Origin of the sequence: Ralstonia sp. 24A2, assembly GCF_051783885.1 — a bacterium.
Lineage (GTDB): Bacteria > Pseudomonadota > Gammaproteobacteria > Burkholderiales > Burkholderiaceae > Ralstonia.
The window spans coordinates 866,919-922,888 of the sequence record NZ_JBPVZD010000002.1 but is presented as its reverse complement, the minus strand read 5'-3'; the positions used below and the strand labels follow the sequence as shown (position 1 = coordinate 922,888).

Below are 55,970 nucleotides of genomic sequence, written 5' to 3'. Positions count from 1 at the left end.
CACCTGCCCCGCCGATCTGGAAACGAGTGAGGCCGATGCCGCCACCCGCTGGCTCGGCCTGGACGTGAAACGCCACACCCCGCAAGACACGACGCACGCGACAGTCGAATTCGTCGCGCGCTACAAGGTGGGCGGCCGCGCGCATCGCCTGCATGAAACCAGCCGCTTCGTCCGCCTGGACGCCAGCGGCGCTGAATCCGCCGAAGGCCGTTGGCTCTATGTCGACGGCACCTTCCCTGACTGAACCGCACCGCACACTTCCTGCACTGCTGCCATGCCGACGCTAGACACCAAGCTGAACCCCCGTGCCGAAGACTTCAAGGCCAACGCCGATGCCATGCGCACCCTCGTTGCGGACTTGCGCGACAAGGTCGCCCGCATCGCCCAGGGCGGCGGTGAAGACGCCCGCGCCAAGCACCTCGCGCGCGGCAAGCTGCTGCCGCGCGACCGCGTGCAGCAACTGCTCGACCCGGGCACGCCGTTCCTGGAGTTCTCGCAGATGGCGGCGTACGGCATGTACGACGACGCGGCACCGGGCGCCGGCATCATCACTGGCATCGGGCGCATCTCGGGGCAGGAGTGCGTGATCGTCTGCAACGACGCCACGGTCAAGGGCGGCACCTACTACCCGATGACGGTGAAGAAGCACCTGCGCGCGCAGGAGATTGCCGAGCAGAACCACCTGCCCTGCGTGTATCTGGTCGACTCGGGCGGCGCCAACCTGCCGAACCAGGACGACGTGTTCCCCGACCGTGACCATTTCGGCCGCATCTTCTACAACCAGGCGAACCTGTCGTCGAAAGGCATTCCGCAGATCGCGGTGGTGATGGGCTCGTGCACGGCCGGCGGCGCGTATGTGCCCGCCATGAGCGACGAATCGATCATCGTCAAGGAACAGGGCACGATCTTCCTGGCGGGCCCGCCGCTTGTGAAGGCCGCCACCGGTGAAGTGGTGAGCGCAGAAGACCTGGGCGGTGCCGATGTGCACACGCGCCTGTCTGGCGTGGCGGACTACTTCGCCAACAACGATTCGCACGCGCTGGCGCAGGCCCGCAGCATCGTCGCGCATCTGAACCGCCGCAAGCCGGACCAAGTGCAGATTCATGCGCCGGTTGAGCCGCGCTATCCGGCCGAAGAACTCTACGGCGTGATCCCGACGGACACGCGCAAGCCGTTCGACGTGCGCGAAGTCATCGCCCGCGTCGTCGACGACTCCGCCTTCGATGAATTCAAGGCGCGCTATGGCACCACGCTGGTCTGCGGCTTTGCGCGCATCTGGGGTTATCCGGTCGGCATCATCGCCAACAACGGCATCCTGTTCTCGGAAGCGGCGCTGAAAGGCGCGCACTTCATCGAGCTGTGCTGCCAGCGCAAGATCCCGCTGGTGTTCCTGCAGAACATCACCGGCTTCATGGTGGGCCGCAAGTACGAGAACGAGGGCATCGCCAAGAACGGCGCGAAGATGGTGACGGCGGTAGCCACGGCGCAGGTGCCCAAGTTCACGGTCATCATCGGCGGCTCGTTTGGTGCGGGCAACTACGGCATGTGCGGGCGCGCGTATTCGCCGCGCTTCCTGTGGATGTGGCCGAACGCGCGTATCTCGGTGATGGGCGGGGAGCAAGCCGCCAGCGTGCTCGCCACCGTGCGCCGCGACGGCATCGAGGCCAAGGGCGGCCAGTGGAGCGCGGATGAGGAAGCCGCGTTCAAGGCGCCGATCCGCGAGCAGTACGAGCGCCAGGGCCACCCGTATTACGCCAGCGCGCGCCTGTGGGACGACGGCGTGATTGACCCGGCGGATACGCGCAGCGTGCTGGGCCTGAGCCTGTCGGCCAGCCTGAACGCGCCGATTGGCGATATGAACTTCGGCGTGTTCCGTATGTAAGCGGACTGCCATCAAACATCAGACAAGGAACTTGCAGTGAACAGCAACACCGCGCGATCGTGGCGCAGCGCCTGGACAGCCATCGGCTGCGCGCTGCTGCTTGCCGTCGCGCATGCGCAGGACAAACCGTCCAGCTCACCCAACACATCGAACGCGTCCGGCATCAGCGAAGAGATAGTGGAGGTGCCCAAGTCTGCGGGCATCTTCACCATCAAGCTGGAGACCACGGTCTACAAGCCGGCCGGCGACGGCCCCTTCCCGCTGATCGTGCTCAACCACGGCAAGTCACGCGGCAACGCGGCTTTCCAGTCGCGTGCCCGCTACAGCGAGCAGGCCGCGGCGCTGGTCGCGCGCGGCTACGTGGTAGCTATCCCGATGCGCCAGGGCTTCTCCAAGTCGGGCGGCGCCTATATCGGCAGCGGCTGCAATGTGGAATCGAACGGCCTCGTCCAGGCAGAAGACGTGGTGGCCGCGCTCGACTACATGACCGCACAGCCCTATGTGGACCGCAACCGCATCGTCGTCATGGGCCAGTCGCACGGCGGCCTGACCACGATGGCCTTCGGCACGGTCAGCTACCCCGGTGTGCGTGGTCTGGTGAACTTCGCGGGCGGCCTGCGCAACGACACCTGCGTCGCCTGGGAAAACAACCTCGTGCGCGCCTTTGAAACGTACGGCCGGCAGTCGCGCTATCCGTCGCTCTGGTTCTACGGCGACAACGACAGCTACTGGCCCAAGCCCATGCCGGAAAAGATGTTTGCGGCCTACACCGGCGCAGGCGGAAAAGCACGGCTGGTGGACTACGGCAGCTTCAAGGGCGACTCGCACGGCATGTTTGCCAGCCACGCGGGCCTGGCCATCTGGCTGCCGCAGGTCGATGTCTTCCTGCGCGAACTCGGCTTGCCCGCAGGCCCGGTTAGCGCCGCACCCACCGCCGCAGAAGCCTCGGGGGCTGACGACCCCAAGGCCGATACCAACAAGGACCCCGAATGAACGCTTTCGAGACCCTCGCCTTCGCGCAGCACGGCGCCGTCGCCACGCTCACGCTCAACCGGCCTGATGTGCGCAACGCCTTCAACGAGACCGTCATCGCCGAGCTGACCGGCGCGTTCCGCGCACTGGCGCAGGAGCCCAGCGTGCGTGCCATCGTCCTGGCCGGTAGTGGCCCCGCATTCTGCGCCGGCGCGGACCTGAACTGGATGAAGAAGATGGCCGGCTACTCGGATGACGAGAACCGCGCCGATGCCCTGCGCCTGGCTGAAATGCTGCGCACCATCTACACCTGCCCGAAGCCCGTGATTGCACGCGTGCAGGGCGACACGTATGCCGGCGGCGTTGGCCTAGTCGCGGCCTGCGACATCGTGGTCGCCGTCGACACGGCCAACTTCTGCCTGTCGGAAGCCAAGCTCGGGTTGATTCCAGCCACCATCAGCCCGTACGTGATCCGTGCGCTGGGTGAGCAGGCGTCGCGCCGCTACTTCATCACCGCAGAGCGCTTCTCCGCTGCTCAAGCGCATCGCCTGGGCCTCGTGCACGAACTCGTGAGCGCCGACACGCTCGACGCCAAGGTGGGCGACATCACCGCCGCGCTCGTCGCCAACAGCCCGAACGCTGTACGCGAGAGCAAGCGCCTCGTGCGCGAAGTGTCCGGCGCCGCCGTCAACGACGCGCTGCTGGCCGACACCGCAGACCGCATCGCCGCCATCCGCGCCTCGGAAGAAGGCCGTGAAGGCGTGCAGAGTTTTCTGGGCAAGCGCAAGCCGAACTGGCTTCTGCCGGCCTGACCCGCATAACTAGAAACCACGCATTACTTGAAGGAAGTCCTCATGCAACCCACTCCGCTCAACTTCGTTCCGAACGCTGCCAAGGTGCCCGTCACGCCGGGTCAGGCACCCGACGCACGCTGGAGCCGCGAAGCCATCGAAGCGCTGTTCGCGCTGCCGTTCAACGACCTGCTGTTCCAGGCACAGCAGGTGCACCGCGCCAACTTTGATGCGAATGCGGTGCAGCTCTCGACGCTGCTGTCGATCAAGACCGGCGGCTGCCCGGAGGATTGCTCGTACTGCCCGCAATCGGCGCGCTACGACACGGGTGTCGAGGCTGAAAAGCTGATGCCGATCGACGAAGTGCTGGAAGCGGCATCGCGCGCCAAGCAGAACGGTGCCAGCCGCTTCTGCATGGGTGCCGCGTGGCGCAACCCGAAACCGCATCAGCTCGATGCCGTAGCCGACATGGTGCGTGGCGTGAAAGCGATGGGCCTGGAGACGTGCGTGACGCTGGGCATGCTCAAGCAAGAACAGGCTGCGCAACTGAAGGATGCAGGCCTCGATTACTACAACCACAACCTCGATACCGCGCCGGAGTTCTACGGCGAGATCATCACCACGCGTACGTATCAGGATCGGCTCGACACGCTGGAGCATGTGCGTGATGCGGGCATCAACGTGTGCTGCGGCGGCATCGTCGGGCTTGGGGAATCGGTGCACGAGCGTGCGGGCCTGATCGCCGAGCTGGCGAACATGGAGCCGTATCCGGATTCGGTGCCGATCAACAATCTGGTGAAGGTGGAAGGCACGCCCCTGGCTGGCAACGAAGAACTGGATCCGTTTGATTTTGTGCGCACGATTGCTGTGGCGCGGATCACGATGCCCAAGGCGATGGTGCGGCTCTCCGCTGGCCGCGAGGCGATGGATGATGCGTTGCAGGCGATGTGCTTTATGGCGGGGGCTAACTCGATTTTCTATGGCGAGAAGTTGCTGACGACGGATAACCCGGAGGCGGATGCGGATCGCAAGCTGTTGGCGCGGTTGGGGATGCGGGTTGAGGTGCAGGACCATCTGCATCAGGGTGATGCTTCGCACTCGCATTCGTCGCATTGCCATATCGACATTACGCCGGCTGATTGATTTGCTTGGCTGGGGGGCGGTTTTTGTTTTTGCGTTGGTGGTCTGCCTCCCTTTCGTCCCCTGCCGGGGCCGACTCACTTTCTTTGTCTTGCCAAAGAAAGTAAGCAAAGAAAGGCGCGCCCGAGATGGCGAAACACTCCTTGAATTTCTGTCGCAGGGAGGGGAAGGGAAAAACTCGCTGCGCTCAAACAGCCTCCCCTCTTTTTCCTCCCTGCAACAGAAATTCAAGGCGCCATCTAGGGCAAGGTACGGCCACACCGTCGCAGCGTTGGGGTTGGCGTTGAAGCAAGTCGCTTCGCGTAACAACCTCTTTGCAGCGGCGTTCGGGTTCTGGACTTCCACTTTGAGGCTCTGAACTCGGACTTTGGGGTTCTGAACTCCATCGTTGGGGTTCTGAACTCCGACGTCGAGGTTCGGGAACTCCAGCGTTGAGGTTCTGAACTTCAACTTTGAGGTTCCGAACCCCAGCGTTGAGGTTCGGAACTCCAACTTTGAAGTTCTGAACTCCGGCGTTGAGGTTCTGGAACTCCAATGTTGGGGTTCAGAACTCCAATCTCGGGGCTTTGCGCCCTGACATGAGCAAGTACACAGCGCCACGGGCGGCGCCCGGCTGGTTTGGCCGTACCCTGCCCTAGATGGCGCCTTGAATTTGTGTAAGCGGGCGGAAAAAAGAACGGGAACTGTTTGAGCGAAGCGAGTTTTCCCGTTCTCCGCCCGGTTACACAAATTCAAGGAGGGGGTCGCCATCTCGGGCGCGCCTTTCTTTGGTTACTTTCTTTGGCAAGACAAAGAAAGTGACTCAGCCCCGGCAGGGGATGAAACAAGGGACGCACCACAAGTGCAAAAACAAACACGGAGACGCAACAACACCATGCTCACCAAACTCCTCATCGCCAACCGAGGCGAAATCGCCTGCCGAGTCGCCGCCACCTGCCGCAAGCTGGGCATCCGCACGGTCGCCGTCTACTCGGATGCCGACGCCAACGCCCGCCACGTCGCGGCCTGCGACGAAGCCATCCACATCGGCGAACCCGCCGCCCGCGACAGCTACCTGCGCGCCGACCGCATCCTCGAAGCCGCCCTCGCAACAGGCGCCCAAGCCGTCCACCCCGGCTACGGCTTCCTCTCCGAAAACGAAGCCTTCGCCAAGGCCTGCGCCGAAGCCGGCATCATCTTCGTTGGCCCGCCGGCCTCGGCCATCGAAGCGATGGGCAGTAAGAGTGCTGCCAAGGCGCTGATGGAAAAAGCCGGCGTTCCGCTCGTGCCCGGCTACCACGGCGACAACCAGGACGCCGCCTTCCTGCGCACGCAGGCCGACCGCATCGGCTACCCCGTGCTCATCAAGGCCAGCGCCGGCGGCGGTGGCAAGGGCATGCGCGTGGTGGAATCGGGCGATGCATTCGAAGCCTCGCTCGCCTCCGTCAAGCGCGAAGCCTCCAGCAGCTTCGGCGATGACCGCGTGCTGATCGAGAAGTACCTCACCCGCCCGCGCCATATCGAAATCCAGGTCTTCGCCGACAGCTTTGGCGATGCCGTCTACCTGTTCGAGCGCGACTGCTCCGTGCAGCGCCGCCACCAGAAGGTGCTGGAAGAAGCCCCCGCCCCCGGCATGACGCTGGACCGCCGCCGCGCGATGGGCGAAGCCGCTGTGGCCGCCGCACGCGCCGTGGGCTACGTGGGCGCCGGCACGGTCGAGTTCATCGTCGATGAAGACGGCACGTTCTACTTCATGGAGATGAACACGCGCCTGCAGGTCGAGCACCCCGTCACCGAGATGATCACGGGCGAAGACCTCGTCGAATGGCAATTGCACGTGGCCTCCGGCGAGCCGCTGCCGCGCACGCAGGACGAACTGCACATCCACGGCCACGCGCTGGAAGCACGCATCTACGCCGAAAACCCGGACCGCGATTTCCTGCCCTCCATCGGCACGCTGAAGGTGCTGCGCACGCCCGCGGCAGTGGAATTCACCGTCGGCGCGCAGGCCAATGGCGAGCCGGCAGCCGTGCGTATCGACGCCGGTGTGCGCGAGGGTGATGCCATCAGCCCTTACTACGACCCGATGATCGCCAAGCTGATCGTCTGGGGCCGCGACCGTGAAGAAGCACTGGCCCGCATGCTGCAGGCGCTGGGCAGCTTCCACCTGGTCGGGCTGTCGTCCAACGTCGCGTTCCTGCGCCGCCTGGTGGCATCGAAGCCGTTTGCCACGGCGGACCTGGATACAGGCCTGATCGCGCGCAACCACGACACGCTGTTCCCGGCCGCACCCGAAGTGCCGCAAGACGCCATCGCCCTGGCCGTGGCCGCGTTGCTGGCACGCGAGGCACGCGGCCTGCGCACCGACACCCGCGATCCGCATTCGCCATGGGCACGCGGCAGCGGTTGGCGCCTGAACGGCGCGGCCGAGCGCACGCTGCGCTTCACACAGGGCGAACATGCGATCGACGCCACGCTCGTCTACGGCCGTGATGGCTCGCACCTGAAGGCCAACGGCGCTAGTGCCCCCTTCACCACGCAGCGCCACGCGGAGACCTTCACCGTCGCACTCGGCTCGCACAAGGCCACCGGGCAGGTGCATGCGGATGGCGACGTCTTCCACGTCTTCACCGGCGGCGCGCACTGGACGCTGGAGCGGCACGACCCGCTCGCCCACGCCGGCGAAGCCGACGACGAAGGCGGCAAGCTGACCGCGCCGATGCCGGGCAAGGTCATCGCTGTGCTCGCCACGCCGGGTCAGAGCGTCACCAAGGGCGCACCGCTGGTCGTCATGGAAGCGATGAAGATGGAACACACGCTCACCGCCCCGGCCGATGGCGTGGTCGAGTCGGTGCTGTACGGCGTAGGCGATCAGGTGACGGAAGGCGTGCAGCTGCTGGCGTTCAAACCGGCGGAGTGACGCCTGAATGACGCCCAAGCGGGCCGCCGCGCGCCTCGGCGGCCCCTGCTACACTGCTTGACGTATACGTAAACCACGCGTCAACCCAGAATTCCGAAGTCGCCCCACATGCACATCCAGATCTACACGCCCGACGGCAAGCCCCAACCCTGGCTCGATGGTTTTGCGCAAGCGCTGCCCGAAGCGCGGCTGTCGGTGTGGGAGCAAGGTGCGGCGCAGGACGCCGACTACGCCGTGGTCTGGCAGCCTCCCGCCGATATGCTGCGCGGGCGCCAGGACCTGCGCGCGGTATTCAACCTCGGCGCGGGCGTGGATGCGATCCTCGGCCTGCGCGCGCAGTCGCCTGATGCCATTCCCGAAGGCCTGCCGATCGTGCGCCTGGACGACGCCGGCATGGCCGCGCAAATGGGCGAGTACGTCACGCATGCCGTGCTGCGCTTCTTCCGCCGGCTCGACGAATACGAGCGCCAGCAGCAGGCCAAGATGTGGCGCTTCCTCAAACCGTTCAAGCGTGAGGAGTTCGTCATTGGCGTGCTGGGCTTGGGCGTGCTGGGTACGCACATCGCCAAGACGCTGGCGGGCTTCGGCTTCCCCGTGCGCGGGTGGAGCCGTTCGGCCAAGCGCATCGATGGCATCGACTGCCGCGCCGGTACCGATGCACTGCCGGATTTCCTGTCCGGCACGCGCGTGCTGGTGAACGTGCTGCCACTCACCGCCGACACCGAGAACATGATCGACGCCAAGCTGCTCGGCCAGCTCGCGCCGGGCGCGTTCCTCGTCAACGTGGCGCGCGGGAAGCACGTAGTGGAAGACGATCTGTTGGCGGCTGTGCGCAGCGGGCAGATTGCCGGCGCCGCGCTCGACGTGTTCCGCAAGGAGCCGCTGCCCACCGATCACCCTTTCTGGACCGAACCGCGCATCCACATCACGCCGCACATTTCGGCGCTGACGCTGCGCGAGGTGAGCATTGCCCAGATCGCGCGCAAGATCCGCGCGCTGGAAGCTGGCGAGCCGATCGTCGGCATCGTCGACCTGCAACGAGGTTACTGAGATGGCATTCCCGAATTTTGTGAAAGTGGTCGAAGTCGGCCCGCGCGACGGTCTGCAGAACGAGAAGGCACCGGTCTCCACCGACACCAAGGTCGAGCTGGTGAACCGGCTGTCTGAAGCCGGCTTCGTCAACGTGGAGGCCGCATCGTTCGTGTCGCCCAAATGGGTGCCGGCAATGGCCGACGGTGCCGAGGTGATGGCGCGCATCCAGCGCCGGCCCGGCACACTGTATTCGGTGCTCACGCCCAACATGAAGGGGTTCGAGGGCGCGGCTGCGGCGGGGGCGGATGAGGTCGTGATCTTCAGCGCCGCCAGCGAGGCGTTTGCGCAGAAGAACATCAACTGCTCCATCGCCGAATCGATCGAACGCTTTGCACCGGTCGCCAAGGCGGCCAAGGATGCGGGCATCCGCGTGCGCGGGTCGATCTCGTGCTCGCTGGGCTGCCCGTATCAGGGCGAGGTGCCGGTGTCGTCGGTGGTGGATGTGATCAAGCGCATGGCGGACCTCGGCTGCGATGAGATCGACATTGCCGACACCATCGGCGTGGGCACGGCCGGCCGCGTGAAGACCGTGATGGAAGCCGCTGCGGCAATCTTCCCGATCGACCGCCTCTCCGGCCACTTCCACGACACGTATGGCCAGGCGCTGGCCAACATCCTCGCCAGCCTGGAAGTCGGCATCAACATCTTCCACGCCTCGGTGGCGGGGCTGGGCGGTTGCCCGTACGCCAAGGGCGCGACCGGCAACGTGGCGACCGAAGACGTGCTGTACCTGCTGCACGGCCTCGGTATCCGCACCGGCATCGATCTGGATAAGGTCGTGCTGGCGGGGGATTTCATCTCGCAAGCCATTGGCCGCCCGACCGCTTCGCGCGCGGGCCGCGCGCTGCTGCTCAAGCTGCAGGACCAGATCGCGCAAGCCTGTATCTGACCCCTCACGAAGAACAACGATGACCGCCACTGATACGAACGCCCCCCTGCCTGAATCCGCCCAGCGCGTGGCCGACCACCTGCGCACGCTCGGCTACGAAAAGACCATCGTGATGCTGCCGGCCACCGGCAAGACCTCCGCCGAAGCCGCCGCCGGCCTGGGCTGCTCGGTGGCGGAGATCGCCAAGTCGATCATCTTCCGCCGCGCCAAAGACGACGTGCCGGTGCTGGTGATCGCCAGCGGCACCAATCGTGTCGACGAGGCAAAGGTTTCCGCGCACGTGGGCGCCCTCGCCAAAGCCGACGCCAAGTTCGTGCGCGAGAAGACGGGTTATGCGATTGGCGGCGTGTGCCCCGTCGGCCATGCGGTCAAACCGGTCATGCTGCTCGACCAGGACCTGTTCCAGTACGCCAGCGTGTGGGCCGCCGCCGGCCATCCGCACGCGGTGTTCAACCTCACGCCCGCCGAACTGGAAGCGATGACCGGCGCGCCTGTGGCCGACATCGCCCAGCGTGATTGATCGAACGTCGATGGACAGCTGCACGCGCGCACAACTGAAGCTCTCGCTGGGCAAGCTGCGCAACAGCCGCGCGCAGGCCGAACGCGCACAGCCGGTCACCTCGCCGTGTATCAGCGTGTGCAAGATGGATGACGCGCGTGGCCTGTGCCTCGGTTGCATGCGCACGATCGACGAGATTGCCGCTTGGTCGACCATGAGCGACGCAGCGCGCCTCGCCGTCTGGCAAACACTGCCCGAACGCGCCTGCGCCTGGCTCAACGACATACGCCGCGCCTGACCCCATACCAACATGGCCGAACACGACATCGTCACCGTCCCCGCGCGTTTACCCCATTCGATGCGCGTGTTCGAGCGCGGCTGGCTGTCGTCCAACAACATCCTCTTCTTCGACGATGAAGCGCGCGGCGGTTGCGCGCTGGTCGACTCCGGCTACCTCACACACGCACCACAGACCGTGGCGCTGGTCCAGCACGCGCTGCAAGGCAAGCCACTGCGCCGCCTGCTGAACACGCACCTGCACTCCGACCACTGCGGCGGCAACGCGGCGCTGCAAGCGCTGTACGACTGCCACACCCGCGTGCCCGCCGCACAGGTCGACGACGTGCGCCGCTGGGACACCGACGCCCTCAGCTACGGCCCCACCGGCCAGGAATGCGCCCGCTTCACGCTGCCCGACAGTGATGCCGAGGCAAGCTTGACTGACGGCATGACCGTGCACCTGGGCGGCTTTGACTGGCAGGTCATCAGCGCACCGGGGCATGATCCCAATGCCGTCATCCTCTACAGCCCGGAGTCGCACGTGCTGCTCTCTGCCGATGCGCTGTGGGAGCGCGGCTTCGGCATCATCTTCCCCGAGCTGGAGGGCGAGAGCGGCTTTGCAGAACAACAGGCCATTCTTGAGCGCATCGCGCAGCTCGATGCGCGCGTGGTGATTCCGGGACATGGCCGACCGTTCACGGAAGTCAACGCCGCCATTGAGGTATCGCTCGGGCGGCTCGCCTATCTGCGTGCAGACCCCGAGCGCAATGCACTGCACGCCATTCGCGTGCTGGTGAAGTTCAAGCTGCTGGAGCAGCAAGCACTGTCGCACGACGCACTGCTCGCTTGGTTCACGCAGACCAGCTTGATGCCGCGCTTGCAGGCGCGTTTCTTCGCCAACCAATCGATGACGGTGTTGCTGGATGCGGCCATTGTCGCGCTGGTCAAGGCGGGTGCCGCCACGGTCGAGCAAGGGCAAATCCGCAACCGCGATTGACCTGCCGGTCGCTACAATGCAGCGAAGCCGCTTCTCTTCGCCAGGCATGTCGACACCCGCAACACCCAACCCGCCAGAATCCACCACGGAAGCCGATGCACCGCGCCGCAAGCGCGGCCGCCCCGTGCAGGATGCCAACGAAGGCCTGCGCCGCGCGCTGATCGAGCAATCCGCCAGACTGTTCCGCGAGAAGGGCTATGGCAACACCACGGTGCGCGACATTGCCGCCGCCACGGGCGTGCATGCGGGCAGCTGGTTCTATCACTTCAAGACCAAGCAAGACATTCTGCAAGCCGTGATCGAGCACGGCCTGACGGTGGCGCTGGCCGACATCGAAGCCATCGATGTCGAAGGGCTTCCGCCGCGCGAGGCCATGCGCCAGTTGGTGCGTGCGCACCTCTACACGATCCTGGCGCCCAACCAGGACTTCATCCCGGTGATGCTGTATGAGTGGCGCTCACTCGATGCACAGGCGCAGGAACGCATCATCGCGCTTAAGGATCGCTATGAGGGCATCTGGAACCGCGTCATCGACCGCCTGCATGCCTCAGGCGAATGGGCGCAGCCGACGCCGGTGGACCGCCTGCTGATGTTCGGCGCGCTCAACTGGACGGCGCAGTGGTATCAGGCCGGTGCGGGCATCAGCATCGATGCGCTGGCCGATCAGGCGGTGCGCTTCATCCTGCGCACGCCGCCCCAGCCGGCGGCTTAGTCGTCCTTAGCGGGCGTCGCTCTCGAACAGCGTCTGGTTGGCGCTGCGCAGCACGTGCTTCTGGATCTTGCCAGTGGCCGTCATGGGCAGCTTGTCGACCACGCTGATGTGCTTGGGCACCTCGAAGCTGCCGAGATGCTCCCGGCAATGTGCCTGCAACGTTGCCGCATCCGTCTGTGCATCCGGCTTGAGGCAGACGAAGGCCGCCACCGCCTCCACCCAATGCGCGTGCGGCAGCCCAACCACTGCGGCATTCGCCACGGCCGGATGGCGCAGCAGCACCTCTTCCACCTTGAGCGACGGCACGTTCTCGCCGCCGGTCTTGATCATGTCCTTGATGCGGTCCTTGAACTGGAGCTGGCCGTCGGCGTCCCACATGCCCAGGTCGCCCGTGTGGTGCCAGCCGAAACGGCGTGCGTTGGCGGTGGCCTGCGGGTCTTTGTAGTAGCCGAGCATGACATTGGGGCCGCGGTGCACGATCTCGCCCAACTGGCCGGGGCCGAGCAGGTTGCCCTGGTCGTCCATCACCGCTGCCTCGTTGACCATGCACGGCTGGCCCCAGTAGTTGCCGGTGCGCTGCAGTTGCTGGTCGGGCGCAAAGTACATCGTCATCGGGAAGATTTCCGTCTGCCCAGAGCCAAGCGCAAAGTTCGGACACACCTCGGCAATCAGCCGTTCGAGCAGCGGCTTGGCCATCGGCGCCATCGCATAGAGGCACAAGCGCAGGCTGGAGAGATCGCGCTGCGCGCGCAGCGGGTGGTGCAGCAGCGCGGCGTACATGAGCGGCAGGCCGAACAGTTGCGTGATGCGCTCGTTGGCAATCGCATCGAGCAGCGCTGTCGGGTCAAAGCCGCGCTGGATGACGAGCGTGGCGCCCACCGTCATCGCCGAAGCGGCGGTCGAAAACTGGGCGCAGTGAAACATCGGCAGGATGCACGAGAACACGTCTTTCTCGTTCAGGTTCAGACCGGCGATGTTGGACATCAGCGCCGCGTGCACGGAGCGGTGCGAGTGCATCGCCCCCTTGGGCCGGCCCGTGGTGCCGCTGGTGTACATGATGAGCGCGAGATCGCGGTCGTCGATGACGACGGCGGGCAGCGTGTCGGCGTGACCTTGCAGCACCTGTTCGACGGTTTGCGGGCCACCGGCAGCCGGATCGCCAAAGCACTGATGGGCGGATAGTCCGAGCGTTGTCAGCGTGTCGCGCAGCACTGGGTACAACGCCGCGTCGATCACCATGTGCCGTGCTTCGGCGTGTTCAAGGATGTAGCGAACATCGTCCGGCCCGAGCATCGCGTTGATGGGCACCCACACGAGCCCCGCCTTCAGGATGCCGTACGCCGCCACCAAAAACTGCGCGGAGTTGCCGCACAGCATCGCCACCTTGTCCCCAGGCTTTAAGCCGCTACCAAGCAGGTAATGCGCATAGCGGTTGCTGTCTGCGTTGAGCTGGGCGTGGCTCATGCGGCGCGAGCCATCAACCAACGCGACCTTCGCGCCGAACTTGCGCGCACTGCGATGCAACGTATCGCCCAGCGTCACCCGGTTCAGCAGGTTGGCTTCAAGCGTGGTGTCTGGCGTGGCTACGGACATGGGACGTCTCCTGTGGACCGCATGAACTGCACGACGAAACGATGGATGACAACAACGACGATGCAGCCCTCAGGCCGCGGCAATCTCCATCAGCAACCCACCCGGCGCTACCTGTGCGCCGACCTGGGTGAACAAGCCCTTTACCTCGCCGGCGAGCGGCGCGGCAATGCTGTGCTCCATCTTCATGGCCTCGACCACCAGCAGCACCTGGCCAGCGGAGACGGCCTCGCCTTCGGCCACGTGCACCGCCACCACACGGCCGTTCATCGGGGCGCTGATGCGGCCACTGCCGGCTTGGGCGCCGTTGCGTTCGGCCTTGGCGTAGGTGGTGTCGATGGCGGTGTGCTCGGCGCCGTCCAGCACGAAGTGGCACGTGGTTTCGGTGATGGCGTATTCGAGCGGATACAGTCTGTCGTCCAAGTCGAGCGTGAGGCGGCCACCGACTTCGGACACGATCTCCGCCTGTGCGGTGCCGCCATCCCAACTCACTTCCCAGCGTTGCGCGGCGAGCGCACGCACGCGCATCTCGATGGCTTCGCCGTCGAGCGTGAAGCGGCGGAGCGTGGGGTAGGTGCGGCTGCTGGACCAGCCTTGTAGTTCAGCGGGATAACGGCGTGCGGCGTCCTTGCGCAAGTGCGTCAGCAACACGGCGCCGGCCTGGCAGACCGCTGCATCGGGTACGGTCGCTTGGCGCATCGCCGCCGGAAAATGCCGGTCGATGAACGCGGTGGACACCTCGCCAGCGAGGAACGCCGGATGGGTCACACACTGGTGCAGGAATGCGCGATTGGTTGGCAAGCCGAGCAGCAGGCAGTCGTCCAGCGCATGCGCCAACCGCCGGCAAGCATCGGCGCGATCAGCGCCGTGCGCGACGATCTTGGCGAGCATCGAGTCGTAGTACGGCGACACCACCAGCCCATCCGCCAACGCATGGTCCGTACGCACCTCGCGCGGTGCACGCCAGCGGGCGACGGTGCCGCTCTGCGGCAGGAAGTTCTGCTGCGGGTCTTCCGCGCACAAGCGCACTTCGATAGCGTGGCCGCCCTGCGCGCGGCGCGTATCAATCTCATCCTGCGTGAGCGGCAATGGCTCGCCCAGCGCCACGCGCAACTGCCACTCAACTAGGTCGACACCGACCACCGCCTCCGTCACCGCGTGCTCGACCTGCAGACGCGTGTTCATCTCCATGAAGTAGAACGCGCCGTCCGGGGCGAGCAGGAATTCCAGCGTGCCCGCACCCACATAGCCGATGGCGCGTGCGGCAGCCACCGACACTGCACCCATGCGCGCGCGCAGCTCCGGCGACACAGCAGGCGATGGGGACTCCTCAATCACCTTCTGATGCCGGCGCTGCACGGAGCAGTCGCGCTCGCCAAGGTGCACCACGTTGCCGTGCGTGTCGGCAAACACCTGGATCTCGATATGACGCGGCTCGATGATGACCTTTTCGAGGATCAACTCGCCGGAAGCGAACGCGTTCTCCGCTTCGGAGCGTGCCGACTGCAAGGCGGCTGCAAAGTCCTCCGCGTGATCCACGCGGCGCATGCCGCGTCCGCCACCACCGGCGGCCGCCTTGATCATCACCGGGTAGCCAATGCGATTGGCCTCCTGCGCCATGCGGGCATCGGATTGGTCCTCGCCTTGGTAGCCGGGCACGCACGGCACGCCAGCAGCTTCCATGAGGCGCTTGGCACCGGCCTTATTGCCCATCGCGAGGATGGCTTGCGCAGGCGGGCCGATGAAGACGAGGCCAGCGTCTGCACACGCTTTGGCAAAGGCATCGCTTTCAGCAAGGAAGCCATAGCCCGGATGCACGGCCTCAGCACGCGCCTTGCGCGCAGCCTCAAGAAGCGCAGCAATGTTCAGATACGACGCCTGCGGTTGCGACGCGCCAATCGGCAAGGCGAGGTCCGCCGCGCGGCAATGCGGGGCATCGCGGTCGGCATCGGAGTACACGGCAACGGTGCGCATGCCGAGGCGCTGCGCGGTGCGTTGGATGCGCAGCGCGATCTCGCCCCGGTTGGCGATCAGGACCGTGCGGAAAGCTGCGTGCGGCGTGCCCATCGCTCAGCCCTTCTTGCCCGGCAGCGTGTTCATGTACTTGCAGATGATGCCGAGCATCACTTCGTCCGCACCGCCGCCGATGGAGCCCAGGCGCCCATCGCGGTAGTAGCGCGAGACCGGGTTGTCCCACGTGAAGCCCATGCCGCCCCAGAACTGCAGGCAGGCATCGGGCACGATGCGCGCAAGGCGCCCGGCCTTGAGCTTGGCCATCGATGCGAGTTCCGTCACATCCTGCCCGTTGATGTAGAGATCGCACGCGCGGTACGTGAGCGCGCGCAGCGCTTCCACTTCGGTCTTGAGTTCGGCCAGCTTGAAGTGCACCCACTGGTTGTCGAGCAGGCTGGCGCCGAACAGCTTGCGCTCGCGGCCGTACTCGATGGTGCTGTCGATGCACATCGTCATCGTCTGCAGGCTGCTGGCGGCGGCCCACATGCGCTCCTCCTGGAACTGCAGCATCTGGTACGTGAAGCCCTTGCCCTCTTCACCGATGCGATAGCGCTGCGGCACGCGCACGTCGTCAAAGTAGATGAGGCCGGTGTCCGACGAGTTCATGCCGATCTTGCGGATCTTCTTGCCGACCGACACGCCCTTCGTATTCATCGGCACGATGATGAGCGACTTGTTGCGGTGCGCCGGTTCATCGGATGTGTTGGCGAGCAAACACATCCAGTCGGCCTGCAGGCTGTTGGTGATCCACATCTTGCTGCCGTTGATGATGTAGTCGTCGCCGTCCTTGCGTGCGGTGGTCTTGATGCCCGCCACGTCGGAACCGGCGCTCGGCTCCGACACGCCAACGCAAGCCACCGCGTCACCGCTGATGGCGGGCGCCAGGAATTGCGCACGCAACTCATCCGAGCCGAAGCGGGCGAGCGCTGGCGTCGCCATGTCGGTCTGCACGCCAATCGCCATCGGCACGCCGCCGCAGTGGATGTGGCCGAGCGTCTCGGCCATCGCCATCGCATACGAGTAATCGAGGCCCAGGCCGCCGAACTCCGTCGGCTTGGCGATGCCGAGAAAGCCCAGCTCGCCCATCTTCTTGAAGAGCGCCTTGGCGGGGAACATCTCGGCCGCTTCCCATTCATCGACGTGCGGGTTGATGTCGCTGTCGATGAAGCGTTTGAGGTTGCGCTGCAGTTCCTGATGTTCGTGGGTGAAGTGCATGGTGTCTCGCTCCGGTAGTCCTGGGCTGTTCGTATGGGATGGCGCTACGGTCGGGCAACGCCGAATTGGATGGGGTGCAGCGTGCGCCTGCGCGCTTCGTCACACACGGCCAGCACGCAGGCCAGCACCTTGCGCGTGTCGCGTGGGTCGATCACGCCGTCATCCAGCAGGCGGCCCGACACGGTGAACGCGCCGGACTGCCGCTCGAACGTGTCGATCACCTTGGCGCGCATCGCCTCGATGGCGTCATGATCGACGGTCTGCGTCTTGCGTTGCATGCTGGCCGCCATGACGGTAGCCATCGTTCCAGCGGCCTGCTCGGCGCCCATCACGGCGGTCTTGGCGTTGGGCCAGCTGAAGCAGAAATCCGGGAAGAAGCCGCGCCCCGACATGCCGTAGTTGCCCGCCCCGAACGATGCGCCGCAATGCACGGTGATGCGCGGCACGGTGGCATTAGCCATCGCCTGGATCATCTTCGAGCCATGCTTGATCATGCCCGCCTGCTCCGATGCCTTGCCGACGATGAAGCCCGTCGTGTTTTGCAGATACAGCAGCGGCGTATCGGACTGGCAGCACGCCTGGATGAAGTGGACAACCTTCGTGGCGCCCGCGGGGTCCAGCGGTCCGTTGTTGGTGATGATGCCGACGTGCATGCCGCAGATGGCCGCGTGTCCGGTGATCGTGGCGGGGCCGTAGTCCGGCTTGAACTCCAGAAAATCCGACCCATCGGCAATACGCGCAATCACCTCGCGCATGTCGAGCGGCTTGCGATGATCCGTCAACGCGATGCCGAGCAGTTCTTCTGCATCGAAGCGCGGCGGCGCATAGGGCCGATCGGCCGCCGGCACATCGCGGTTCCAATCCAGCGCAGCAACGAGTTCGCGTGTGATGCGCAGTGCGTCAGCGTCGTCTTCGGCCAGGTATTCGGCAAGGCCCGAAGTGGTGGCGTGCATCTCGGCGCCGCCCAGTTCCTCTTCGGTGGCGATCTCGCCGGTGGCGGCTTTCAGTAGCGGCGGGCCCGCGAGGAAGGCGCGCGCGCGATCGCGCACCATCACCACGTAGTCCGACAGGCCGGGCATGTACGCGCCGCCCGCCGTGCTCGACCCATGCACCACGCTGATCACCGGAATGCCTGCCGCTGACAATCGCGCAAGCCAGTAGAAACCGCTGCCGCCGTGGATGAAGGTCTCCACGCGATACGTCAGCAGGTTGGCGCCAGCGGACTCGACCAAGTGAATGAACGGCAGCTTCTGTTCCAGCGCGATGGCCTGCGCGCGCTGGAACTTTTCGATGCCCATTGGCTGCACGGCGCCGGCATCAATGCCCGCGTCGTCCACAATGATCATGGCGCGCACGCCGCTCACCCAGCCGATGCCGGCGATGAAGCCACCGCCGGGAATCGAGCGCGCCGGGTCCGCGTGGTCCAGGCAGAAGCCGGCCAGCGAGGACAGCTCCAGGAACGGCGCACCGGCATCGAGCAGGCGGCCGAGCCGGTCACGCGGCAGCAGTTGCCCGCGCTGCTCGAAGCGTGCGCGTGAGGCTTCGGACTTGTCGCGCGTGCGGTTCTCCAGCGTGCGCAGTTGGTCGACGAGCTCCGTGAGCGCGGCGTAGTTCTGCTGGTAGGCGTCGCTTTGCGGGGCGATGCGCGACTCAAGCACCGGCATCGTCGGTCTCCTTGTCTTGCAGCACCTTGGGTGTCACGGCCAAGTGGAAGCCGTTGAACGGCGCGGCGCCATGACGCGGTGCCGGCATCGGCGTGCCGGGCCGCACGTTGGGGCGACCGCCATCCACACGCAGCGTCGTGCCCGTGATGAACGCCGCCGCTTCCGACAACAGGTAGACGATCGCCGATGACACCTCCGCCTCGGTGGCAAAGCGCCCAGCCGGCACAGTGCGCGGCATGCTGCGGATGGTGTCGGCCATCCACGGCGGATAGGCGTCCATGCCCGACGACGCCACGTAGCCCGGCGCCACCGCATTCACGCGCACGCCGTACTGCGCCCACTCGAACGCTGCCGTCTCCGTGAAGTTGATCATGCCGGCGCGTGCAGCACCGGAGTGCCCCATGTTCGGCATGCCACCCCACATGTCGGCGACGATGTTGACGATGGCGCCGCCGCGTTGCTGCATCGCTTGGTTTAGGCACTCGCGCGCCATCAGGAAACCGCCGGTCAGGTTGGTCTGCACAACGGCCTCCCACCCCTTGACGGAGATGTCCTTGAGCGGCGACGGAAACTGCCCGCCCGCGTTGTTGACCAGCGCGTCGATGCGGCCATGCTCGCCGAGAATCTGCGCGATCGTCGCCTGTACGGCAGCCTCGTCGCGGATATTGCAGACGTAAGCGTGCGCGGTGCCGCCCGCGTCGACGATCTCGGTGCGCACGGCGGCGAGCTTCTCCGCATTGCGGCCCACCAGTGCCACCGCCGCGCCGAGCGATGCCAGCTCATGCGCGGTGCACCGGCCGATGCCGCTGCCACCACCCGTCACCACTGCAACTTGCCCCAGGAACAGCCCCGGGCGAAAGACTGAGCGATACATGGTTCTGTCTCCGTGATTGCGCATCAGGCCCAACCAAGCTGACGTGCAGCAAGATCACTCAAGACCTCCTCCGCACCGCCGCCGATCATGTAGACCTTCACTTCGCGATAGATGCGCTCCGACTTCGTGCCGCGCATGAAACCCATGCCGCCGAGCAGTTGCACCGCCGTATCCGCGCAGAACTGCAGGCTCTGCGTGGCGAAGTTCTTCAGCATGCACAGTTGCGCAACCGGTGAGTCGCCCGCCTGCATGCGGCACATCAGGTCTTCGAGCAATGCGCGCGTGGCCTCAATGCGCGTGGCCATCGCCACCAGCTTCTGCCGCGCCACCTGATGCTGCACGAGGCGCTTGCCGAAGATTTCGCGCTGGCTGGCCCATTCCACCGCTTCGCTCAGGCATGTACGCGCCAGCCCGTAGGCCTGCATCGCCAGTGCAAGGCGCTCGTGGTTGAAGTTACGCATCACCAGCTCGAAGCCGCGGTTCTCCGCGCCGAGCAGGTTGCCCACGGGCACACGGCAGTTGTCGAAGTGCAGTTGCGCCGTGTCGGAGCACCACCAACCCATCTTCTTGAGCGGCGTGCGCGACAGGCCCGGCGCGTCGCCATCCATCAGCAGCACGGAGATGCCTGCCGCTCCCGGTCCGCCCGTGCGCACCGCCACGGTGATGTAGTCCGCGCGCATGCCGGAGGTGATGAAGATCTTGCTGCCGTTGACGATGTAGTGATCGCCATCACGCACCGCACGCGTGGTCAGATTGGCAACATCCGACCCGCCCGACGGCTCCGTGATGGCCAACGCGCTGATCTTCTCGCCCGAGAGGATGTCGGGCAGCACGCGCGCTTTCAGCTCTGCAGAGCCGCCCGCTACGATGGGCGGCGCGCCGATCGTGTGGCTGAACAGGGAGGCGAGCAACCCGCCGCTGGCCGCGCGGGTCAGCTCTTCGATCATCGCGAGTTCAAGGAACAGGTCAGCGGGCGTGCCGCCGTATTCCTCCGGAAAGCCGATGCCGAGCAAACCCAGATCAGCCGCCTCGCGATACAGCTCGCGCGGGAAGGTTTCCGCCTCTTCCCAGGCATCGATGTTCGGTAGCACCGCCTTGTCGACAAAGCGGCGCACGGTCTCGCGAAAGGTGTCGTGCTCGGCGTTGAAGAGCGCGGACGTCAACAGGCCTGCGACCATGATGGCCTCGTCGGTTAGGGATGATCGACCGGCACACGCACCGGCATCGTCAACAGCACCTGCGCCATGCCCTTGCCCAGCGGGTCGTTGCGCAGCGAGGCCATGCCACCGCCGCCCAGTGCCTGCTCGCAGACGAAGTTGAGCGCGTGAATGCCGGGCAGGTCGTAGCGCGTCACGCGGCCACGCGCGACGTGTGCGAGGTAGGCGGCGACGGCGTCTTCGGTCAGTTGCGCGCGCAGCAGTGGCAGGTCTTCCGGTCGGCGTGCGATGACGCCGATGTTGGAGGTGTCGCCCTTGTCGCCGCTGCGGGCGTAGGCGAGTTCGATGAGTGGAACTTCGCGCGTCGGGCCGGTCGGCAGTGCGTCCGTCACAGTCGCGCCGGTTGATGCTTCCAATGGCGCGCCGCCCGTCGGCACAGCCACGTCGAAGCTCTCACCGCCCAGCAACGTCACACGTGGCTGCACGCGCGCCTTGTCGATCAGGAAAGCGTATTGCTTGACGGCGGGCACGACGCTCGGCCGCCCACCTGCTCCAGTCGTGCCGGGTGCCCACGAGGTGCCGGCCGGCGCGATCTCGCGCGCGAACAGTTCGAGCGCTTGCTTGTTCGGGTGCGCAACGGCCAGCCACATCACCGATTCAAAGCGCGGCATGTTCGGTTGATGCGGCCCGAACAGGTAGGCCGAGCCGAGCGTCTCGATATGCGTGGCGCTGTAGTCCGGCAAGCCGAGCTTGTGGAAGAGACCGCGCGTGCGTTCCAGGATCGCTTCCGCCGTGCGGTGCGCCTTGCGGTCCGCATCGATGCCGACGATGGTGAGCTGGCCGGTGGCGCGATAGCCGTCGGCGTAGGTGGCACTCACTTTGTAGTCCGGCGTGGGTGCGAGACCGCGTACGCCGCGCACGTCGACGCGATGCTCACCAGCCTGTGTCATCGTCACCTGCGTGAAATCGCAGACGACATCGGGCAGCACATAGCGTGCGGGGTCGCCGATCTCGTACAGCAGTTGCTCGCCGACGGTGGCAGGCGTCACCAGCCCGCCGGTGCCTTCCGGCTTGGTGACGATAAAGCTGCCGTCGGCACGACACTCGACGATGGGGTAGCCGCTGTGCGCCCAGTCTGGCACGACCTCCCAATCGGTGTGCAGGCCGCCGGCACCCTGACAGCCGCATTCGAGGATGTGTCCGGCGAGGCTGCCGGCAGCGAGGCGGTCGTAGTCATCCGCCGGCCAGTCGAACGTATGCATCAACGCACCGAGCGTGACCGCGCTATCGACGCATCGGCCAGTGATGACCACCTGCGCGCCCGCATCAAGCGCCGCCTTGATCGGCAACGCGCCCAGATACGCATTGGCGCTCACCACCTTGTCGGGCAGCGGGCGGCCGCTTTGCAGCTCGCGCACGCCTTCGTCGCGCAGCGCGGGCAGCAACGGCATCACGTCGTCGCCCTCCACCACGGCAATGCGCACGCTCACGCCCAGCTCATCGGCCAGGGCTTGCAGCGCGGTTGCACACCCGCGCGGGTTCACGCCGCCCGCGTTAGCGATGATGCGGATGTTCTGCGCCAGCGCGTCCTTGAGCACCGCGCGCATCGCCACGCTGACGAAGTCGGTGGCATACCCTAGCTCGGGGTTCTTCATGCGTGCGCTGGCCAGCAGCGACATGGTCAGCTCGGCCAGGTAGTCGAAGACGAGGAAGTCGATGCGGCCGGAGGCGACCAGCTGCATCGGCCCGGTCACGCTGTCGCCCCAGAACCCGCTGGCGCCGCCAATGGAAACCGTGTCTTTACGCATATCAACGGCCCGTCCAGTTGGGCGCGCGCTTCTCGCGGAAGGCGGCCTGCCCTTCCTGCGCGTCCTCGGTCAAGGCGAACAGGCCGATCTGGCTTTCGGTAAAGGCCATCGCCTGCTCGAAGCTCAAATGCTCGACTTGCTTGAGCGTGTACAGCCCGCGCCGGATGGCCGACGGCGATTTGTCGAGCAGCCGCGCGAGCAGCGCATCGATAGCGGCATCGAGCGCTTCGGGTTCGGCCACTTCGTTGATCAGGCCAGCGGCGAGGGCGCGGTCTGCGCTCATGGGCTCGCCGGTCAGGCACAGCTCATTGAGCACGCGGCGCGGCAACTGATGCTGCAGCACGGCCAACACCTGCGCCGGGAACAGTCCGACCTTCACCTCAGGCAGCCCAAACATGGCGCTACGGCTGGCCACCGCCATGTCGCACATCGCCAGCAAACCCATGCCACCGGCCATGCATGCGCCGTTCACCCGCGCGATGAGCGGCACCGTGCAGCGGCGCGCCTGCCGAAACAGATCCGCCAGGCCCTGGTGCGGCTGGGAATAGTCGAAGCGAAACGATTGGCCGCTCTGCAGATCGGCCCCGGCACAGAAGGCCCGCGTGCCGGCGCCGGTCAGCACCACGGCGCGCACAGCGGTGTTGCGGCTGGCATCGGCCAGCGCCGCCGTCAGTGCTTCGAGCACCGCGCCGTTGATCGCGTTGCGGCGATCTTCGCGCTGAATGGTCAACCACAGCGCCTGGCCGCGCTGCTCGATGAGGAGTTCGGGGTCCGTGCTCACGCGATGCTCACCTTCAAGAGAGATTCGGTTGGACAGCCTGCCCGGCAATACTAAATCATCTGCTTGAATAAATGGAAGTCTTCGAACACAAAACATGCTGCGTTTTGCCGCGCCCCGCAGCTCGCTTGGCATAACACATTGATTTATTGGAGATTTTCTTCAGACGATAAGGAAATCGACAGATTCTTCGTTGACTCCTTCACATGCGAACGATAACAATTCTCATTTGCACCAAACATGTAACAAGATTTTTCAGGGGAGCGGGCACCAAGCCATGCAAGCAGCACAGACGGAACGCAAGCGCGCCGAACATTCGGTGGTGGGATACCTGACAGGGGCCATGAGCTTTGCCGTGGCGGCCACACCGGCCGTGGCGGAAACCAAGAAGGATTCAGTGACGGCCACCCTGCCGACCCACACGGTCACCGGCAGCAGTGGCTTCAAGACCGACGAAGCCTCGGGCGGCAAATTCACCGCGCCGCTGGTCGACACGCCCAAATCCGTCACGGTGATCCCCGCTGAAGTGCTGCAGGACACGGGCTCCGTCACCCTCACCGAAGCGCTGCGCACGGTGCCAGGCATTGCGTTTGGTGCGGGTGAAGGCGGCAACCCGGTGGGCGATCGCCCGTTCATCCGCGGCTACGACGCGCAGGCCAGCACCTTCCTCGACGGGCTGCGCGACATCGGTGCGCAATCGCGCGAGATGTTCAACGTGGAATCGGTGGAGGTCATCAAGGGGCCGTCGGGCGCATATGAAGGCCGCGGCTCGGCCGGCGGGGCGATCAACATCGTCTCCAAGACGCCCAAGCTGGAGCACTTCACCGAGGGCACGATCTCCGTGGGCAATGCGGCGTACAAGCGCGCCACGGCCGACGGCAACTACCAGATCGGCGAACACGCAGCCTTCCGCCTGAACGCGATGTATCACGACGCCGGCACGCCGGGCCGCGATGTGACGAGCTTCAGCCGCTGGGGCATCGCGCCGTCCATCGCCTTCGGGCTGGGCACGCCCACGCGCGCCACGCTGTCGTACTACCACCTGCAATCGAACGACACGCCGGACACGGGCATCCCCTACAACAACGGCACGTTCAACCGCCGCACCGATGGCCGTCCGCAATTGTTTGCACCCGGCGATGGCTCGCCGGTGGATGTCGGCCGCAATACCTACTACGGCCTGGGCCGCGACTTCCGCCGTGACCGCGTCGACATGGGCACGCTCTCGCTCGAGCACGATGTGTCGAGCGCGCTGAAGCTGCGCAACACCACGCGCATCGCGCGCACCAGCCAGGACTACGTCTGGACGCAGCCCGACGACAGCCAGGGCAACATCTACTACGGCATGGTGTGGCGCCGCGCCAACACCCGCTACTCGGTGGCCAACACCGTCGCCAACCAGACGGAGGCGACCGGCAAGTTCGAGACCGGCGGCTTCAGGCACAGCTATGCGGCGGGCTTGGAGTTCTCGCGCGAGCACAGCAGCAACGACACCTACAACGTCCCCACCGGCAGCAACCGCTGCCCGAACGGGATCGGCGCGGCCGGCGGCTACAACTGCACGAGCCTGTTCAACCCGAACCCGAATGACCCGTGGACGGGCAACATCACGCTGGCCAACAACCCGGCCGAGACCACGGTGCGCACGCAATCGGCGTACGTGTTCGACACCATCGAACTGTCGCCGCGCTGGCAGATCAACGGTGGCCTGCGCTTCGACCGCTACTCGGCTTCGGCCACCACCTCGGCCAACGCGCAAGGCGTGCGCTCCAGCTTCTCGCGTGACGACAACCTGCTGAACTACCAACTCGGCCTCGTCTTCAAGCCTGCGCAGAACGGCAGCATCTACGTGGCGTACGGCACGTCGTCCACGCCGTCGGGCTCAGTGGCGGGTCAAGGCGCCGATGGCAGCGCACTCACGCCGGACCGCTCAGGCAATCGCGGCGACGTGCTCGCCCCCGAGAAGAACCGCGCCTACGAACTCGGCACCAAGTGGAACGTGCTGGACAACAAGCTGGCGCTCACCGCTGCCATCTTCCGCATCGAAACCACCAACGCACGCATCGTGCTGCAGGACGGCACCGCCGCCATGGCCGGCAACAAGCGCGTGGATGGCTTCGAACTGGGCTGGTCGGGCGCACTCACCAACAAGTGGCAAGTGTTTGGCGGCTACACGTACCTGAAGAGCGAGTTGCGCAACAACGGCGGCTCGGGCTCGGCCTTTGGTGTGACCAACGGCACGGAATTCCCCAACACGCCCAAGAGCAGCTTCAGCCTGTGGACCACCTACCAGCCGATGCCGAAGTTCACGCTGGGCGGCGGCGCGTACTACGTGTCGAAGGTCTGGGGCAGCTCCAACCCTGCCAACCCGAAGTGGGTGCCGGCCTACTGGCGCTTCGATGCGATGGCCTCGTACCGCATCGACAAGCACATGAACCTGCAGTTGAACGTGCAAAACCTGTTCGACAAGAAGTACTACAACCAGGCGTATGCATCGCACTACGCATCGCTCGCACCGGGGCGCGCCGCGATCCTGACGCTGGGTATCCGGTACTGATGGCGACACAAGCGCAAACCGCCGCAGCCGATGCTGCGGTGGTGGATGCCATTCACGCCGTACTGACCGGCCCGGCCGATCGCGCGGCGGACTGGCTTGCCGGCGCCGCTCGTCGTGGCCATACGGAGGCACAGGCCATCCTCGGCCAATGGCTGCTCGATGGTCATGGTGTCGAACGCAATCGCACCGAAGCCCTCTTCTGGTTCAAGACCGCCGCGGTGTCCGGCCATGCCATGGCGGCCAACATGCTCGGCCGCTGCTACGAGCACGGCTGGGGCGCACCCGCCTGCGACAGGACCGCCGCGCACTGGTACGCCCGCGCGGCGGATGCCGGCCTCGACTGGGGCCAGTACAACTACGCCACCAGCCTGCAGCTCGGGCGCGGTGTGCCGCAGGACCGTGCGCAAGCCTTCGCCCTCTTCCAGGCTGCCGCTGCGCAAGGCCACGCCAAGTCGATCAACGTCGTCGGCGGCTTCTATGAAGACGGCTGGGAAGTCGAGGTCGACCTGGGGATGGCTCTGACCTGCTACCTGCGTGCGGCTGAGGGCGGCGACTTCCGTGGCCAGTTCAACGCGGCACGGCTCTTCGCGCTCACCGACCGCGCGGACGAAGCCCTCACGTGGATGCGCGCCGTACCGCGCAGCGCGACACCCGCCTTCCTCGCCAAGGCACATGACTTTCTTGCCGGCCACCCCGATGCGCGATTGCGCAGGCTGGCCGGCACACTCGAAACCGAATCGCCATGCTGTTGAAGATTCCTGCCGTCCTTACCAAGGACCAGGTCGCACACTGCCGCACCATCATCGACGCCGCTGAATGGGTGGACGGCAAAGTCACCGCCGGCGCGCAGTCGGGCCAGGTGAAGCACAACATGCAGTTGCCCGAAGGTTCGCCCGCCGCACGCGAGGTCGGCACCTTCATCCAGGATGCGCTCGCGGCCAACACGCTGTTCTTCTCGGCCGCGCTGCCGCTCAAGGTGTTCCCACCGCTGTTCAACCGCTACGCAGGTGGACAGACCTTCGGCAACCACGTCGACAACGCTGTGCGCCATTTGCGCGGTACCGACTTCCGCATCCGCAGCGACCTCTCCTGCACGCTGTTCCTGACCGAGCCCGAAGACTACGACGGCGGTGAACTCGTCATCGACGACACCTTTGGCGAGCACCGCGTCAAGCTCGCGGCCGGCGACATGGTGCTCTACCCGAGCAGCAGCTTGCACCGTGTCACGCCCGTCACGCGCGGTGCGCGGGTGTGTTCGTTCTTCTGGCTGCAGAGCATGGTGCGCAGTGACGCGCATCGCGCGCTGCTGTTCCAGATGGATATGGAACTGCAGCGGCTGATGGGGCTGCTGGGGCAGGACGACACGTCCGTCATTGCGCTGACGGGGACGTATCACAACCTGCTGCGGGAGTGGGCCGACGCGTAAGGCGACGCTGGTCAATGCTGAGGGACCGGGCGAAACGCTGGCGTTGAACCGTCCAACCGCAGAACGTTGCTGTAGCCCTCTTCAGCCGATGGCGGCTCGAACAGGGCAGCGACGCTCCTGATGCTGTCTTCCGGCACACGCTTGTCTGGCGCGCGCAGAGCGTTTCGTGTGAGTGCCACGCTGAGCGGCGTATCGATCCACACAGCGATCGCCTCAGCACCGTATCGACTCGCCAACTCCAAAATCGGACGCCGATGCCGAATGCCAGGAAGCGCGGCATCGAAGCAAATGCACGGTGCATAGCGCTGCGCATTCTGGCGAATCCAATGGGATTTCCCTGCCCCTTGCGATCCACAAACGATCAGCAGCCGGTGTGGTCCACTCGGCGTGGATTCTCGCAAGCGATCCTCCAGCGCCTGAAAGCAGCGATCCCACGCCGCCTTGCTGCGCTCGGGCGTCCACACGCGCCCCGAAGGCGTCTCCAAAAACGTATCGGGATTGATGATCGCGACGCCCGCTGCCATTGCGGTTCGCATCAAGCAAAGAACGCCCGCATCTCCTTGAGCAACGCCTCCGGCGCTTCCTCCGGCACATAGTGTCCGCATGGCACGGTACCGCCGCTCACATCCTTGGCCACTGCGCTCCACAGTTCCAGCGGCTTGAAGCACCGCTGGATCACCCCATGCTCGCCCCACAACACGCGCAGCGGCACGCTCACACGCTTGCCGGCGGAACGGTCTGCGCGATCGTGCTCAAGATCGATGGTGGCAGCGGCACGGTAGTCCTCGCACATAGCATGTACGCAGTCGGGCTCGCGCATGGCGGCGGCGTAGGTGGCCATCGCTTCCGGTGCGAACGGTTCAAGCCCCGCATGGCGCAGGCCCATCAGCTTGCTGATGTAGAAATCCGGCGTGGCGTTGATGAGTGTTTCAGGAAACGGCGAGGGCTGGATCAGGAAGAACCAGTGCCAGTACGCCGAGGCGAAGGCCATATCGGTCTGCTCATACATCGCCAGCGTGGGGGCAATGTCGAGCAGCATGGCGCGCTCCACGTGCACGGGGTGATCGACGCACAGGCGATGTGCCACGCGTGCGCCGCGATCATGCGCGCATAGCCGGAAGCGGCCGAAGCCGAGTGCGCGCATCACCTCGACCTGGTCCTGCGCCATCACGCGCTTGCTGTATTCCGCGTGCCTGGCGCTGCCGGCCGGTTTGGACGATGCGCCATAGCCGCGCAAATCGGTGGCGACAACGGTGTAATCGTTCACCAGCTCGCGCGCGACCTTGTGCCAGATCACATGGCTTTGCGGATGACCGTGCAGCAACAGCAGCGGCGGGCCGCTGCCGCCGATCACACCGGCAATCTCGACGCCGTTGACCACCTGACGGAACGGGCGAAAGCCCGGAAACAGCGCCTGATCGGCGGCGGCGGTGGCGGCTTCGATGGACAGCGGTGCAGTCATGACGGTCTCCTCTTCCTCTGGCGCAATGGGATGTCCAGCATGCTAGCGCAGAAGCCGCCAGCACAGCGAAGGTCACATTCGGGGCAATACGCGGCGCCCGCTTCCTATAATCGAACGACGCTGTCTGCCTTTCCCCATCAGGAGACGCCATGCCCGCCGCCAAGCATCTGCCACCCGCGCTGCAACACCTGACCCTGCCGGTGATCGGCTCGCCGATGTTCATCGTCAGCTATCCGGAGCTGGTGCTGGCGCAATGCAAGGCCGGCATCGTCGGGGCGTTTCCGGCGCTCAATGCGCGCCCGGCCGAGGTGCTGGACGAATGGCTCACGCAGATCAACGAAAACCTCGCCGCATATCGAGCCACACTCGGCGCCGCGCACCCGCACGCTGTGGTGGGACCGCTGGCCGTCAACCAGATCGTGCACCACTCCAACGCGCGGCTGGAGCAGGACGTGGCCACCTGCGTCAAGCACAAGGTACCGATCTTCATCACCTCGCTGCGCGCGCCGGTCAAGGAGATCCTGGATGCGGTGCACAGCTACGGCGGCATCGTGCTGCACGATGTGATCAACCTGCGCCATGCCGAGAAGGCGCTCGAAGCCGGTGTCGATGGCCTGATCCTGGTGGCGGCGGGTGCGGGCGGGCATGCTGGCACGCTGTCGCCGTTTGCGCTGGTGGGTGAGGTGCGGCGCATCTTTGACGGGCCGATCGCACTGTCGGGCGCCATCGCCACGGGGGATGCCATCCTCGCCGCGCAGGCCATGGGCGCCGATCTCGCCTACATCGGCACGCGCTTCATTGCCAGCAAGGAGGCGCATGCGGCGGAAAGCTATAAACAAGCCATCGTGCGCGCAGCAGCGTCCGACATCATCTACACCAACCTCTTCACAGGGGTGCACGGCAACTACATCCGCGAGAGCATCGAGCTGGCGGGCCTGGACCCCGCAGCCCTGCCCGAGGCCGACAAATCGAAAATGAACTTTGGCGATGGCAGCTCCCGTGCCAAGGCCTGGAAAGACATCTGGGGCGCCGGGCAGGGGGTAGGCCAGATTGCCGACCTGCCCCCCGCCGGCGAGATCGTCACGCGGCTCAAAGCCGAGTACGATGCCGCCAAATTGCGGCTTGCCCTGCATCTGCGGCTGTAGGCGCATCCCGCGCACCCCACCGTGCGCACCCCACCGCACTTCGATTGACTTGCGAGGGCGGCACTTCTAAATTCAAAAGATGCTCAACAACAAGCGTGGCGTCGTGACGGGCGACCACGCAACCGTATGCGCAAGCATCCTTGGGGGGATGTTCGACAGGCGTCTGGTTTCCTGTTGCCGCGTACCGACAAGATGGAGAACACGATGACGCACTGCCATGCGCCCGCGCGCCCGCTCACAAGGCTGGCGGCTGTGGCGCTGAGCGCGGCGGCCCTGACCCTGAGCGGCTGCGCGACCCAGGACCCGAACCCCGCCGCTGCCAACGAACTGCGCCTGCCGCAAGCCGGCGAGGCACAAGTCCGATCCGCCTATGTGTATGCGTTTCCGTTGATGATGACGGACGCGCTGATGCAGGTCACTTCCGCCATCGCGCCCAATGGGCGCTTCATGCACCAGCGCACGCTGGAAGACGAAACCCTGCCGGCCGGCGTGCGTGCGCGCGTGGATGTGCTCGCCAGCAGCGCCTTCGTCGATTTGCGCAACGGGCCGGTTGTGTTGAGCCTGCCCGACGTCGGCCGCCGCCACATCTGGGTAGCGGTGCACGACGCCTGGACGGACGTGTTCGAATCCCTCGGCAACCGCACCACCGGTGCACGCGCGGCCCACTACGCCATCACGCCGCCAGGCTGGGAAGGCACGCTGCCGGCAGGTGTCAAACAGATTGCCGCGCCAACCAACCTGGTATGGGTCGTCGCACGCACACAGGTTGCCGGCGCACGCGATGAAGCGGCTGCGCGCCGTGTGCAGGATCGCTACCGCATCACGCCCCTGGACGCCTTCGGCAAAGCCGGCGCGCGCGAAACAGAAGCGGAAGCCGACAAGGCCAATGACATCGACGTCAGCCTGAATGCTGCACGCCGCCGTGTGACCGCGCTCGATGCCAACACCTACTTCACGCGGTTTGCGGAGCTGCTCAAGGACAACCCGCCGCACGCGGCGGATTCCACGATGGTGGCAGCGCTGCGCAACCTGGGCATCGCGCCCGGCACGCCATTCGATGCCAAGGCCGTGGACTCCACCAGCCTCAAGGTCATGGATGCCGGCGTGACTGCCGCGCGCGAGACGCTCTCGATGGCGGCCAAGCAGCCGTCCATCACGCAGAACGGCTGGTTTATCCCGCGCATGATCGGCGCGTATGGGCTGGACTATGCGCAGCGCGCGATCATCTCGTGGTCGGGCGGCGGTACCGACGTACCGCAGGACATGTTGATTGCCACCGCCACAGCGGACGCCAACAGCCTGCCGCTGGACAGCACGCACCGCTACGTGCTGCATTTCGACCGCAACCAGCTCCCGCCGGAGAACGCCGGCTGGGCCGTGGCCGCTGTGCAGCAACCGCGCCGTACCGCCGAGCGCCCCGGCCTGCGCAACGTCATCAGCGAAGCCGACCACCCGCGCCTGAACCGCGATGGCTCGCTCGACATCCTGATCCAGCGTGCGCCGCCCAAGGGCATGCGTAACAACTGGCTGCCGCCGCCCGTCGGGCCTTTCCTGCTGCGCATGCAACTGACGTGGCCGAAGGAAGCTGCGCTGGATGGCACGTGGCTGCCGCCCGCCGTGCAGAAGCGGGACTAGCGCACCGCACTCGCCAGCCAGGCGCACGACACGTACCGGACGCCGCCTGCGCTGGCGACTTGGGCGCTTAGGGCTGCCCCTTGCACGCAGCCGTACACAGCACCTTGTCCACGCCCGCGAAAAAGCCGTCGTAGACCTCCCGCTGCAGCACGGTCTTCGTGCGCGCATCGCCATTGCTATCCCAGACCGTGCTGTCGAACCGGGCGCGCACCAGCGTCGCCCGGTTGCCAGCGCCCGCCTTGACCGCGATGACCGCCGACACGCGTTCGTGATCCGGCTTGGCCGGAAACATGCCGGTGTAATTCTTGAGCGCGCCACGAAGCAACTGGCGCCACTTGGGCACCAGCGTGTCACTATGCCCCGCTTCCACCAGGCCGGTTTCGTTGTCGACCGACACCGGCGCGTAACCCAGTTCGGTCAACGCCTTGGCCACGGCACTCAGTGCACGATCCGGCGCGGTGTTGGCGTACGTACGGTCGCGCATGGTGCGCAGGCTCTGCTGCTCCGCATCGGTCAGGTCCACACTCACCTGGCGAGAGCTGTATCGCACGAGCGTTCCTCCACTGCCGGTCTCACGCTCGTTCGGCGGCGGACCTGAGCAGGCGACCAGCATCAAGACAACACTGGCCAGTCCCAAGTAGCGGCTCGCTTGGTGCATCCACAGCGGCATCCAGCAATCGAACGGAAATGACCGCCACGCAGAGCGCAGCACCGATGTCTTGAGTAGGCTGGGTAATGCAATCATCATCTTCCGATCCAATGTGGCGCCTATGATAGGAAGCCGCTTTCATTGCCACAAACGAGTTTTTTTCCACGACGCTTTAGCTGTTCTTTGACATTGCGCCATGCGCCGACTCCCCCCTCTCAATGCCCTGCGCAGCTTTGAAGCTGCTGGGCGCCTGAACAGCCTGACCCTTGCCGCCGAAGAGTTGAATGTCACGCAGAGCGCGATCGCCCAGCAGATCCGCGTGCTGGAAACGTTCTTTGGGCAGAAGCTCTTCGAGCGCGATGGGCGATCCCTGCGCCTGACGTTGCGGGCGCGGCACTACCTGGTGGATGTCGCAAGTTGCATCGGGCGCCTGACCGAGGCCACGGAGCAGATGTTCGAAGCACCGGACCGGCGCCAGATCCGGATCAATACTTCGTCGTCGTTCGCCCATGGCTGGCTGCTTCCGCAACTGGCGCACTTTCATGTGCAGCACCCAAGCATCGAAATTGAGCTGGTGTCCACGCCTGATACAGACGTGGAGCGCATCGATGAATCAAGCGACGTGGTCATCCGCCGCTACACGCCGGAGTTGCGGCGCCAAGGCTTCACGTCGAAACCCCTGGTGGCCAACGCGGCGGTGCCGATCTGCGCGCCGCATCATCCCGCACTGGCAGCGGTGCGCACGCCGGCGGACCTGCGCCATGCACCTCTGCTGCACTACGTCGGCTTGCCCCAGGCGTGGCAGTACTGGTTTCACCAGGCGGGGGTCTCGATGGGTGAAACCCTGCGCGGACCGTTCTACGACGAATTCGCCCTGCTGGTGAAGGCTGCGATGAGTGGGCTGGGAATCTGCCTGGCCCCACGGGCCGTGATTCAGGACGACGTCGACCATGGGCGCCTGGTCATGCTGTTTCCGGAGGTCAAGCTGGAAGGGCCGCCGTTTCACTGCCTGTATCGGGATGCAGCGGATGACCGGTCGCTCAACATCTTCCTCGCATGGCTGTTCGAGCGCGCCAGCGAGGCGCATGGTCCCGCGTAATCTCGCGCCGCGCATCCCCCGGTTACCGCAATAACCGGGGGATGCGTCCCCGTTCAAACGATGGTGGATTGTGTGCGCCGCGGCTGCAGAAGACGTTGCCGAAGCGTGCGGTTGAGCGGCTCCGCGTAGTACCGCCCAATGCTCGCAGCCAGCAGGAACGAAAACAGCATGAACGCCGCCAGCAGCACGAGTTTCTCGTCACCGAGAACTGTGGCGCGCGGGAACCCTGTTTTGAGTACCGCCAACGGAATCAAGTGAAACAGGTACAGCTCATAGCTGTTCTTGCCGCACCATGCCACCGCCGCACCGACACGATTGAAGCGCCGCCCATCGTTGGTCGCCGAACGCTGCACTGGCCACAGCAGCACCGCCGTACCAAGCGCCATCGCCGTCACGCCCAGGACGTTGCTCTGTGCGATCGGCCACCACAGATAAAGAAACGTCATCAAGGCGACGACCGCGGATTGTACGAACCAGGTCGTCATGCCGGCCAGGGCGAACCGCCTGGAAAGAACGGCGGCACCGCAACCGATGGCAATGCCGTCAAAGCTGGCGAAGTACGCGTAGAGAAATCCAGCCTCATCCCCTTGGTGGGTCAGCCGGTACAGCGGGCCGACCGCAATGATCGCTGCCCAGAACAGGCAGAGCAGCGACTCACGCCGAAGCACGAGGCACAGCAACGGGAACGTGAGGTAGAACACCTCCTCGACCGAGAGCGACCATAGGACGCCCAACGGATAGTTGACCCATCCCACCCGCGCAATCAGCACGTTCATGGTGAAGGTCAGGCTCGCCAGATTGACGTGCCATAGCGGAACGGGCTCACCCGTCGCGACGTGGTTCTGGAAGATCGCAACACCGTACAGCGCGAGCACGTTCACGATGGCGAGCAGCAACAGCAGACACGGCACGATGCGCGCGATGCGAAGCCCGTAGAACGCCCACGCGTCGATGCGGCCAAGCTGCCCCCAGCGGCGCAGGGCATTGGAGGTGATCAGGTAACCCGAGACCACGAAGAACATGGTCACCCCATAGTTGCCGTTGCGGGCCACGGCCTGCACAAGCTCCGGCCCGAAGACCGCAGCAAGTGACGTATCGCTCAAGCGATAGGCGATGTTGAAGTGATGAAACAGGACGAGCAGGATGGCGACCCCACGGATCACGTCGATGCGTTTGCTGCGCATGTCGGTCAGCATGACTGTCCTATCGCGTCACGCCATCAACCAGCGCTGGCAGATCGCTCAGCAGTGCATCGCGCGTGCGCATGCCGGCTGGCGTCGGCTGCGCCTGGGTGTCCTGGGTCAGGCGCGCGAACACCAGCGTGCGCGGCCCCTTCGTTGCCCAGCCGACGAACCAGCCGTAGGCATGCGCCCGGTCATAGTTGCCTTCATGCGTGATCGGCGCCCCCGGAGAGCCCGTACCGGTCTTGCCGTGAATCGTCCACCCGCCGGGCAGCGTGGCGACTTCGGTCACGCGCCAAGTCATGTCCAGGGCGGTGGCACTCACCGGGAGCGTGCGGTTGGCGACCTTGCGCAGGAACGCCACCTGTTCCAGCGGCGAGATCTGCAGCGACCCGTTGGCCCACGCACGTGGGGTGCGCGGCTCGCCCAATACATTCCGGTTTCCATAGTCGAACAGGTCGACATAGTGCTGATAGCGGGTATCACCAAGAGACTGGACCACCCGCTGCGAGAACCAGACCACCGAATACTGCATCCACCGCGCTGGGTCCGTGGGCTGGCGCCAGGCATCACCGCCCCACGCGACATCGCCGTCGCGGTACGTCAGTGTGGGCGTATGTTCATCCTTGAGAATGCCGGCGTCGAACCCCATCAGGCTGAGTGCGATCTTGAAGGTGGAGGCCGACGTGACGCGCGTGGCGCAATCGCCGTTCTGTACCAATACATCGCCCGATGCTGCATCCGCGATGACGGTGCAGATGGTTCCGGCTTGAGCGGTTTGGCTCATCAGGTTGACGGTCAGGATGGCTGCCGCGACACACCAGCGTTTCATGTTCTTCTCTCTTGATTGGGCCTCAACTCAATAGCCGATTCAGCAAAGGGCGAGGCAGGGTTGCACGTCAAAACGTCGGGACGAACGTCTCCTGACCGGCCAGATGCAACCTGCCGGACAAGGAAACAGCGACGGGGAAAACGTGACGCACGCCGAGCTCAGGCGAGCGCCGTGGCACGCAGGATGCGGATCAGGACATGGTGGGTACACTCACCGCCCGATCCCCATTGAGCAGGACCATCGTGATGCTGGTGCCGGCAGAGCGGATCTGCATGATCAGACAGCGGCCAGCGTCATGGGTAAAGCCTGTCTTGGAGAGCTGAATGTCCCAGCCGCGCGCACCGACCAACGGATTGGTGTTGCGGTACTCCACCGGCTGGCCATTGATCTGGAGCGTCTCGCTTACATAGGTGGTATCGCGGCGGATCTCCGGGTAGTCCGCTGCTGCCTTGGCGATGATGGCGATGTCGCTGGCCGTCGATCGGTTGTACGCCGACAGGCCCGTCGGTTCATTCAGCGCGGTATGCGTCAGCCCCAGTGCGGCGATCTTTGCATGCAATGCCCGCTCGAACGCAGGCATGCCCCCGGGGTAGGTTCGCGCCAGGGCAAAGGCGGCCCGGTTGTCCGATGACATCAGTGCAAGCTGCATGACGTCGCGCAGCGGCAGGTTTGTCCCGACAGGCACACCCGCGCGACGCAACGTCGGTGTGCCCGCATCGGCCGGAGCAATCTGCACAACGCGATCCAGCTCGGGCCGCGCATCCAGCACCACCATGGCGGTCATCAGCTTGGTCAACGATGCAATCGGGACGACGCTGTCTGCATCGCGCTGGAGCAACACCTTGCCGCTGCCGTCTTCCACCACGTACACATGTTTGGATTGGATCATGCCGACAAGCGCCTCGACCTTGCCGATGGCCGCAGCGTGGACGAGCATGCGCTGCGCGTCATCCGACACCGACAGCGCCTCGCGAGCAAGGGCGGCGCCCACGTACTGCGGCACGACGACCGCCGACACAACCAGTGCGGTACCCAGCGCTGCGGTCAAGCCAACCGACGTCCATCCGGCGGGCTGCTGCGGCCTGACCAGCCGGCGGATGCGCTCGGACAGCACACCGCCATGCGCCCACAGTGCCGCGCCCGCGGGGGCTGCCTCCACACCCTGCTGCTGGCTCAGCTGATTGAGTGCCAGCGCCAGATGCCGCGGGTTGCCGGTCAGGCTCGCGGCGAGCTCATCGGCAATCAGCTCCCGCTCCACACGGATGCGTCCGGACAACCACCACACGCCCGGATGATAGAAGAGCAACGCCTCGATCGCCCGCTGCATGAGGTTGACGAGATAGTCGAAACGCCGGATGTGCGCGACCTCGTGTGCCAGCAACGCCTCGATCAGGTCCGGTGGCATCTGCGTCAACAACGAAGCCGGCACCAGCACAACGGGGCGCCACCAACCGGCGGCGACGGGACCGGACAGATGAGGCACCACCCGAAGCCGGATCGGGCGACGAATTCCACAGCGTTGCGCAAGCGCAGACACGCATGCCTGCCACGCATCGTTGGCGCAGGCATGCGATGCATGCGCAAGCCGATGCACCCAGGCCAGGCCCACGACCACTCGCACCATCATCAGGCCGACGCCGAACAGCCAGGCCGCCACCACCCACAGCATCGGGTCTTCCAGCAAGGCGGGCGCTGCGGCCTGCGGCATCCAGATGGGCATCGCCGGCACAGGGTCGATGGTGGCCATGGCGGCAATCATTGCCGTGAACTGGCGATAGCCGTCGACGAGAGGAATCAGCACGCACAGCGCCAACGCCATGCACAGCACGATGTACCGGACCTGCGGACGACCGCCTCGCGTCAGCCGCAGGAACAGTGCGGCGGCAAGACTCAGCAGTGCCCCCTTCCAGAGGAAGTGCAGCAGCGCCCAGCCTACCGCCTGAACCAGAATGGCAGGCGTTGTGCTCACCGGACTTCCTCGCGCAGCAACGCTTCGATCTCGGCGCGCTCTTCCTTGGTGACATGCCCGCGCAACGCCGCAAGAACCAGCGCCTTGCCGGAGCCCGCAAACGCCTTGTTGATGAACTCGTTCAGCAGACCGCTCTGCAGAACGTTCTGGCGCTGCGCCGGTGCGTACACGTGCGAACGCTCACGCTCGTCGCGTACCAGCATCCCCTTGGCATGCATGATCTGCAACTGGCGCAGCACCGCAGCGTAGGTCGTTTCCGGCTTCTCGGTCTGCACCGCCTGATGGACCTGCTTGACCGTGGCCGGCCCCAGTTGCCACAACACGCGCAGGAGGTTCAGTTCAGCAGCGGTGGGCTTGATGCGAGGCGAGGTCTTGGTCATGGCGATACGTCGGTTCTGTAGCGATCGGCATGTAGACTAACTTTTCTAGAAAAACTTGTCTAGAAAATCCTGTCTACCTCCTGCACGACACCGCTCGCGCAAAACCGCGCAGCAATTGACGGCCGGAGGCGATGACAATCCCTCCCTCAAATTCCAGTTTACTGGATGAAAATTTCCATTAAACTGACAACATGGACATCCACCAACGCATCGCCCGCCGCCTGCGCGAACTGCGCGACGCCCAGGGCCTCTCGCTCGACGCCCTGGCCGAACGCAGCCAGGTCAGCCGCTCGGCCATCTCCCTGATCGAACGCGGCCAGAGCAGCCCGACCGCTGCCGTGCTCGACCGGCTCAGTTCTGCGCTGGGCGTGACGCTCGCTTCGCTGTTCGAAGAGGGTGCGGCGCCGGCCGCCGAACCCTCGCCCGTAGCACGCGCGACCGACCAGCCGGAGTGGACCGACCCAGACTCCGGCTACGTACGCCGCAACCTCTCGCCGGCCGCGCGCTCGCCCATCCAGCTCGTAGAGGTGCACTTTCCGCCCGGCCAGCGCGTCGCCTACGACACCAGCGTGCGCGACTCCGAGATCTACCAGCAGGTGTGGATCGTCGAAGGCACGATGGAGATGACCGTGGGCGACGTGCACTGGCGCCTCGCCGCGGGCGATTGCCTGGCGATGCAGCTGGATCGCCCGATCGTCTTTCACAACCCGACGCAGCGGCCGGCGCGCTATCTGGTGGCACTCACCACGGTGTCGCCTGCTGGCTGGAGAACGAAATGACCGACACAGTGATCGTGCGCCGCGTGAGCGCCAATGAAGCGAGCGCCTGCGTCGATGCGCTGGCCGATGTGTTGGTCGATTGCGTGGAGGGGGGCGCGTCGGTCAGCTTCATGCAACCGTTGTCGCATGACAAGGCGCAGGCGTTCTGGCGCAACGTAGCCGAAGGGGTCGCGCGCAACGAACGCGCCTTGCTGATTGCCGAAGACGAGCGCGGCGTCGTGCTCGGCACCGTGCAGCTGATTCTGGCGCAGCCCGAGAACCAGCCGCACCGCGCAGACGTGGCCAAGATGCTCGTGCACCGCCGCGCGCGTCGGCGGGGCATTGCACAGCAGTTGATGATGGCGCTGGACGACATCGCCCGCGCCGAAGGCAAGACGGTGCTGGTGCTCGACACCGTGACTGGCGGCGATGCCGAGCGGCTGTACACACGCGCCGGCTGGCAACGCGTCGGCACGGTGCCCAACTACGCGTTGATGCCCGACGGCGCGCTCTGCGGAACGACGTTCTTCTGCAAGCAGCTCAGTGTCGTCAATTAGCGCCGTCAGCTAGCACTGCCGCTTAATCACTTAGATCGTCAGCGTGCCGCGGCCGATCTCGATCACGCGGCCCCCCACGTGGATGGTGCCGTCGGCATCGACCTGCAGCGTCAGGTAGCACGGCCGCCCCACCTCAGCGCCCTGCTCGATGCGATAGCTTGCCGGCAGCGTATGCTCAGTCGCGCGCAGCCAGCCACCCAGGTTGGCACAGGCCGAACCGGTGCCCGGGTCTTCCCACAGGCCGGTGCCATATTCGAAGAAGAAACGTGACACCACCGGGTCATTGCTGCCGGGCGCGGGCATGGTGAACACATAGGCGTTGCGCCCATCGTTGCGGCTGCGCGGCCAGGCGTCGAACGCAGCAGGATCAGGGCGGGCACGCTCCACATCCGCGCGCGTCTTGACCGGCACCATCAGTTGCTCGATACCGGCGTCCACCCACAGCGGCGGGCCTGCCAGCGCGTCCGTGTCCAGCCCAAGCATCTTCGCGATGGCCGGATCGGCTTCGCGCGTATTCAGCGCACCGGAGCGCGGCGGCACCAGCGACCACCCCTCGTCCTGCGCCGTCAGCGACACGATGCCCGACTGGCAACGCAGCGTCAGTTCGTTGCCCGGACCGTACAGCTCGCGCACCACCTGCGCGGTCCCCAGCGACGGGTGACCGGCAAACGGCATCTCGTAGTCGGGCGTGAAGATGCGGAAGCGCGCGGTGGCGCCGTCCGTGTCATCGGGAAAGATGAAGGTGATCTCGGACAGATTGAACTGGCGTCCGATGGCCTGCATGGTGGCGTCGTCCAGGCCGCGCCCATCTTCAAAGACGGCGAGCTGGTTGCCGCCAAAGGTGGATTCGGCAAAGACGTTGAGCAGGCGGTAGGCGTAGCGCGACATGGCGGTATCCGGTGTGCAGTGTGTGAAAGAAAAAAGCGGTGTGGCGATACGTCATCATCAACGCACCGCCGCACCGCCTCCATGCACACTTGCAGACACTTCTCGCGAATCCGACCGGACAGTTGGCGGACAGCGCGAATGCCGTGCGCTTACTTGCTGTAGTCGTATACGCCGCGACCGGTCTTGCGGCCCAGGTAGCCAGCGGCCACCATCTCGCGCATCAGCATGGCCGGGCGGTATTTGGGATCGGCAAACTCGGTGTACAGCACTTCCATCACGGCCAGCATGGTGTCCAGGCCGATCATGTCGGCCAGCGCCAGCGGCCCGATCGGGTGGTTGCAGCCGAGCTTCATGCCTTCGTCAATCTCTTCCGGCGAGGCCAGGCCTTCGCCCAGCACGCAGAACGCCTCGTTGATCATCGGGCACAGGATGCGGTTGACCACAAAGCCCGGGCTGTTCTTGACCGTGATCGGTGTCTTGCCGAGCTGCTTGGCCAGCGCCTCGACGTCGGCGTGCGTGGCATCGCTCGTCTGCAGGCCGCGGATGACTTCCACCAGCGCCATCATCGGCACCGGGTTGAAGAAGTGCATGCCGATGAAGCGGCTGGCATCTTGCAGCACGGCGGCCAGCTTGGTGATCGAGATCGACGACGTGTTGGACGCGACGATGGCGTGCGGTGCAGCCACCGCTTCGAGCTGCTTGAGGATCTTGACCTTCAGGTCGAAGTTCTCGGTGGCGGCTTCGATGACGAGGTCGGCACGCTTGAGGTCGTCATAGCTGGTCGAGCCCTGGATGCGGGCCAGCGCGGCGGCCTTGTCGGCTTCGGTCGCCTTCTCTTTCTTGATGAGGCGGTCCAGGCTGCCCGCCACGGTGGCGATGCCTTTCTGCACGGCGGCATCGCTGATATCCACCATCACCACATCCAGCCCGACCACGGCGCATGCCTGCGCGATGCCGTTGCCCATTGTTCCAGCACCGACGATGCCGACCGTTTGGATTGCCATGAACTGCTCCTCGCTTGGTAGTTTGGTATGGGAATGAAACAGATTGCAGAGGATAAACGACCAGACGATCCCCGGAAAAGCCCCGCGGGCGGCAACGTCACATTCGTCAGGATCGCCGTATGATGGCTGGCGTCGCGCCACCCTCACCTGCGGCGCATGGACCGTACCTATGGACCGCTTTCTCAGTATTGAAGCCTTTGTGCGCGTGGCCGAAACGCGCAGCTTTGCCGAAGCCGCACGCCAGCTGGGCGTGACCAACTCGGTGGTCACCAACCGCGTGCAGCAGTTGGAACGCTTTATCGAAGCGCCGCTGTTCCACCGCAGCACACGGCACGTGCGGCTGTCGGAGGTGGGCGAGACCTACTACAAGCGCTGCGCCGAAGCCGTCTGCATGCTGACGGACCTGACCGACCAGATGCGCGGCCTGCGCGCCACACCGGCCGGCAAGCTGCGCATCCGCATGCTGCCCGGCTACGCATTGAGTCACTTTGCCGCGCCGCTGGCCAAGTTTGGCGCGCAATACCCCGACATCCAGCTCGACGTGGTGGTGGACGACAGCGTGGTCGACCCGATTGCCGAGGGGTTCGACGTCGCGTTCCAGATCTTCCCCCCCATCAATGATTCGCTGATCGAGAAGCGCCTGTTCGTGCTGCGGCGCATGTTCTGCGCAACGCCCGCGTACGTTGAGGAATATGGCCTGCCGCAGCAACCGGCGGATCTGCTGCAGCATTCACTCGCGCTGTACTCCGGCTACCCGACCCGCAAGCGCTGGGTGTTCTCGCGCGGCGGCGAGGTGCGCGCCGAACTCGACCTGCCCGAGCAGGTACGTTCCAACTCCGTGCACCTGCTGCGCGACTACGCGCTCACCAGTGCCGGCATTGCCTGCCTGCCCACCCTCGTCATCAGCGACGATCTGGTCGCGGGCCGGCTGGTGCCCATACTGGCCGACTACGACCTGGCACCGCTGTACTTCTCGGCGGTGTACCCCGCCACGCAGCGGCAGGCCGTCAAGGTGAGTGCGCTGATTGATTGCCTGGCCAGCCACCACGCAGGTGAACTCGCGTGGGACACGCCTTTGCTGGAACGCGGCTGGGTGCGGTAGCGCCAGCCTGACCGGTCGCATATTTCGCGAAACCGCACGGATTGTTCGGTAATCGCAAAAACTGCACTCGCCGATTGGGCCGTTGTGTCCGGAGCGCGGCTTCCTATCATTGATGGGCCGCCGATCCTCACCGCGCCAATGCAGCCTCGGGACGGTGGCGCTCTCTGAAGCTTCCCCGAGCTTCCCCCCAGCCTCACCCAATCGGACACGGCCATGACCAACCCCAAGCTGGAAGTACTGACCCCGCAGAACTGTCAACTGATCTTCATCGACCATCAGCCGCAAATGGCCTTCGGTGTGCAGTCGATGGATCGCCAAGCCCTGAAGAACAACACGGTCGGGCTTGCCAAGGCAGCCAAGATCTTCAACATCCCCACCACCATTACCACCGTCGAGTCGGAGAGCTTCTCGGGCTTCACCTACCCCGAACTGCTCGACGTGTTTCCGGACAAGGCACTGCTCGAACGCACCTCGATGAACTCGTGGGACGACCAGAAGGTGCGCGACGCCCTGGCCAAGAACAACCGCAGGAAAGTGGTCGTCTCGGGCCTGTGGACGGAGGTGTGCAACTGCACCTTTGCGCTGTCGGCCATGCACGATGCCGACTACGAGATCTACATGGTGGCCGACGCCTCGGGCGGCACCTCCAAGGAAGCGCACGACTACGCCATGCAACGCATGGTCCAGGCCGGCGTGGTGCCCGTGACGTGGCAGCAAGTGCTGCTCGAATGGCAGCGCGACTGGGCCCACCGCGACACGTATGACGCCGTCATGCAACTGGTGAAGGAGCATTCCGGCGCTTACGGCATGGGCGTGGATTACGCCTACACGATGGTGCACAAGGCGCCGCAGCGCACCGCCACGCCGCACGAAGCGCTGGCGGCGGTGCCTGCCCGCTGATCGCGCTGCCACCCAAGCCACATCCCTGCCCTCGGGCGACGCCTCTGCAGCAGCGCTGCTGTTGCACGCGCCGCCCGATTCGCCATCACGCACACCTCCATTCCCATCATGCAAACGATCACGACTCAAGACGGTACGCGCATCTTCTACAAGGATTGGGGCACCGGTAAGCCGGTCGTCTTCTCGCACGGCTGGCCGCTCAACGCCGACGCCTGGGACGCGCAGATGCTGTTCCTCGTGCAGAAGGGCTTTCGCGTCATTGCGCATGACCGGCGCGGCCACGGCCGCTCCGACCAGCCCTCGAAGGGCAACGACATGGATACCTATGCCGACGATCTGGCGGCGCTGCTGGATGCACTCGACATCCAGGGTGCCACGCTGGTCGGCCACTCCACTGGCGGCGGCGAAGTCGCGCACTACATCGGCCGGCACGGCACCAAGCGGGTCGCGCGCGCCGTGCTGATCGGTGCCGTACCGCCCATCATGCTCAAGACGGCCGCCAACCCAAAGGGCTTGCCGATGGAGGTGTTCGACGGCATCCGCAAAGGGGTGGCGGACAACCGCTCGCAGTTCTATCGCGATCTCGCCACGCCGTTCTTCGGCTTCAACCGGCCGGGGGCGAAGGTTTCGCAAGGCACGATCGACGCCTTCTGGGCGCAGGGCATGACCGGCGGCATCCACGGTCAGTACCTGTGCATCAAGGAGTTCTCGGAGGTCGATTACACCGAAGACCTGAAGAAGATCGACGTGCCAGTGTTGTTCCTGCATGGCGACGACGACCAGATCGTGCCGATCGACGATTCGGCGCGGCTGGGCGTGGAGCTGGTCAAGAACGGCACGCTCAAGGTCTACCCGGGCGGCTCGCACGGCATGTGCGTGACCGAGGCAGACAAGGTCAACGCTGACTTGCTGGCATTCCTGTCGTCCTAAACTGGGTGAGCCGGTGCGCGGTAGCGCGCGTGCACCGGCCCCGATCACTGCCTGACAGGAGGCCTCATGAAGCCCTACCTCATCTCCATTGGCGTCGGCATGTTGGTCGGCGTCATCTATGCGTTGCTGCACGTACGCTCGCCGGCGCCGCCTGCGATTGCGCTGGTCGGGCTGCTCGGCATGCTGATCGGCGAGCAGATCGTGCCGACCGCGCAGCGCCTGCTGGCCGGCGAGCCGCTCACCATGGCGTGGTTCCGCCAGGAGTGCGTGCCGAAGATCACGGGCGCACCGCCCAAGGCACCGCCGGCCGAGATTGCCGCCACCGGCGACCGCGCGCCGGGCAGCCCGAGCTGATGCCATGACGCGCCTCTCGCTCGAACCCACCTCCGCCGTAACACACGACACTGCGCTGCACGCCGGCCTGCTGTTTTTGCGCGTGGCCGGCAGCGCCTTGCTCATTGCCGTGCACGGCCTGCCCAAGGTGCTGCATTACAGCCAGGAACTCACACGCATTGAAGACCCATTCCATCTGGGTGCTGCTCCCACCTTGCTGCTGGCGATCCTGTCGGAAACGGTGTGTCCACTGTTGATTGCGCTGGGTGTGCTCACACGGCTGGCGTGTCTGCCCATTGTCGCCACGTTGCTGGTGGCTATGCTGGTGGTGCACCCCGACTGGTCGCTCGCGGATGGGCAATTCGGCTGGATGCTGCTGATCATCTTCACGACCGTGCTGATTGCCGGGCCCGGACGTTTTTCGATCTTCCCCAAATACTGATGACCATGACTGCCGACCTCATCCTGCACAACGGCCGCATCCACACGGTCGACCGCGAACGCCCCACCGCCAGTGCCGTTGCCGTGCGCGACGGCCGGTTTACTGCCGTGGGCGACGATGCCACGGTGATGGCGCAGCGCGGCGCCGCCACCCAGGTGATCGACCTGCGCGGGCGCACCGTCATCCCCGGCCTGAACGATTCGCACCTGCACCTGATCCGCGGCGGGCTGAACTACAACCTGGAACTGCGCTGGGAAGGCGTGCCGTCCCTGGCCGATGCGATGCGCATGCTCAAGGAGCAGGCCGCGCGCACGCCGTCGCCGCAGTGGGTACGCGTGGTGGGCGGCTGGACGGAGTTCCAGTTTGCCGAGCGCCGCATGCCCACGCTGGAAGAGCTGAACCAGGCCGCGCCCGACACGCCCGTATTCGTGCTGCACCTGTACGACCGCGCACTGCTCAACCGCGCGGCGCTGCGGCAGGTCGGCTACACCAAGGACACGCCGAACCCGCCGGGCGGCGAGATCCAGCGCGATGCCTCGGGCGAGCCCACCGGCATGCTGATCGCCAAGCCCAACGCGATGATCCTGTACGCAACGCTGGCCAAGGGGCCGAAGCTGCCGCCGGAATATCAGGTCAACTCCACGCGCCAGTTCATGCGTGAGTTGAACCGCCTGGGCGTGACCAGCGCCATCGATGCGGGCGGCGGCTTCCAGAACTACCCGGAAGACTACGAAATCATTCGCGAGCTGTCGGCGCAGAACCAGCTCACCATCCGCATCGCCTACAACCTCTTCACGCAGAAGCCCAAAGAGGAGCTGGCCGACTTCAAGAACTGGACGGGCAGCGTGCAGTACCGCCAGGGCGATGATTTCTTCCGCCACAACGGTGCGGGCGAAATGCTCGTCTTCTCCGCCGCGGATTTCGAAGACTTCCTGCAGCCGCGCCCCGACCTGCCCGAGACGATGGAGCAGGAACTGGAGACCGTGGTGCGCCACCTCGTCGCGCAGCGCTGGCCGTTCCGTCTGCACGCCACGTACGACGAATCGATCTCGCGCATGCTCGACGTGTTCGAGCGCGTGAACCGCGACATTCCGTTCAACGGCCTGCCGTGGTTCTTCGACCATGCGGAGACGATCTCGCCGAAGAACATCGAACGCGTGCGTGCGCTCGGCGGCGGCATCGCCATTCAAGATCGCATGGCCTTCCAGGGCGAATACTTTGTCGACCGCTACGGCGCAGCCGCTGCTGAACAAACGCCACCCATCAAGCGCATGCTGGCTGAAGGCGTGCCCGTGGGCGCCGGCACCGATGCCACGCGCGTGTCGAGCTACAACCCGTGGACGTCGCTGTACTGGCTGTCGAGCGGTCGCACGGTAGGCGGCATGGCGCTGTATCCGGAAGGACTGCCGCGCGAGGTGGCGCTGGAGCTGTACACGCACGGCAGCGCGTGGTTCTCGGCGGATCAGGGCAACAAGGGGCAGATCAAGGTCGGGCAGCTCGCTGATCTGGCCGCGTTGTCGGCGGATTTCTTCAGCGTGGCCGAGGCCGACATCAAGACCATCGAATCGGTGCTGACGGTGGTGGGCGGTCGCATCGTCTACGGCGCAGCGGAGTTCACAGAGTTCGGCCCGCCGCCGATTCCGGTGCTGCCGGAGTGGTCGCCCGTGTCGCGTGTGCCCGGGCACTGGCGGCCGGCGGCGCCGTTGCAGCAGCAGGTGCACCACTGCGTGGGTTCCTGTTCCGTGCACGGCCACGCGCACCAGAAAGCGCGCACGGCCAATGTGCCGACCACTGACTTCCGCGGTTTCTGGGGCGCCTTCGGGTGTTCGTGTTTTGCCTTCTGAAGCCACAGTGGCCCCGGTGGCCGTAGCACCATCGGCACGCTTCATGATCGTGCAGGGCAGCCTGCTGGCGTTCGTGGCGGGCTACGTGGACGTGGTGGGCTTCGCTGCACTGTTCGGGCTGTTCACCGCGCACGTCACGGGCAACTTCGTGATGATCGGGCTGGAGTTGGCCGGCTCCGGTCAAGGCGTGCTTGCCAAGCTGCTGGCACTGCCGATGTTTGTGCTGGCGGTGGCGGCAACCAAGTTGGCGGTGGCGGCATTCACGCGGCGCGGTGTGGCACCGCTGCGGCCGCTGCTGTTGGCGCAGGCGGCGCTGCTGCTGGCATTCATGGTGGCGGGGTTGCTGGCGCTGCCGATTCAATCGGCCGACGCACCGGCCACGATTGTGGCCGGGCTGATTGGCGTGGCGGCAATGGGCGTGCAGAACGCCAAGGCGCGCCTTGTGCTCGGAGAGCAGGCTCCCACCACCATCATGACGGGCAACACTACGCAGATCGTGATTGATGTGGTGGAGCTGCTGTCGCCCAGAGGGACGCAGAAGGACGTCGCCCGCACTCGGCTCAGGAAAATGGTGCCGCCGTTGTGCGGGTTCGCCATTGGCGCGGTCTTGGGGGCCCTGGCGTTTTCTTTCTTGTCGTTCTGGTGCGTGCTGCCACCGGTGGGCATCTTGCTGGCGCTTGCGCTCATGCAGCGCTAGCCCATCGCCGCGTCAAACCTTGACGCGGTGGAACAGTTTGGCGAAATCGATCGTCTCCACCTGCTTAGGCTCAAGCTCCAGCGCGGCGATGTATTCGCCCAGATGCTCGCCCATCAGCCGGGCAGCGCGCTCGCCTTCGCGACGCTCCACGGCATCCAGAATGGCCAGATGCTCGTCATGGCCGCAACTCGGCCGCGCGGGCGATTCATAGAGCCCGATCAGCAGCGATGTGCGCGCCACCAGCGTGCGCAGCATCGACGTGATGATGGGGTTGCCGTTGGCCTCGGCCAGTTGGATGTGGAAATCGCCCGAGAGGCGGATCCAGTCTCGCCAATTGCCGGATTCGCGGGTGGCATGTTCGGCAGCCGCCAGCGCGCGCAACTCGGCTAGTTGCTCCGCAGTCGCGTGCTGTGCCAGTTCTCGCACCGAGCCGGTTTCCAGAATCAGCCGCGCACCAAAAACCTGGCGCGCCTCCGTGGCGTCGTGCACGGCGATCGTCGCGCCACGGTTGGGCTGCAGCTCGACCACCCCTTCATGCGCCAGCTTGACCAGCACCCGGCGCAATGTTCCCCGCGTGATACCGAACGCCTTGCAGAGCTGCGCCTCGACCAGGCGGGTGCCCGGCGGCAGCTTCTGTTCAAGGATGGCGTCGTACACCGCATCGGAAATGCGGGCGTCGACTTCGGCGTTGTTGCGGCGGGGGGAGGAGGTCGGGGGGGTCATCGGCTCGGGCATCTCGTCATTCTAATCGAGCAAACCGTGCTTGGATTGTGCACAACCCTGAGACCAGTCTGGCCGACGTTGGTGCGACATTCTCAAGAAACATCTCCCGAACGCTAGCGTTTTTGCACCAGAAGCAAGCGAAACCCCACGTTTTCGCATGGCACGGTTACTGCATAGTGACAAGCGTGATTGTGCACAATCCAACCGAAGCTTGTACTCAACATAGAACGTAATGCCGGGGGCGGCCGCTGCCCTTGCAAATGCGGCCGCACCAACTCTTTTAGGGGAATCACCTGTCATGAGCACCACTATCAAGCTGGGCGCCGCCGCCCTGGCATTCGGGCTGTCCGGCGTGGCCGCTGCGCAATCGAGCGTCACGCTGTCGGGCGTGATCGATACCGGCGTGAGCTGGACCAACCACGCCGGCAACGGCTCGCAAAGCCTGACCGGCGTGTCGGACAGCATCCTGGGCGTCTCCAACTTTGGCCTGAGCGGCAAGGAAGACCTGGGCGGCGGCGTGAGCGCGCTGTTCAACCTGCAGGCAGGTTTCAACCCGAGCAATGGGCGCATGTCGTCCAACGGCACGCTGTTTTCGCGCAATTCGTATGTCGGGCTGAGCTCATCGTCCGGCACGCTGACCGCCGGCAAGCAGTGGAACTTCAACGACGACTGGCTGGTGGGCAGCGTCTTCAAGGGCGGCTACAACTCGGGCTCGATCTTCAAGTTCAGCGAGTTCGACGCCGTGAGCGAGCTGTACAACAACACGGTGAAGTACGTATCGCCCACCCTGGGCGGCGCGCAGTTTGGCGCGATGTATGGCTTTGGCGAAACCGCCGGTTCGCTCTCGCAGGGCTCGCTGTTCAACCTGGCGGCACGCTATAGCGGTGGCCCGGTGTACCTGGCGGCCAGCTACGACCAGGAACGCGACGGCAGCGGCACGGGCTCGCTCTACAAGCTCTTCACCGTGGGCGGCAGCTACACGTTTGGCGCGGCCAAACTGCGCCTCGGTGCGGCGCGGGCCGATGTGGGCGGCACGGGGGCGTTCCAGTCGATCCCGAGCATGTCGGCACGCAAGGCCTACGCCGTGGAGGGCGGCGTCGATTACGCCTTCACCACGGCCTTTACCGGCTCGGCCGACGTGCTGTATCGCCGAAACACGACGCTGTCGAACAGCTCGATGGTCTACCGGCTGCTGGGGCTGTACAGCCTGTCGAAGCGTACGACGCTGGTCGCCAACGTGGCGTACCTGAAGAACTCGTCGAGCGCGACGGAAGCGCTGGTCAACACCACGTCGGGCGCCATCGGCGGCGGTGTGGCGGGGACGAGCCAGACCTCGGTGGCGCTGGGCGTGCGCCACACCTTCTGATCTACGCGAAGGCAACCGCACCACGTGCCCCGGTATGTGGCGCGGTTGCCCTCCGATGCTACGGCACGCACCAGAACGACGCATGCCACGCGTGTGCGCAGCGAAATGGCGGCGCGCAGACAGGCACACCTATTGCACCACCCCGACATGACCCGCGCACCTACCGCCCCCGCCGACTCCCTCGAACTCGTTGCGCTGACCAAGCGTTACGCACATGACGCCGTGGCCGTCGACGCCATCAACCTGCGCGTACCGGCCGGCAGCTACTGTTGCTTGCTTGGGCCATCGGGCTGCGGCAAGTCGTCCACGCTGCGCATGATTGCCGGCCACGAGCACGTGAGCGACGGCGACATCCTGCTGGGCCACCGCAACATCACCAACCTGCCGGCAGCCGCACGCGGCACGGCCATGATGTTCCAGAGCTATGCGCTGTTTCCGCACCTGAGTGCGCTCGACAACGTGGCCTTCAGCTTGAAGATGCGCGGCATCAGCGCGGGTGAACGGCGCAGACGCGCGCAGGCACTGCTGGAACGCGTGGCGATGGGCCACCTGGCGCAACGTCGACCGGGCGAGTTATCGGGCGGCCAGCAGCAACGCGTGGCGCTCGCGCGCGCGCTGATCATGGAGCCGCGCGTGCTGCTGCTCGACGAGCCGCTCTCCGCGCTCGACCCATTCCTGCGCACGCAGATGCGCGCCGAGCTGCGGCGCTGGCAGCAGGAGCTGGGCCTGACCTTCGTGCACGTTACGCACTCGCAGGAAGAAGCGATGGCCCTGGCCGATCAGATGGTGGTGATGAACCACGGCCGCATCGAACAGGCCGGCAGCCCGCGCGAGGTCTATAACCAGCCGGCCAGCGCGTTTGTCGCCACCTTCATCGGCGGGCACAACCTGCTGGAAGACGCGGATGGACCAGTCGCTGTGCGCATCGACCGCATGGCGCTACATGCCGATGAATCCACCGCAGGCGATCGCCCGCGCGTGCGGGGCCGCATCTGCGACATCGAATACCAGGGCACGCACGTTCTGGTGGGCATGGAGGGCGTCACGCTGGCGCCCTCGCAACGCCTGACCGTGAGCCTGCCCGAAAGCGACAGCGCCATCCCGCACCTGGCGCTGCATCAGCCGATCTGGGCGTCGTGGGATGCCGCGCAAGCGCATCGCTTACCCACTGCCTCCGCCTGACATCCGAATTCCAATCCGCAGCCTGACGGCTTCAGGCGCTGCCTTCACCTTCACATCAGGGGTTGCTTCATGTCTGACGATTCCAACGACTTCAAGGCCGGCCGCCGCACCGCACTCAAGGGCATGGCCGCCATTCTGGCCACCGGCGTGGCGCCAGTCGTCCTCGCGCAGGAAAAACCGACGCTGCGCTACCTCGGCACCGCGGTCAACCAGGACAAGGCCATCGCCGAGAAGTTTGAAGCCGACACCGGCATCCGCATCCAGTACGTGGCCGTCACCACCGATGAGGTGACCAAGCGCGCCGTGACCGCGCCGAGCAGCTTCGACCTGATCGACACCGAGTACTTCTCGCTCAAGAAGATCGTGCCGACCGGCAACCTGCTGGGCATCGACGCGCGCCGCATCAAGAACGCCGACAAGATCACGTCGCTGTTCACCAAGGGTGAAGTGGCCGGCAAGAAGGTGGGCGACCAGGGCACCGCACCTAAGAAGGTGATGTACCTGCCGGGCGCCAATGCGACCACGTTCTCCGCATCGCCCACGCAGTTCATGACGCTGATCCCGACCGTGTACAACGCTGACACGCTGGGCATCCGCCCCGACCTCATCAAGCGCCCGATCAGCTCGTGGGCCGAGCTGCTGAACCCGGAATTCAAGGGCCGCGCATCGATCCTGAACATTCCGTCGATCGGCATCATGGACGCGGCGATGGTGGTGGAAGCCAAGGGCCTGCACAAGTACGCCGACAAGGGCAACATGACCCGTGCCGAGATCGACCTGACCATCAAGACGCTCATCGAAGCCAAGAAGGCCGGCCAGTTCCGCGCACTGTGGAAGGACTTCAACGAGAGCGTGAACCTGATGGCCTCGGGCGAGGTGGTGATCCAGTCGATGTGGAGCCCGGCGGTGACGGCCGTGCGCAGCAAGGGCATCGAGTGCACGTTCCAGCCGCTCAAGGAAGGCTATCGCGCATGGGCAGCTGGCTTTGGCATTCCGAAGACGGTGTCGGGCAAGAAGCTCGACGCCGCGTACGAGTTCATCAACTGGTTCCTCGACGGCTGGGCCGGTGCGTACCTGAACCGCCAGGGCTACTACAGCGCCGTGCTGGAAACGGCCAAGGCCAAGATGGAGCCGTACGAGTGGGCCTACTGGATGGAAGGCAAACCCGCCGCCAAGGACATCAAGAGCCCCCACGGCGACGTGCTGGCCAAGGCGGGCAGCGTGCGCGACGGCGGCAGCTATGAACAGCGCATGGGCGGCATCGCCTGCTGGAACGCGGTCATGGACGAGAACGAGTACATGGTCCGCAAGTGGAACGAGTTTGTCGCTGCTTGATCGCCTGAGCACCTCACCATCGTCATGACACAAGCCACACCGTCAGCATCGACCAACAACGCACCCGCCACCGGTACTTTGCGTCCGGGCCTGCAGGCGCTGCCGTTTGCGGCGGTGTTCGTCGTGTTCTTCCTCATCCCGCTGGGGCTGGTCGCGATGGTCAGCTTCTGGGATTTCAACGAGTACGCGCTGCTGCCAACCTTCACCTTGCGCAACTACGCCAAGCTGTGGGAAGGCTGCAGCCATCTCAATGAATACGGCGACTTGTGCGTGACGGCGTCGACGTATCTGTCGACGCTGCGCTTTGCGCTCGGCACCTGGGCGCTGACGCTGACGCTGGGTTTTGCGCTGGCGTATTTCCTGGCGTTTCACGTGCGATCGGCTGCGGTGCAGACGCTGCTGTTCGTGGTATGCACGGTGCCGTTCTGGACGTCCAACGTGATCCGCATGATTTCGTGGATTCCGCTGCTGGGCCGCAACGGCCTGGTCAACCAGACGCTACAGGCCATGCACCTGATCAACCAGCCGCAGGACTGGCTGCTGTACTCGAACTTCTCGGTGCTGCTGGCCTACGTGCACCTCTACACCATGTTCATGATCGTGCCGATCTTCAATTCGATGATGCGCATTGATCGCGCCTTGCTCGAAGCCGCGCGCGATGCCGGCGCCAGCGCATGGCAAACGCTGTGGCACGTGATCGTGCCGCTGTCGCGCAGCGGCATCCTGATCGGCTCCATCTTCATCCTGACCATCGTGATGGGCGACTTCGTCACCGTGGGCGTGATGGGCGGCCAGCAGATCGCCTCGGTCGGCAAGATGATCCAGGTGCAGACGTCGTACCTGCAGTTTCCGCTGGCAGCGGCCAACGCCGTGGTGCTGCTGCTGACGGTGCTGATGATCATCTGGGGCCTGACCCGCGTGGTCGACATCCGCAAGGAGCTTTGACATGGCCGCACGTTTTCGTGAACCACGCGCCCCGGGCTTCTGGCCGCTGGCGTGCCTCTTCGCGCTGTTCGTGCTGTTTCTCTACGGCCCCATGCTGACGATCTTTGCGCTCAGCTTTCAGGGGCCGGAGGGCGGGCTGACGTTTCCGATGAACGGGCTGTCGCTGCATTGGTACCGGCAGCTTGCCGAGGGGCTCGGCGTGGTCGACATCGGCGCGGCATTCCGGCGTTCACTGGCGCTCGGTGCGGTGGTGATGGCGCTGACCATGGGGCTCTCGCTGCTGGCGGCATTGGCGTTTCGCAAGCGGCTGCGCGGCGGTGGCGCGCTGTTCTATGTGACGGTGGCGAGCCTGATCATGCCGTCGATCGTGGTGTCGCTGGGTATCGGCCTGCAGTTCCGGCTGGTCGACACGGGCATCAAGGCGTTGTTCACCGCCTTAGGCATGGGCGATCAGGCCGACAGCTTTGGATCGTCGCTGGGTCTGTGGACCTCCGCCCTTGGTGCGCACCTTACGTGGACGCTGCCGTTCGGCCTGCTCATCATGTTTGCGGTCTTCAATCGCTTCAACCCCGCCTATGAGGAAGCCGCGCGCGACCTGGGTGCCACGCCATGGCAGACCTTCCGCCATGTCGTGTTGCCGTTGATCGCGCCATCGCTCATCGGCGTGGGCATGTTCGGCTTCACGCTCAGTTGGGATGAAATCGCGCGCACCTCGCAGGCCATCGGCGATGTCAACACGCTGCCGCTGGAACTGCAGGGGCTGACGACCACGGTCACCACGCCGGCCATCTACGCGCTGGGCACGCTCACCACGGTGGTGTCGTTCGTGGTGATGGGGCTGACGATGCTCGCCATCGTGCGACTGCGCCGTCGCCAGAGTGCAGGACGCGTTGACTGAACCAAACGCGAATGACCATGCCTCCTGAATCGGCCGGTCCGCGCCGACTGCTGCTGATCAACCCGAACACCACGGCCGCACTCACGCAGACGCTCGCCCGCTTCGTGCAAGCCGCGTTGCCGGGCGACGTGATGGTGGAATCCGTCACCGCCCGGTTTGGCGCGCCATATATCGCCACCGAAGTCGGCTATGCGGTGGCCACGCATGCGGCGCTCGACGCATGGGCGACGACGCAGCAGCAACCAGCGCCCGACGCCGCCGTCATCGGCTGCTTTGGCGACCCGGGGCTCTTTGCGCTGCGCGAGGTGGCGCCCTGCCCCGTCACCGGCCTCGCGGAAGCTGCATTGATGGAAGCCGCAACGCACGGCACTTGCGCAGTCGTAACAGGTGGACACGCGTGGGGGCCGATTCTGGAGCGCTTGCTGCCCACGCTGGAACACGGCCACACCGTGCGCGACATCCATACCGTGGAACTCGACGGCGCAGCACTGTATGCGGCACCAGATGCGGCGGAGCAGATTCTGCTGGGCGCGTGCACAACGGTGCTGCGCCGCCAGCCGGTGGATGCCATTGTGCTGGGTGGTGCCGGGCTCGCTGGCGTGGCACAGCGTCTACAACCCCACGTTCCCGTACCGCTCATCGATAGCGTGACAGCGGCGGCGCGCCAGGTGTGGGATGCGCCGCGCGGGGGGCAGGGTGCGCTACCGGCGTGGGTCGCACATGCCATGCACGTGTAAGTTCACGCGCTGCTGCTACATGTTGCGCCGGTACTGCCCCCCCACCTCAAACAACGCGTGCGTGATCTGCCCGAGCGAGCAGACGCGCACCGCGTCCATCAGCACCGCAAATACGTTCTGATCCTCAATCACTGCGCGCTGTAACCGTTGCAGCATGGCCGGCGCTTCCCCAGCATGCCGCGCATGAAACTCCTCCAGCCGCGCAAGCTGACTCTGCTTCTCTTCCTCGCTTGAGCGCGCCAGTTCAATATGTGGCGGCACCACGTTCTCAGCCTCCGGATTGCGGAACGTATTCACCCCAATGATCGGCAGCGAGCCATCGTGCTTGCGCTGCTCATACAGCATCGACTCTTCCTGAATCTTGCCGCGCTGATACCCAGTCTCCATCGCGCCAAGCACGCCACCACGCTCGGCAATGCGCTCGAACTCCTGCAGCACGGCCTCTTCCACCAGGTCGGTCAGCTCATCGATGATGAAGCTGCCCTGATTCGGGTTCTCACACTTGGCCAGCCCCCACTCGCGGTTGATGATGAGCTGGATGGCCAGCGCGCGCCGCACCGACTCCGCCGTGGGCGTGGTGATGGCCTCGTCGTACGCATTCGTGTGCAGGCTGTTGCAGTTGTCGTAGATGGCGATCAGCGCCTGCAGCGTCGTGCGGATGTCGTTGAAGGCAATCTCTTGCGCATGCAGGGAGCGGCCCGACGTCTGCACGTGATACTTCAGCTTCTGGCTGCGCTCGTTCGCACCGTACTTGTCGCGCATCGTCACCGCCCAGATGCGGCGGGCGACGCGGCCGAGCACGTTGTATTCCGGGTCCATGCCGTTGGAGAAGAAGAACGACAGGTTGGGCGCAAAGTCATCGATGTGCATGCCGCGCGCAAGGTACGCCTCCACATACGTGAAGCCGTTGGCCAGCGTGAAGGCCAGCTGCGAGATCGGGTTCGCCCCCGCCTCGGCAATGTGGTACCCCGATATCGACACCGAGTAGAAATTGCGCACCTGCTGGTGCACGAAATATTCCTGGATGTCGCCCATCACCTTGAGCGAAAACTCGGTCGAGAAGATGCAGGTGTTCTGCCCCTGGTCTTCCTTGAGGATGTCGGCCTGCACCGTGCCGCGCACGTTCTGCAGCACCCACGCGCGGATCTTCGCTTCCTCATCGGCAGTTGGTTCGCGCTGGTTGTCGGCGCGGAATTTGGCGAGGTTCTGGTCGATGGCGGTGTTCATGAACATCGCCAGGATGGTCGGCGCGGGGCCGTTGATCGTCATGGAGACCGACGTGTTCGGGCTGGTCAGATCAAAGCCGTCGTACAGCACCTCCATGTCGTCCAGCGTGGCGATCGACACGCCCGAGTTGCCGACCTTGCCGTAGATGTCCGGGCGCACGGCCGGGTCTTCGCCGTAGAGCGTGACGGAGTCGAACGCGGTGGACAGGCGCTTGGCGTCCATGCCTTCCGAGACCAGCTTGAAACGGCGGTTGGTACGGAAGGCATCGCCCTCGCCCGCGAACATGCGCGTGGGGTCTTCATTCTCACGTTTGAACGCGAACACGCCGGCGGTGTACGGAAAGCTGCCCGGCACGTTTTCGCGCATCAGCCAGCGCAGCACTTCGCCGTCATCTTCGTACGGTGGCAGCACGACCTTGCGGATGACGGTGCCGGAGAGCGTGGTGTGCGTGAGCGCGGTGCGGATTTCCTTGTCGCGGATTTTGACGACGTACTCTTCGCCGGAATACGCACGCCG

At 65.2% G+C, this 55,970-nt stretch carries 52 protein-coding genes (2 of these 52 cut by a window edge); 33 read left to right on the top strand and 19 right to left on the bottom strand.

Translation table 11 applies throughout. The annotated features are described in order from the left end of the window. The 12 genes from ACS13N_RS09120 to ACS13N_RS09065 all read left to right on the top strand — a co-directional run. Positions 1-244: the 3' portion of a YchJ family protein gene (locus ACS13N_RS09120; protein ID WP_438931368.1), read on the top strand. 191 nt of this gene lie to the left of the window's left edge; the window shows 244 of its 435 coding nt (coding positions 192-435); its start codon lies beyond the left edge, outside the window; its stop codon occupies positions 242-244. A 30-nt stretch (positions 245-274) separates the two neighbouring features. Beyond that, positions 275-1,882, top strand: a complete 1,608-nt coding sequence (locus ACS13N_RS09115) for a carboxyl transferase domain-containing protein (RefSeq protein ID WP_438931367.1) — start codon at positions 275-277, stop codon at positions 1,880-1,882. 36 nt (positions 1,883-1,918) lie between these two features. Beyond that, a complete protein-coding gene (locus ACS13N_RS09110) occupies positions 1,919-2,875 on the top strand; it encodes a dienelactone hydrolase family protein (protein ID WP_438931366.1) in 957 nt (318 codons plus the stop codon). Continuing rightward, positions 2,872-3,666, top strand: a complete 795-nt coding sequence (locus ACS13N_RS09105; RefSeq protein ID WP_438931365.1) for an enoyl-CoA hydratase/isomerase family protein — start codon at positions 2,872-2,874, stop codon at positions 3,664-3,666. The genes ACS13N_RS09110 and ACS13N_RS09105 overlap by 4 nt, the downstream gene beginning before the upstream one ends. Positions 3,667-3,708: 42 nt before the next feature. Then, a complete protein-coding gene (bioB, locus tag ACS13N_RS09100; RefSeq protein WP_438931364.1) occupies positions 3,709-4,788 on the top strand; it encodes a biotin synthase BioB in 1,080 nt (359 codons plus the stop codon). An 871-nt stretch (positions 4,789-5,659) separates the two neighbouring features. Continuing rightward, complete coding sequence (locus tag ACS13N_RS09095; protein WP_438931363.1) at positions 5,660-7,684, top strand: acetyl/propionyl/methylcrotonyl-CoA carboxylase subunit alpha; 2,025 nt, start codon at positions 5,660-5,662, stop codon at positions 7,682-7,684. 108 nt (positions 7,685-7,792) lie between these two features. Next, positions 7,793-8,734, top strand: coding sequence for a 2-hydroxyacid dehydrogenase (locus ACS13N_RS09090; protein ID WP_438931362.1), 942 nt, complete (start codon positions 7,793-7,795; stop codon positions 8,732-8,734). Between the two features lies 1 nt (position 8,735). Further along, the gene (locus ACS13N_RS09085; protein ID WP_438931361.1) at positions 8,736-9,665 is read left to right on the top strand and encodes a hydroxymethylglutaryl-CoA lyase; all 930 of its coding nucleotides are present in this window, start codon (positions 8,736-8,738) and stop codon (positions 9,663-9,665) included. 19 nt (positions 9,666-9,684) lie between these two features. After that, entirely contained in the window at positions 9,685-10,185 is a 501-nt protein-coding gene (locus ACS13N_RS09080; protein WP_438931360.1) for a YbaK/EbsC family protein, read from the top strand. 10 nt (positions 10,186-10,195) lie between these two features. Then, positions 10,196-10,462 carry a DUF1289 domain-containing protein gene (locus ACS13N_RS09075; RefSeq protein ID WP_438931359.1) on the top strand — a complete coding sequence of 89 codons (267 nt, stop codon included), beginning with the start codon at positions 10,196-10,198 and terminating at the stop codon, positions 10,460-10,462. A gap of 12 nt (positions 10,463-10,474) precedes the next feature. Continuing rightward, complete coding sequence (locus tag ACS13N_RS09070; protein WP_438931358.1) at positions 10,475-11,440, top strand: MBL fold metallo-hydrolase; 966 nt, start codon at positions 10,475-10,477, stop codon at positions 11,438-11,440. Between the two features lie 46 nt (positions 11,441-11,486). Continuing rightward, complete coding sequence (locus ACS13N_RS09065; protein WP_438931357.1) at positions 11,487-12,152, top strand: TetR/AcrR family transcriptional regulator; 666 nt, start codon at positions 11,487-11,489, stop codon at positions 12,150-12,152. Positions 12,153-12,158: 6 nt separating this feature from the next. Here the strand turns inward: ACS13N_RS09065 and ACS13N_RS09060 are convergent, their stop codons facing one another. The 8 genes from ACS13N_RS09060 to ACS13N_RS09025 all read right to left on the bottom strand — a co-directional run bounded on the left by ACS13N_RS09060 (position 12,159) and on the right by ACS13N_RS09025 (position 23,254). After that, positions 12,159-13,745 (bottom strand): long-chain-fatty-acid--CoA ligase, encoded by a 1,587-nt coding sequence (locus ACS13N_RS09060; RefSeq protein ID WP_438931356.1) that lies wholly within the window; start codon positions 13,743-13,745, stop codon positions 12,159-12,161. A gap of 69 nt (positions 13,746-13,814) precedes the next feature. Next, a complete protein-coding gene (locus ACS13N_RS09055; RefSeq protein ID WP_438931355.1) occupies positions 13,815-15,809 on the bottom strand; it encodes an acetyl/propionyl/methylcrotonyl-CoA carboxylase subunit alpha in 1,995 nt (664 codons plus the stop codon). A 3-nt stretch (positions 15,810-15,812) separates the two neighbouring features. Then, complete coding sequence (locus ACS13N_RS09050; protein ID WP_438931354.1) at positions 15,813-16,970, bottom strand: acyl-CoA dehydrogenase family protein; 1,158 nt, start codon at positions 16,968-16,970, stop codon at positions 15,813-15,815. Between the two features lie 44 nt (positions 16,971-17,014). Next, positions 17,015-18,634, bottom strand: a complete 1,620-nt coding sequence (locus tag ACS13N_RS09045) for an acyl-CoA carboxylase subunit beta (protein WP_438931353.1) — start codon at positions 18,632-18,634, stop codon at positions 17,015-17,017. After that, positions 18,621-19,508 carry an SDR family oxidoreductase gene (locus ACS13N_RS09040; protein WP_438931352.1) on the bottom strand — a complete coding sequence of 296 codons (888 nt, stop codon included), beginning with the start codon at positions 19,506-19,508 and terminating at the stop codon, positions 18,621-18,623. The genes ACS13N_RS09045 and ACS13N_RS09040 overlap by 14 nt, the downstream gene beginning before the upstream one ends. Positions 19,509-19,531: 23 nt before the next feature. Beyond that, positions 19,532-20,686 carry an acyl-CoA dehydrogenase family protein gene (locus ACS13N_RS09035; protein ID WP_438931351.1) on the bottom strand — a complete coding sequence of 385 codons (1,155 nt, stop codon included), beginning with the start codon at positions 20,684-20,686 and terminating at the stop codon, positions 19,532-19,534. Positions 20,687-20,700: 14 nt separating this feature from the next. Beyond that, the gene (locus ACS13N_RS09030) at positions 20,701-22,473 is read right to left on the bottom strand and encodes an acyclic terpene utilization AtuA family protein (RefSeq protein WP_438931350.1); all 1,773 of its coding nucleotides are present in this window, start codon (positions 22,471-22,473) and stop codon (positions 20,701-20,703) included. 1 nt (position 22,474) lies between these two features. Further along, positions 22,475-23,254 carry an enoyl-CoA hydratase/isomerase family protein gene (locus ACS13N_RS09025; RefSeq protein ID WP_438931349.1) on the bottom strand — a complete coding sequence of 260 codons (780 nt, stop codon included), beginning with the start codon at positions 23,252-23,254 and terminating at the stop codon, positions 22,475-22,477. 274 nt (positions 23,255-23,528) lie between these two features. Between ACS13N_RS09025 and ACS13N_RS09020 the strand changes: the two genes are divergently transcribed. From ACS13N_RS09020 to ACS13N_RS09010, 3 genes are read left to right on the top strand one after another with little or no spacing between them, the layout of a single operon-like run. Further along, complete coding sequence (locus ACS13N_RS09020; protein ID WP_438931348.1) at positions 23,529-25,808, top strand: TonB-dependent receptor; 2,280 nt, start codon at positions 23,529-23,531, stop codon at positions 25,806-25,808. Next, positions 25,808-26,560 (top strand): tetratricopeptide repeat protein, encoded by a 753-nt coding sequence (locus ACS13N_RS09015; RefSeq protein WP_438931347.1) that lies wholly within the window; start codon positions 25,808-25,810, stop codon positions 26,558-26,560. Before ACS13N_RS09020 ends, ACS13N_RS09015 begins: the two co-directional genes overlap by 1 nt. Next, positions 26,551-27,234 (top strand): Fe2+-dependent dioxygenase, encoded by a 684-nt coding sequence (locus tag ACS13N_RS09010; protein WP_438931346.1) that lies wholly within the window; start codon positions 26,551-26,553, stop codon positions 27,232-27,234. The genes ACS13N_RS09015 and ACS13N_RS09010 overlap by 10 nt, the downstream gene beginning before the upstream one ends. An 11-nt stretch (positions 27,235-27,245) precedes the next feature. Here ACS13N_RS09010 and ACS13N_RS09005 read toward each other — a convergent pair whose 3' ends face one another. Next, a complete protein-coding gene (locus tag ACS13N_RS09005) occupies positions 27,246-27,758 on the bottom strand; it encodes an AAA family ATPase (RefSeq protein ID WP_438931345.1) in 513 nt (170 codons plus the stop codon). An 11-nt stretch (positions 27,759-27,769) separates the two neighbouring features. Continuing rightward, complete coding sequence (locus ACS13N_RS09000; RefSeq protein WP_438931344.1) at positions 27,770-28,696, bottom strand: alpha/beta fold hydrolase; 927 nt, start codon at positions 28,694-28,696, stop codon at positions 27,770-27,772. Positions 28,697-28,845: 149 nt separating this feature from the next. On the opposite strand from ACS13N_RS09000, the gene ACS13N_RS08995 reads away from it, so the two are divergent. Both ACS13N_RS08995 and ACS13N_RS08990 read left to right on the top strand, forming a co-directional pair. Continuing rightward, on the top strand, positions 28,846-29,841 hold the full coding sequence (locus ACS13N_RS08995) for an NAD(P)H-dependent flavin oxidoreductase (RefSeq protein ID WP_438931343.1): 996 nt from the start codon (positions 28,846-28,848) through the stop codon (positions 29,839-29,841). 204 nt (positions 29,842-30,045) lie between these two features. After that, complete coding sequence (locus ACS13N_RS08990; protein ID WP_438931342.1) at positions 30,046-31,476, top strand: DUF1254 domain-containing protein; 1,431 nt, start codon at positions 30,046-30,048, stop codon at positions 31,474-31,476. 67 nt (positions 31,477-31,543) lie between these two features. Here ACS13N_RS08990 and ACS13N_RS08985 read toward each other — a convergent pair whose 3' ends face one another. Then, the gene (locus ACS13N_RS08985) at positions 31,544-32,224 is read right to left on the bottom strand and encodes a hypothetical protein (RefSeq protein WP_438931341.1); all 681 of its coding nucleotides are present in this window, start codon (positions 32,222-32,224) and stop codon (positions 31,544-31,546) included. Positions 32,225-32,321: 97 nt separating this feature from the next. Between ACS13N_RS08985 and ACS13N_RS08980 the strand changes: the two genes are divergently transcribed. Next, positions 32,322-33,224, top strand: a complete 903-nt coding sequence (locus tag ACS13N_RS08980; protein ID WP_438931340.1) for a LysR substrate-binding domain-containing protein — start codon at positions 32,322-32,324, stop codon at positions 33,222-33,224. A 53-nt stretch (positions 33,225-33,277) separates the two neighbouring features. On the opposite strand, the gene ACS13N_RS08975 is transcribed toward ACS13N_RS08980, so the two are convergent. From ACS13N_RS08975 to ACS13N_RS08960, 4 genes are all read right to left on the bottom strand, one after another. Beyond that, entirely contained in the window at positions 33,278-34,420 is a 1,143-nt protein-coding gene (locus ACS13N_RS08975; protein ID WP_438931339.1) for an acyltransferase family protein, read from the bottom strand. A gap of 7 nt (positions 34,421-34,427) precedes the next feature. Continuing rightward, positions 34,428-35,237: a class D beta-lactamase gene (gene blaOXA, locus ACS13N_RS08970; RefSeq protein WP_438931338.1), complete on the bottom strand. Its 810-nt coding sequence runs from the start codon at positions 35,235-35,237 to the stop codon at positions 34,428-34,430. A gap of 190 nt (positions 35,238-35,427) precedes the next feature. Continuing rightward, positions 35,428-37,206 (bottom strand): M56 family metallopeptidase, encoded by a 1,779-nt coding sequence (locus tag ACS13N_RS08965; protein WP_438931337.1) that lies wholly within the window; start codon positions 37,204-37,206, stop codon positions 35,428-35,430. After that, complete coding sequence (locus ACS13N_RS08960) at positions 37,203-37,586, bottom strand: BlaI/MecI/CopY family transcriptional regulator (protein WP_438931336.1); 384 nt, start codon at positions 37,584-37,586, stop codon at positions 37,203-37,205. Before ACS13N_RS08960 ends, ACS13N_RS08965 begins: the two co-directional genes overlap by 4 nt. 191 nt (positions 37,587-37,777) lie before the next feature. Here ACS13N_RS08960 and ACS13N_RS08955 point away from each other — a divergent pair, with 191 nt between their 5' ends. After that, positions 37,778-38,365, top strand: coding sequence for a helix-turn-helix domain-containing protein (locus ACS13N_RS08955; protein ID WP_438931335.1), 588 nt, complete (start codon positions 37,778-37,780; stop codon positions 38,363-38,365). Further along, a complete protein-coding gene (locus ACS13N_RS08950) occupies positions 38,362-38,901 on the top strand; it encodes a GNAT family N-acetyltransferase (protein WP_438931334.1) in 540 nt (179 codons plus the stop codon). Before ACS13N_RS08955 ends, ACS13N_RS08950 begins: the two co-directional genes overlap by 4 nt. 30 nt (positions 38,902-38,931) lie before the next feature. Here ACS13N_RS08950 and ACS13N_RS08945 read toward each other — a convergent pair whose 3' ends face one another. Further along, complete coding sequence (locus tag ACS13N_RS08945) at positions 38,932-39,789, bottom strand: PhzF family phenazine biosynthesis protein (protein WP_438931333.1); 858 nt, start codon at positions 39,787-39,789, stop codon at positions 38,932-38,934. A gap of 149 nt (positions 39,790-39,938) precedes the next feature. Then, positions 39,939-40,793: a 3-hydroxybutyryl-CoA dehydrogenase gene (locus tag ACS13N_RS08940; RefSeq protein ID WP_438931332.1), complete on the bottom strand. Its 855-nt coding sequence runs from the start codon at positions 40,791-40,793 to the stop codon at positions 39,939-39,941. Positions 40,794-40,962: 169 nt separating this feature from the next. Between ACS13N_RS08940 and ACS13N_RS08935 the strand changes: the two genes are divergently transcribed. The 7 genes from ACS13N_RS08935 to ACS13N_RS08905 all read left to right on the top strand — a co-directional run bounded on the left by ACS13N_RS08935 (position 40,963) and on the right by ACS13N_RS08905 (position 47,041). Continuing rightward, positions 40,963-41,895: a LysR family transcriptional regulator gene (locus tag ACS13N_RS08935; RefSeq protein WP_438931331.1), complete on the top strand. Its 933-nt coding sequence runs from the start codon at positions 40,963-40,965 to the stop codon at positions 41,893-41,895. 213 nt (positions 41,896-42,108) lie between these two features. Then, positions 42,109-42,795 (top strand): hydrolase, encoded by a 687-nt coding sequence (locus ACS13N_RS08930; protein ID WP_438931330.1) that lies wholly within the window; start codon positions 42,109-42,111, stop codon positions 42,793-42,795. A gap of 108 nt (positions 42,796-42,903) precedes the next feature. Beyond that, entirely contained in the window at positions 42,904-43,725 is an 822-nt protein-coding gene (locus ACS13N_RS08925; protein WP_438931329.1) for an alpha/beta fold hydrolase, read from the top strand. 66 nt (positions 43,726-43,791) lie between these two features. Continuing rightward, positions 43,792-44,079: a XapX domain-containing protein gene (locus ACS13N_RS08920; protein ID WP_438931328.1), complete on the top strand. Its 288-nt coding sequence runs from the start codon at positions 43,792-43,794 to the stop codon at positions 44,077-44,079. Positions 44,080-44,083: 4 nt separating this feature from the next. Next, complete coding sequence (locus ACS13N_RS08915; protein WP_438931327.1) at positions 44,084-44,500, top strand: DoxX family protein; 417 nt, start codon at positions 44,084-44,086, stop codon at positions 44,498-44,500. Between the two features lie 5 nt (positions 44,501-44,505). Beyond that, positions 44,506-46,344, top strand: a complete 1,839-nt coding sequence (locus tag ACS13N_RS08910) for an amidohydrolase (RefSeq protein ID WP_438932817.1) — start codon at positions 44,506-44,508, stop codon at positions 46,342-46,344. Further along, positions 46,334-47,041: a YoaK family protein gene (locus ACS13N_RS08905; RefSeq protein WP_438931326.1), complete on the top strand. Its 708-nt coding sequence runs from the start codon at positions 46,334-46,336 to the stop codon at positions 47,039-47,041. Before ACS13N_RS08910 ends, ACS13N_RS08905 begins: the two co-directional genes overlap by 11 nt. 12 nt (positions 47,042-47,053) lie before the next feature. Here ACS13N_RS08905 and ACS13N_RS08900 read toward each other — a convergent pair whose 3' ends face one another. Then, complete coding sequence (locus tag ACS13N_RS08900; RefSeq protein WP_438931325.1) at positions 47,054-47,764, bottom strand: GntR family transcriptional regulator; 711 nt, start codon at positions 47,762-47,764, stop codon at positions 47,054-47,056. 298 nt (positions 47,765-48,062) lie between these two features. Here ACS13N_RS08900 and ACS13N_RS08895 point away from each other — a divergent pair, with 298 nt between their 5' ends. From ACS13N_RS08895 to ACS13N_RS08870, 6 genes are all read left to right on the top strand, one after another. Beyond that, complete coding sequence (locus tag ACS13N_RS08895) at positions 48,063-49,130, top strand: porin (RefSeq protein WP_438931324.1); 1,068 nt, start codon at positions 48,063-48,065, stop codon at positions 49,128-49,130. Between the two features lie 147 nt (positions 49,131-49,277). Then, entirely contained in the window at positions 49,278-50,312 is a 1,035-nt protein-coding gene (locus tag ACS13N_RS08890; RefSeq protein ID WP_438931323.1) for an ABC transporter ATP-binding protein, read from the top strand. A 69-nt stretch (positions 50,313-50,381) separates the two neighbouring features. After that, entirely contained in the window at positions 50,382-51,647 is a 1,266-nt protein-coding gene (locus tag ACS13N_RS08885) for an ABC transporter substrate-binding protein (RefSeq protein WP_438931322.1), read from the top strand. Positions 51,648-51,671: 24 nt separating this feature from the next. Next, entirely contained in the window at positions 51,672-52,592 is a 921-nt protein-coding gene (locus tag ACS13N_RS08880; protein ID WP_438931321.1) for an ABC transporter permease, read from the top strand. Between the two features lies 1 nt (position 52,593). Further along, positions 52,594-53,490: an ABC transporter permease gene (locus ACS13N_RS08875; RefSeq protein WP_438931320.1), complete on the top strand. Its 897-nt coding sequence runs from the start codon at positions 52,594-52,596 to the stop codon at positions 53,488-53,490. 11 nt (positions 53,491-53,501) lie between these two features. Beyond that, positions 53,502-54,227, top strand: coding sequence for an aspartate/glutamate racemase family protein (locus tag ACS13N_RS08870; protein WP_438931319.1), 726 nt, complete (start codon positions 53,502-53,504; stop codon positions 54,225-54,227). A 15-nt stretch (positions 54,228-54,242) separates the two neighbouring features. On the opposite strand, the gene icmF is transcribed toward ACS13N_RS08870, so the two are convergent. Next, positions 54,243-55,970 carry the 3' portion of a fused isobutyryl-CoA mutase/GTPase IcmF gene (gene icmF, locus ACS13N_RS08865; protein ID WP_438931318.1) on the bottom strand. Its footprint extends 1,560 nt past the window's final position, so 1,728 of the gene's 3,288 nt are visible here — the last part of the coding sequence; the start codon falls outside the window, past its right edge; its stop codon occupies positions 54,243-54,245.

Excerpts from the sequence above, each read along its gene's own strand:
- ACS13N_RS08900 (WP_438931325.1), bottom strand. The coding sequence starts at position 47,764 with ATGACCCCCCCGACCTCCTCCCCCCGCCGCAACAACGCCGAAGTCGAC.
- ACS13N_RS09115 (WP_438931367.1), top strand. The coding sequence starts at position 275 with ATGCCGACGCTAGACACCAAGCTGAACCCCCGTGCCGAAGACTTCAAG.
- ACS13N_RS08875 (WP_438931320.1), top strand. The coding sequence starts at position 52,594 with ATGGCCGCACGTTTTCGTGAACCACGCGCCCCGGGCTTCTGGCCGCTG.
- ACS13N_RS09050 (WP_438931354.1), bottom strand. The coding sequence starts at position 16,970 with ATGCACTTCACCCACGAACATCAGGAACTGCAGCGCAACCTCAAACGC.
- ACS13N_RS09030 (WP_438931350.1), bottom strand. The coding sequence starts at position 22,473 with ATGCGTAAAGACACGGTTTCCATTGGCGGCGCCAGCGGGTTCTGGGGC.
- ACS13N_RS09000 (WP_438931344.1), bottom strand. The coding sequence starts at position 28,696 with ATGACTGCACCGCTGTCCATCGAAGCCGCCACCGCCGCCGCCGATCAG.
- ACS13N_RS09065 (WP_438931357.1), top strand. The coding sequence starts at position 11,487 with ATGTCGACACCCGCAACACCCAACCCGCCAGAATCCACCACGGAAGCC.
- ACS13N_RS08920 (WP_438931328.1), top strand. The coding sequence starts at position 43,792 with ATGAAGCCCTACCTCATCTCCATTGGCGTCGGCATGTTGGTCGGCGTC.
- ACS13N_RS08885 (WP_438931322.1), top strand. The coding sequence starts at position 50,382 with ATGTCTGACGATTCCAACGACTTCAAGGCCGGCCGCCGCACCGCACTC.
- ACS13N_RS08925 (WP_438931329.1), top strand. The coding sequence starts at position 42,904 with ATGCAAACGATCACGACTCAAGACGGTACGCGCATCTTCTACAAGGAT.
- ACS13N_RS09045 (WP_438931353.1), bottom strand. The coding sequence starts at position 18,634 with ATGCCGGTGCTTGAGTCGCGCATCGCCCCGCAAAGCGACGCCTACCAG.
- ACS13N_RS08950 (WP_438931334.1), top strand. The coding sequence starts at position 38,362 with ATGACCGACACAGTGATCGTGCGCCGCGTGAGCGCCAATGAAGCGAGC.
- ACS13N_RS08890 (WP_438931323.1), top strand. The coding sequence starts at position 49,278 with ATGACCCGCGCACCTACCGCCCCCGCCGACTCCCTCGAACTCGTTGCG.
- ACS13N_RS09035 (WP_438931351.1), bottom strand. The coding sequence starts at position 20,686 with ATGGTCGCAGGCCTGTTGACGTCCGCGCTCTTCAACGCCGAGCACGAC.
- ACS13N_RS09075 (WP_438931359.1), top strand. The coding sequence starts at position 10,196 with ATGGACAGCTGCACGCGCGCACAACTGAAGCTCTCGCTGGGCAAGCTG.
- ACS13N_RS08975 (WP_438931339.1), bottom strand. The coding sequence starts at position 34,420 with ATGCTGACCGACATGCGCAGCAAACGCATCGACGTGATCCGTGGGGTC.
- ACS13N_RS08915 (WP_438931327.1), top strand. The coding sequence starts at position 44,084 with ATGACGCGCCTCTCGCTCGAACCCACCTCCGCCGTAACACACGACACT.
- ACS13N_RS09085 (WP_438931361.1), top strand. The coding sequence starts at position 8,736 with ATGGCATTCCCGAATTTTGTGAAAGTGGTCGAAGTCGGCCCGCGCGAC.
- ACS13N_RS08930 (WP_438931330.1), top strand. The coding sequence starts at position 42,109 with ATGACCAACCCCAAGCTGGAAGTACTGACCCCGCAGAACTGTCAACTG.
- ACS13N_RS09080 (WP_438931360.1), top strand. The coding sequence starts at position 9,685 with ATGACCGCCACTGATACGAACGCCCCCCTGCCTGAATCCGCCCAGCGC.
- ACS13N_RS09090 (WP_438931362.1), top strand. The coding sequence starts at position 7,793 with ATGCACATCCAGATCTACACGCCCGACGGCAAGCCCCAACCCTGGCTC.
- ACS13N_RS08995 (WP_438931343.1), top strand. The coding sequence starts at position 28,846 with ATGCCCGCCGCCAAGCATCTGCCACCCGCGCTGCAACACCTGACCCTG.
- ACS13N_RS08955 (WP_438931335.1), top strand. The coding sequence starts at position 37,778 with ATGGACATCCACCAACGCATCGCCCGCCGCCTGCGCGAACTGCGCGAC.
- blaOXA (WP_438931338.1), bottom strand. The coding sequence starts at position 35,237 with ATGAAACGCTGGTGTGTCGCGGCAGCCATCCTGACCGTCAACCTGATG.
- ACS13N_RS09055 (WP_438931355.1), bottom strand. The coding sequence starts at position 15,809 with ATGGGCACGCCGCACGCAGCTTTCCGCACGGTCCTGATCGCCAACCGG.
- ACS13N_RS08895 (WP_438931324.1), top strand. The coding sequence starts at position 48,063 with ATGAGCACCACTATCAAGCTGGGCGCCGCCGCCCTGGCATTCGGGCTG.
- ACS13N_RS09005 (WP_438931345.1), bottom strand. The coding sequence starts at position 27,758 with ATGGCAGCGGGCGTCGCGATCATCAATCCCGATACGTTTTTGGAGACG.
- bioB (WP_438931364.1), top strand. The coding sequence starts at position 3,709 with ATGCAACCCACTCCGCTCAACTTCGTTCCGAACGCTGCCAAGGTGCCC.
- ACS13N_RS09105 (WP_438931365.1), top strand. The coding sequence starts at position 2,872 with ATGAACGCTTTCGAGACCCTCGCCTTCGCGCAGCACGGCGCCGTCGCC.
- ACS13N_RS08940 (WP_438931332.1), bottom strand. The coding sequence starts at position 40,793 with ATGGCAATCCAAACGGTCGGCATCGTCGGTGCTGGAACAATGGGCAAC.
- ACS13N_RS08960 (WP_438931336.1), bottom strand. The coding sequence starts at position 37,586 with ATGACCAAGACCTCGCCTCGCATCAAGCCCACCGCTGCTGAACTGAAC.
- ACS13N_RS08935 (WP_438931331.1), top strand. The coding sequence starts at position 40,963 with ATGGACCGCTTTCTCAGTATTGAAGCCTTTGTGCGCGTGGCCGAAACG.
- ACS13N_RS08985 (WP_438931341.1), bottom strand. The coding sequence starts at position 32,224 with ATGATGATTGCATTACCCAGCCTACTCAAGACATCGGTGCTGCGCTCT.
- ACS13N_RS08980 (WP_438931340.1), top strand. The coding sequence starts at position 32,322 with ATGCGCCGACTCCCCCCTCTCAATGCCCTGCGCAGCTTTGAAGCTGCT.
- ACS13N_RS09010 (WP_438931346.1), top strand. The coding sequence starts at position 26,551 with ATGCTGTTGAAGATTCCTGCCGTCCTTACCAAGGACCAGGTCGCACAC.
- ACS13N_RS09040 (WP_438931352.1), bottom strand. The coding sequence starts at position 19,508 with ATGTATCGCTCAGTCTTTCGCCCGGGGCTGTTCCTGGGGCAAGTTGCA.
- ACS13N_RS08870 (WP_438931319.1), top strand. The coding sequence starts at position 53,502 with ATGACCATGCCTCCTGAATCGGCCGGTCCGCGCCGACTGCTGCTGATC.
- ACS13N_RS09095 (WP_438931363.1), top strand. The coding sequence starts at position 5,660 with ATGCTCACCAAACTCCTCATCGCCAACCGAGGCGAAATCGCCTGCCGA.
- ACS13N_RS08945 (WP_438931333.1), bottom strand. The coding sequence starts at position 39,789 with ATGTCGCGCTACGCCTACCGCCTGCTCAACGTCTTTGCCGAATCCACC.
- ACS13N_RS08880 (WP_438931321.1), top strand. The coding sequence starts at position 51,672 with ATGACACAAGCCACACCGTCAGCATCGACCAACAACGCACCCGCCACC.
- ACS13N_RS09060 (WP_438931356.1), bottom strand. The coding sequence starts at position 13,745 with ATGTCCGTAGCCACGCCAGACACCACGCTTGAAGCCAACCTGCTGAAC.
- ACS13N_RS09015 (WP_438931347.1), top strand. The coding sequence starts at position 25,808 with ATGGCGACACAAGCGCAAACCGCCGCAGCCGATGCTGCGGTGGTGGAT.
- ACS13N_RS08990 (WP_438931342.1), top strand. The coding sequence starts at position 30,046 with ATGACGCACTGCCATGCGCCCGCGCGCCCGCTCACAAGGCTGGCGGCT.
- ACS13N_RS09020 (WP_438931348.1), top strand. The coding sequence starts at position 23,529 with ATGCAAGCAGCACAGACGGAACGCAAGCGCGCCGAACATTCGGTGGTG.
- ACS13N_RS09070 (WP_438931358.1), top strand. The coding sequence starts at position 10,475 with ATGGCCGAACACGACATCGTCACCGTCCCCGCGCGTTTACCCCATTCG.
- ACS13N_RS08910 (WP_438932817.1), top strand. The coding sequence starts at position 44,506 with ATGACTGCCGACCTCATCCTGCACAACGGCCGCATCCACACGGTCGAC.